The sequence below is a fragment of the Litchfieldella xinjiangensis genome (assembly GCF_000759345.1).
Taxonomy (GTDB): Bacteria; Pseudomonadota; Gammaproteobacteria; order Pseudomonadales; family Halomonadaceae; genus Litchfieldella_A; species Litchfieldella_A xinjiangensis.
This window is the reverse complement of the sequence record NZ_JPZL01000001.1, coordinates 1,545,586-1,598,281: the sequence shown is the minus strand read 5'-3', so window position 1 is coordinate 1,598,281 and position 52,696 is coordinate 1,545,586. Positions and strand designations below refer to the sequence as shown.

52 protein-coding genes, 3 tRNA genes and 2 pseudogenes (1 of these 57 cut by a window edge) are annotated in these 52,696 nt (G+C 61.8%); 29 read left to right on the top strand and 28 right to left on the bottom strand.

Annotated elements, in window-relative coordinates:
* Positions 1-77: 77 nt before the first annotated feature.
* Positions 78-1,133 carry a histidinol-phosphate transaminase gene (hisC, locus tag JH15_RS07455; protein ID WP_043528484.1) on the bottom strand — a complete coding sequence of 352 codons (1,056 nt, stop codon included), beginning with the start codon at positions 1,131-1,133 and terminating at the stop codon, positions 78-80.
* A 105-nt stretch (positions 1,134-1,238) separates the two neighbouring features.
* On the opposite strand from hisC, the gene JH15_RS07450 reads away from it, so the two are divergent.
* Together JH15_RS07450 and JH15_RS07445 are read left to right on the top strand one after the other, a co-directional pair.
* A complete protein-coding gene (locus JH15_RS07450) occupies positions 1,239-2,126 on the top strand; it encodes an AEC family transporter (protein ID WP_043528483.1) in 888 nt (295 codons plus the stop codon).
* A 144-nt stretch (positions 2,127-2,270) separates the two neighbouring features.
* On the top strand, positions 2,271-3,506 hold the full coding sequence (locus JH15_RS07445; protein ID WP_231566382.1) for a multidrug effflux MFS transporter: 1,236 nt from the start codon (positions 2,271-2,273) through the stop codon (positions 3,504-3,506).
* Here the strand turns inward: JH15_RS07445 and JH15_RS07440 are convergent, their stop codons facing one another.
* Positions 3,507-3,944, bottom strand: coding sequence for a hypothetical protein (locus tag JH15_RS07440; RefSeq protein WP_043528482.1), 438 nt, complete (start codon positions 3,942-3,944; stop codon positions 3,507-3,509).
* A gap of 242 nt (positions 3,945-4,186) precedes the next feature.
* On the opposite strand from JH15_RS07440, the gene JH15_RS07435 reads away from it, so the two are divergent.
* The 4 genes from JH15_RS07435 to mnmH all read left to right on the top strand — a co-directional run bounded on the left by JH15_RS07435 (position 4,187) and on the right by mnmH (position 8,301).
* Positions 4,187-4,639, top strand: a complete 453-nt coding sequence (locus JH15_RS07435) for a copper resistance protein NlpE N-terminal domain-containing protein (RefSeq protein WP_043528480.1) — start codon at positions 4,187-4,189, stop codon at positions 4,637-4,639.
* 96 nt (positions 4,640-4,735) lie between these two features.
* A complete protein-coding gene (gene radA, locus JH15_RS07430) occupies positions 4,736-6,109 on the top strand; it encodes a DNA repair protein RadA (protein ID WP_043528478.1) in 1,374 nt (457 codons plus the stop codon).
* A 66-nt stretch (positions 6,110-6,175) separates the two neighbouring features.
* Positions 6,176-7,213, top strand: coding sequence for a selenide, water dikinase SelD (selD, locus tag JH15_RS07425; RefSeq protein ID WP_043528476.1), 1,038 nt, complete (start codon positions 6,176-6,178; stop codon positions 7,211-7,213).
* A complete protein-coding gene (gene mnmH / locus JH15_RS07420; RefSeq protein WP_043528474.1) occupies positions 7,210-8,301 on the top strand; it encodes a tRNA 2-selenouridine(34) synthase MnmH in 1,092 nt (363 codons plus the stop codon). The genes selD and mnmH overlap by 4 nt, the downstream gene beginning before the upstream one ends.
* On the opposite strand, the gene JH15_RS07415 is transcribed toward mnmH, so the two are convergent.
* Positions 8,302-9,003 (bottom strand): type 1 glutamine amidotransferase, encoded by a 702-nt coding sequence (locus JH15_RS07415; protein ID WP_043528472.1) that lies wholly within the window; start codon positions 9,001-9,003, stop codon positions 8,302-8,304.
* Between the two features lie 84 nt (positions 9,004-9,087).
* Here JH15_RS07415 and JH15_RS07410 point away from each other — a divergent pair, with 84 nt between their 5' ends.
* Together JH15_RS07410 and JH15_RS07405 are read left to right on the top strand one after the other, a co-directional pair.
* On the top strand, positions 9,088-9,384 hold the full coding sequence (locus tag JH15_RS07410) for an MGMT family protein (protein WP_043529009.1): 297 nt from the start codon (positions 9,088-9,090) through the stop codon (positions 9,382-9,384).
* Between the two features lie 32 nt (positions 9,385-9,416).
* Complete coding sequence (locus JH15_RS07405) at positions 9,417-10,010, top strand: YjaG family protein (protein WP_043528469.1); 594 nt, start codon at positions 9,417-9,419, stop codon at positions 10,008-10,010.
* Here the strand turns inward: JH15_RS07405 and JH15_RS07400 are convergent.
* From JH15_RS07400 to hisB, 5 genes are all read right to left on the bottom strand, one after another.
* On the bottom strand, positions 10,007-10,510 hold the full coding sequence (locus JH15_RS07400) for a hypothetical protein (RefSeq protein WP_043528467.1): 504 nt from the start codon (positions 10,508-10,510) through the stop codon (positions 10,007-10,009). The genes JH15_RS07405 and JH15_RS07400 overlap by 4 nt on opposite strands.
* Positions 10,510-11,283 (bottom strand): imidazole glycerol phosphate synthase subunit HisF, encoded by a 774-nt coding sequence (gene hisF, locus JH15_RS07395; protein WP_043528465.1) that lies wholly within the window; start codon positions 11,281-11,283, stop codon positions 10,510-10,512. The genes JH15_RS07400 and hisF overlap by 1 nt, the downstream gene beginning before the upstream one ends.
* Before the next feature lie 3 nt (positions 11,284-11,286).
* Entirely contained in the window at positions 11,287-12,039 is a 753-nt protein-coding gene (hisA, locus tag JH15_RS07390) for a 1-(5-phosphoribosyl)-5-[(5-phosphoribosylamino)methylideneamino]imidazole-4-carboxamide isomerase (protein ID WP_043528463.1), read from the bottom strand.
* Between the two features lie 66 nt (positions 12,040-12,105).
* A complete protein-coding gene (gene hisH / locus JH15_RS07385) occupies positions 12,106-12,747 on the bottom strand; it encodes an imidazole glycerol phosphate synthase subunit HisH (RefSeq protein WP_043528461.1) in 642 nt (213 codons plus the stop codon).
* A gap of 60 nt (positions 12,748-12,807) precedes the next feature.
* The gene (hisB, locus tag JH15_RS07380; protein WP_043528459.1) at positions 12,808-13,401 is read right to left on the bottom strand and encodes an imidazoleglycerol-phosphate dehydratase HisB; all 594 of its coding nucleotides are present in this window, start codon (positions 13,399-13,401) and stop codon (positions 12,808-12,810) included.
* 142 nt (positions 13,402-13,543) lie between these two features.
* On the opposite strand from hisB, the gene JH15_RS07375 reads away from it, so the two are divergent.
* The 7 genes from JH15_RS07375 to JH15_RS07345 all read left to right on the top strand — a co-directional run bounded on the left by JH15_RS07375 (position 13,544) and on the right by JH15_RS07345 (position 18,141).
* Entirely contained in the window at positions 13,544-13,999 is a 456-nt protein-coding gene (locus JH15_RS07375) for an acetyl-CoA sensor PanZ family protein (RefSeq protein WP_043528458.1), read from the top strand.
* Positions 13,996-16,341: an AsmA family protein gene (locus JH15_RS07370; RefSeq protein WP_043528456.1), complete on the top strand. Its 2,346-nt coding sequence runs from the start codon at positions 13,996-13,998 to the stop codon at positions 16,339-16,341. Before JH15_RS07375 ends, JH15_RS07370 begins: the two co-directional genes overlap by 4 nt.
* A 63-nt stretch (positions 16,342-16,404) precedes the next feature.
* Positions 16,405-17,520, top strand: coding sequence for an A/G-specific adenine glycosylase (gene mutY / locus JH15_RS07365; RefSeq protein ID WP_043528453.1), 1,116 nt, complete (start codon positions 16,405-16,407; stop codon positions 17,518-17,520).
* Positions 17,517-17,789, top strand: coding sequence for an oxidative damage protection protein (locus JH15_RS07360; protein ID WP_043528451.1), 273 nt, complete (start codon positions 17,517-17,519; stop codon positions 17,787-17,789). The genes mutY and JH15_RS07360 overlap by 4 nt, the downstream gene beginning before the upstream one ends.
* Positions 17,790-17,870: 81 nt before the next feature.
* Positions 17,871-17,946 (top strand) — tRNA-Phe (locus JH15_RS07355).
* Positions 17,947-17,952: 6 nt separating this feature from the next.
* Positions 17,953-18,027: transfer RNA gene (locus tag JH15_RS07350), tRNA-Gln, on the top strand.
* 38 nt (positions 18,028-18,065) lie between these two features.
* Positions 18,066-18,141 (top strand) — tRNA-Thr (locus JH15_RS07345).
* Between the two features lie 213 nt (positions 18,142-18,354).
* Here JH15_RS07345 and JH15_RS07340 read toward each other — a convergent pair.
* The 5 genes and pseudogenes from JH15_RS07340 to JH15_RS07325 all read right to left on the bottom strand — a co-directional run bounded on the left by JH15_RS07340 (position 18,355) and on the right by JH15_RS07325 (position 23,114).
* A complete protein-coding gene (locus tag JH15_RS07340; protein WP_043528448.1) occupies positions 18,355-19,185 on the bottom strand; it encodes a phosphodiesterase in 831 nt (276 codons plus the stop codon).
* Positions 19,178-19,384, bottom strand: coding sequence for a TOBE domain-containing protein (locus JH15_RS18600; RefSeq protein ID WP_231566401.1), 207 nt, complete (start codon positions 19,382-19,384; stop codon positions 19,178-19,180). Before JH15_RS18600 ends, JH15_RS07340 begins: the two co-directional genes overlap by 8 nt.
* Before the next feature lie 447 nt (positions 19,385-19,831).
* Positions 19,832-20,273: pseudogene (locus JH15_RS18595) on the bottom strand (ABC transporter ATP-binding protein); the annotation flags it as partial.
* A 32-nt stretch (positions 20,274-20,305) separates the two neighbouring features.
* Positions 20,306-20,515, bottom strand: coding sequence for an ABC transporter permease subunit (locus JH15_RS07330; RefSeq protein WP_043528446.1), 210 nt, complete (start codon positions 20,513-20,515; stop codon positions 20,306-20,308).
* Positions 20,516-20,954: 439 nt separating this feature from the next.
* Positions 20,955-23,114, bottom strand: a complete 2,160-nt coding sequence (locus JH15_RS07325; protein WP_043528444.1) for a TonB-dependent receptor — start codon at positions 23,112-23,114, stop codon at positions 20,955-20,957.
* 343 nt (positions 23,115-23,457) lie between these two features.
* Between JH15_RS07325 and JH15_RS07320 the strand changes: the two genes are divergently transcribed.
* Complete coding sequence (locus JH15_RS07320; protein ID WP_043528442.1) at positions 23,458-24,123, top strand: fumarylacetoacetate hydrolase family protein; 666 nt, start codon at positions 23,458-23,460, stop codon at positions 24,121-24,123.
* A gap of 86 nt (positions 24,124-24,209) precedes the next feature.
* Here JH15_RS07320 and speA read toward each other — a convergent pair whose 3' ends face one another.
* The 3 genes from speA to JH15_RS07305 all read right to left on the bottom strand — a co-directional run bounded on the left by speA (position 24,210) and on the right by JH15_RS07305 (position 27,445).
* On the bottom strand, positions 24,210-26,111 hold the full coding sequence (speA, locus tag JH15_RS07315; RefSeq protein ID WP_043528439.1) for a biosynthetic arginine decarboxylase: 1,902 nt from the start codon (positions 26,109-26,111) through the stop codon (positions 24,210-24,212).
* On the bottom strand, positions 26,108-27,070 hold the full coding sequence (locus tag JH15_RS07310; protein ID WP_043528437.1) for a homoserine kinase: 963 nt from the start codon (positions 27,068-27,070) through the stop codon (positions 26,108-26,110). Before JH15_RS07310 ends, speA begins: the two co-directional genes overlap by 4 nt.
* Before the next feature lie 93 nt (positions 27,071-27,163).
* Complete coding sequence (locus JH15_RS07305) at positions 27,164-27,445, bottom strand: DUF2782 domain-containing protein (protein WP_043528435.1); 282 nt, start codon at positions 27,443-27,445, stop codon at positions 27,164-27,166.
* A 250-nt stretch (positions 27,446-27,695) separates the two neighbouring features.
* On the opposite strand from JH15_RS07305, the gene polA reads away from it, so the two are divergent.
* Complete coding sequence (gene polA, locus JH15_RS07300; protein ID WP_043528433.1) at positions 27,696-30,473, top strand: DNA polymerase I; 2,778 nt, start codon at positions 27,696-27,698, stop codon at positions 30,471-30,473.
* A 14-nt stretch (positions 30,474-30,487) separates the two neighbouring features.
* On the opposite strand, the gene JH15_RS07295 is transcribed toward polA, so the two are convergent.
* Both JH15_RS07295 and JH15_RS07290 read right to left on the bottom strand, forming a co-directional pair.
* The gene (locus JH15_RS07295; RefSeq protein ID WP_052383938.1) at positions 30,488-32,368 is read right to left on the bottom strand and encodes a hypothetical protein; all 1,881 of its coding nucleotides are present in this window, start codon (positions 32,366-32,368) and stop codon (positions 30,488-30,490) included.
* 83 nt (positions 32,369-32,451) lie between these two features.
* Positions 32,452-33,480, bottom strand: a complete 1,029-nt coding sequence (locus JH15_RS07290; protein ID WP_043528431.1) for a Fe(3+) ABC transporter substrate-binding protein — start codon at positions 33,478-33,480, stop codon at positions 32,452-32,454.
* A 264-nt stretch (positions 33,481-33,744) separates the two neighbouring features.
* On the opposite strand from JH15_RS07290, the gene JH15_RS07285 reads away from it, so the two are divergent.
* The gene (locus tag JH15_RS07285; protein WP_422730554.1) at positions 33,745-34,794 is read left to right on the top strand and encodes an ABC transporter ATP-binding protein; all 1,050 of its coding nucleotides are present in this window, start codon (positions 33,745-33,747) and stop codon (positions 34,792-34,794) included.
* On the opposite strand, the gene JH15_RS07280 is transcribed toward JH15_RS07285, so the two are convergent.
* The 4 genes from JH15_RS07280 to dctP all read right to left on the bottom strand — a co-directional run bounded on the left by JH15_RS07280 (position 34,791) and on the right by dctP (position 39,665).
* A complete protein-coding gene (locus JH15_RS07280; protein ID WP_081948946.1) occupies positions 34,791-36,479 on the bottom strand; it encodes an ABC transporter permease in 1,689 nt (562 codons plus the stop codon). The genes JH15_RS07285 and JH15_RS07280 overlap by 4 nt on opposite strands.
* A 147-nt stretch (positions 36,480-36,626) precedes the next feature.
* Positions 36,627-37,958 carry a TRAP transporter large permease gene (locus JH15_RS07275; RefSeq protein ID WP_197053279.1) on the bottom strand — a complete coding sequence of 444 codons (1,332 nt, stop codon included), beginning with the start codon at positions 37,956-37,958 and terminating at the stop codon, positions 36,627-36,629.
* Complete coding sequence (locus tag JH15_RS07270) at positions 37,955-38,458, bottom strand: TRAP transporter small permease subunit (RefSeq protein WP_043528423.1); 504 nt, start codon at positions 38,456-38,458, stop codon at positions 37,955-37,957. Before JH15_RS07270 ends, JH15_RS07275 begins: the two co-directional genes overlap by 4 nt.
* A 103-nt stretch (positions 38,459-38,561) precedes the next feature.
* Positions 38,562-39,665 (bottom strand): TRAP transporter substrate-binding protein DctP, encoded by a 1,104-nt coding sequence (gene dctP / locus JH15_RS07265; protein WP_043528420.1) that lies wholly within the window; start codon positions 39,663-39,665, stop codon positions 38,562-38,564.
* Positions 39,666-39,937: 272 nt separating this feature from the next.
* On the opposite strand from dctP, the gene JH15_RS07260 reads away from it, so the two are divergent.
* Together JH15_RS07260 and JH15_RS07255 are read left to right on the top strand one after the other, a co-directional pair.
* The gene (locus tag JH15_RS07260) at positions 39,938-42,124 is read left to right on the top strand and encodes a tRNA(Met) cytidine acetyltransferase TmcA (protein ID WP_052383937.1); all 2,187 of its coding nucleotides are present in this window, start codon (positions 39,938-39,940) and stop codon (positions 42,122-42,124) included.
* 81 nt (positions 42,125-42,205) lie between these two features.
* A complete protein-coding gene (locus JH15_RS07255) occupies positions 42,206-43,675 on the top strand; it encodes an aminoacyl-histidine dipeptidase (RefSeq protein ID WP_043528417.1) in 1,470 nt (489 codons plus the stop codon).
* 86 nt (positions 43,676-43,761) lie between these two features.
* Here JH15_RS07255 and JH15_RS07250 read toward each other — a convergent pair whose 3' ends face one another.
* Entirely contained in the window at positions 43,762-44,325 is a 564-nt protein-coding gene (locus JH15_RS07250) for a type 1 glutamine amidotransferase domain-containing protein (protein WP_043528414.1), read from the bottom strand.
* A gap of 197 nt (positions 44,326-44,522) precedes the next feature.
* Here JH15_RS07250 and JH15_RS07245 point away from each other — a divergent pair, with 197 nt between their 5' ends.
* Positions 44,523-46,010 (top strand): DNA recombination protein RmuC, encoded by a 1,488-nt coding sequence (locus JH15_RS07245; RefSeq protein ID WP_052383936.1) that lies wholly within the window; start codon positions 44,523-44,525, stop codon positions 46,008-46,010.
* On the opposite strand, the gene JH15_RS07240 is transcribed toward JH15_RS07245, so the two are convergent.
* Entirely contained in the window at positions 45,998-46,471 is a 474-nt protein-coding gene (locus JH15_RS07240) for a Dps family protein (protein ID WP_043528411.1), read from the bottom strand. The two genes, JH15_RS07245 and JH15_RS07240, sit on opposite strands and share 13 nt — an antisense overlap.
* Positions 46,472-46,618: 147 nt before the next feature.
* Entirely contained in the window at positions 46,619-47,749 is a 1,131-nt protein-coding gene (locus JH15_RS07235; protein ID WP_043528409.1) for a glycerate kinase, read from the bottom strand.
* 127 nt (positions 47,750-47,876) lie between these two features.
* Between JH15_RS07235 and JH15_RS07230 the strand changes: the two genes are divergently transcribed.
* The 5 genes and pseudogenes from JH15_RS07230 to JH15_RS07215 all read left to right on the top strand — a co-directional run bounded on the left by JH15_RS07230 (position 47,877) and on the right by JH15_RS07215 (position 50,582).
* The gene (locus tag JH15_RS07230; protein WP_043528406.1) at positions 47,877-48,482 is read left to right on the top strand and encodes a hypothetical protein; all 606 of its coding nucleotides are present in this window, start codon (positions 47,877-47,879) and stop codon (positions 48,480-48,482) included.
* On the top strand, positions 48,479-48,838 hold the full coding sequence (locus tag JH15_RS07225) for a hypothetical protein (RefSeq protein ID WP_043528403.1): 360 nt from the start codon (positions 48,479-48,481) through the stop codon (positions 48,836-48,838). The genes JH15_RS07230 and JH15_RS07225 overlap by 4 nt, the downstream gene beginning before the upstream one ends.
* 43 nt (positions 48,839-48,881) lie before the next feature.
* The gene (locus JH15_RS07220; RefSeq protein ID WP_052383935.1) at positions 48,882-49,574 is read left to right on the top strand and encodes a DUF1007 family protein; all 693 of its coding nucleotides are present in this window, start codon (positions 48,882-48,884) and stop codon (positions 49,572-49,574) included.
* Between the two features lie 11 nt (positions 49,575-49,585).
* Positions 49,586-49,804: pseudogene (locus JH15_RS18500) on the top strand (nickel/cobalt transporter); the annotation flags it as partial.
* Between the two features lie 70 nt (positions 49,805-49,874).
* On the top strand, positions 49,875-50,582 hold the full coding sequence (locus JH15_RS07215) for a nickel/cobalt transporter (protein WP_331280864.1): 708 nt from the start codon (positions 49,875-49,877) through the stop codon (positions 50,580-50,582).
* 24 nt (positions 50,583-50,606) lie between these two features.
* Here JH15_RS07215 and JH15_RS07210 read toward each other — a convergent pair whose 3' ends face one another.
* On the bottom strand, positions 50,607-51,035 hold the full coding sequence (locus JH15_RS07210) for an HIT domain-containing protein (RefSeq protein ID WP_043528400.1): 429 nt from the start codon (positions 51,033-51,035) through the stop codon (positions 50,607-50,609).
* A 151-nt stretch (positions 51,036-51,186) separates the two neighbouring features.
* Between JH15_RS07210 and JH15_RS07205 the strand changes: the two genes are divergently transcribed.
* The 3 genes from JH15_RS07205 to JH15_RS17745 all read left to right on the top strand — a co-directional run bounded on the left by JH15_RS07205 (position 51,187) and on the right by JH15_RS17745 (position 51,996).
* Positions 51,187-51,318 carry an entericidin A/B family lipoprotein gene (locus tag JH15_RS07205; RefSeq protein ID WP_043528397.1) on the top strand — a complete coding sequence of 44 codons (132 nt, stop codon included), beginning with the start codon at positions 51,187-51,189 and terminating at the stop codon, positions 51,316-51,318.
* 93 nt (positions 51,319-51,411) lie between these two features.
* A complete protein-coding gene (locus JH15_RS07200) occupies positions 51,412-51,543 on the top strand; it encodes an entericidin A/B family lipoprotein (protein WP_043528395.1) in 132 nt (43 codons plus the stop codon).
* A gap of 114 nt (positions 51,544-51,657) precedes the next feature.
* Positions 51,658-51,996 (top strand): I78 family peptidase inhibitor, encoded by a 339-nt coding sequence (locus JH15_RS17745; RefSeq protein WP_081948930.1) that lies wholly within the window; start codon positions 51,658-51,660, stop codon positions 51,994-51,996.
* On the opposite strand, the gene JH15_RS07190 is transcribed toward JH15_RS17745, so the two are convergent.
* Positions 51,997-52,602, bottom strand: a complete 606-nt coding sequence (locus JH15_RS07190) for a LysE family translocator (protein ID WP_043528392.1) — start codon at positions 52,600-52,602, stop codon at positions 51,997-51,999.
* Positions 52,603-52,642: 40 nt separating this feature from the next.
* Positions 52,643-52,696, bottom strand: the 3' end of a protein-coding gene (locus JH15_RS07185) for an ion transporter (protein ID WP_043528390.1). Its footprint extends 957 nt past the window's final position; the window shows 54 of its 1,011 coding nt (coding positions 958-1,011); its start codon lies beyond the right edge, outside the window — the gene reads right to left on this strand; it ends in the stop codon at positions 52,643-52,645.

Sequence of the window (52,696 nt, the reverse complement as noted above, 5' to 3'; positions counted from 1 at the left end):
TTTTTCGTTGTGGCTCGGGCAGCGCCAAAAACCGCCAGCGCAAGGCTGGCGGTGTGCAGGCTTAGGGCGAAAGGGCGTCAACCAAGCAGGCGCTCCAGGGCTTCGATGAGACTATCCATTTCGTCATCGGTGCCGATCGAGATACGCATGAATTCGCGTAAGGCATCGGTATTGAAATGACGCACCAGAATGCCACGTTCGCGCAAGCCGACGAAAAGTTGGGGTGCATCATGCTGGGAATGACGTACCAGTATGAAGTTGGCTTGCGAGGGCAGAACGTCGAAGCCGAGGTCCATGAGACGCCGGCGGGTACGCTCGCGGGTGGTGATGACGCGCTCACGGCATGCCTCGAAATGTGCTTTATCCTCGAGTGCTGCGACACCGAGGGCACTCGCCAAGCTATCGATCGGATAGGAATTGAAAGAGTCCTTTACGCGCTCTAGACCCTCGATCAATTCACGTGAGCCGATGGCATAGCCGAGCCGAAGCCCCGCCAGGCTACGCGACTTCGAGAATGTCCCTGTGACCAGCAGGTTGGGATAGTTCTCGACAAGTGGCACGGCACTCTCGCCGCCAAAATCGACATACGCCTCATCGACGAGAACCACACACTCGGTGATCCGCTCGAGCAGGGCAGTAATGCTGGCACGCCCATGTCCATGGCCGGTGGGCGCGTTGGGGTTCGCAAAGATCACCCCTCCGCTATTGGCATCGAAAAAGTCCAGCGGCACCTGCCATTGCTCGTCCAATGCCACCGTCTTTGCTTCGATCCCGTACAGACGGCAATAGACCGGATAGAAACTGTAGGTAATGGCTGGCATCGCCAAAGGGGCGTCATGGCAAAAGAATGCCTGGAAAGCCAAAGCCAGCACTTCATCGGACCCATTACCCACGAACACCTGCTGGGTTTCGACTCCGTATTCTCTTGCCAGGGCCTGCCGCAGGGCCTGAGAGGTGGGGTCAGGGTAGCGACGCAGGTGGTCAATGGGATAGTCGCGAAGAACCTGCTCCACACCGGGGGCGGGCGGATAAGGGTTTTCGTTGGTATTCAGTTTTATCAGCCGTTCGCGGGGTTGTTCGCCAGGAATATAAGGCGTCAACGTGCGTACGATAGGGCTCCAGAACTTGCTCATGGGCTCTCGCTCGAGGTTAGAACTTTGGTCATGGTGACCTGACCGAACGGCCTGCGCAAGCACAGGCCATGCTACGCTGGCGAGCTTGCTTCAGGAATAGTCTGAATGGTTGCGCAAATACTCTCCACCTTGCTGCCGGTCTTCCTGATTGCCGGCTGCGGGACGCTCTACGGTCGATTCCGAACCCCAGACATACGTGGGCTCAACACACTCAACATGGAGCTGTTCGTGCCCATGCTGGTGTTTGCTGTCCTCGCCGATCGTCAGGCCCCCCTCGAGGAATACGCCGGGCTGGCTCTGGCGGCGGCCATCATCGTGCTCGGTTCGGGCCTTATATTGTGGCCCTTGACGCGTTGGCTGGGACTCGACACCAAGACGTTCCTGCCCCCGATGATGTTCAATAATTCGGGGAACATGGGGATTCCCCTGCTCGTGCTGGCCTTCGGTGAGGCAGCATTGCCGGCGGCGATAGTCGTGTTTATCGTCGAGATGCTGCTGCATTTTTCGGTGGGGCTCTACATGCTCAACCCCCATACGCCGCTCTGGCGGCTGCTGCGCATGCCTATCGTGCTGGCCAGCCTGGCAGGGTTGGGTGTCAACCTGGCGGGTATACCTCTTCCCGGGTGGCTACTTGAGGCGATGGATATGCTTGGCGGTATCGCCATCCCCCTGATGCTGTTCGCACTCGGCGTACGCATGTTGGATATCGATTTCAGCGATTGGCGGACAGGCGTATTGGGCGCGGTACTTTGCCCCGTCAGCGGCTTGATATTGGCGGCGCCATTGGTCTGGTGGCTGGAGCTTCAGGGCATCCAGGCCGCAGCTCTGTGGGTGTTCGCCGCCTTGCCCCCGGCCGTGCTCAATTACTTGGTTGCCGAACAGTATCGTCAGCAGCCTCAGAAGGTGGCCTCGCTGGTCTTGATTGGGAACCTGGGTAGTTTAATCGTGATGCCGATCGTCCTGGCGCTGGTTTTCGCCTATGTCATGCCATGATTCAAAAGCGATGTTGCCGCGTAAATAGTTGAACCGGTTGGGCAGCGCTAACGGATCACCTATGCTTGAAAAATAGCAGGCTAAGGAAAGTCCTGACAGAACTATATAGCCGCTGTTCGTTGCTCATTACACAAGGAGGTTCGTTTGTCTCGGCTACTGAGTGCCACCTCTCCCGTGATGGTCATGGTCCTTGCCGCATTGACGGCACTGGGTCCCCTGGCGACTGATATCTACCTCCCGGCCATGCCGGCCATGGGCGAGGCGCTTGATACCGGGCCCGACCAGGTACAGCTCACCCTGAGTATCTACATGGCCGGATTCGCATTGGCTCAGCTGGTGTGTGGTCCGCTCTCCGACCGCTTCGGGCGTAAGCCAATCATGGTAATCGGCATAGCCCTGTTTCTGGTTGCCAGCTTGGTTTGCGCCTTGTCGACGCGCATCGAGCTGCTCTGGGTGGGGCGCTTTCTACAGGCTTTTGGCGGTGCAGTCGGGCCGGTGCTCGGTCGGGCCGCGGTGCGTGACATCCACGGGCCCACCGAAGCGGCCAAAACCCTATCGTATATTGCCAGCACCATGGCGCTCGCTCCGGCGGTGGCGCCGCTGTTGGGATCAGGCCTGCTATTGCTCTTTGGCTGGCAAGCCGTGTTCTTCTTTTTGGCCGCCTATGCCGCGATCATGTTGATAGTCGTCGTTCTGTTACTGCCCGAGTCCTTGCCTGCGGAGCGGCGACAATCAGTGCATCCCAGTGCAATTCTTTCCAACTTCAGGATGTTGCTTGGGCAACGCGCCTTCGTGGGACACACCTTGACCAACGCCGCCGGTTTTTCGGGGTTGTTTGCCTTCCTGTCCGGCTCGTCCTTCGTCTTGATCGAGTTCATGCAGCTCTCGCCGCCCCGTTATGGATTATGGTTCTCGATGATCGTACTGGGGTTCTTCCTGGGGACACTGTTCAGCGGTCGCTACAGTCATCGCCTGGGACGCGAGCGTCTGCTCAGCCTGAGCACGGTGCTCTGCCTGCTCGGTGGCGGGAGCATGATATTACTGGCGTTTAATGAAATATTTGTCCCGTTGGCCGTCATCGGTCCTCACATGCTGTATATGGCGGGGTTCGGCATCTTGATGCCACAGACGATGGGAGGGGCATTGGCACCTAACCCGCAGTGTGCGGGCTCGGCGTCCTCGTTGTTCGGCTTCATTCAGATGACCGTGGCAGCGGCGGCCGGAGCCGTCGTCGGCCAGCTGCATGACGGAACCTCGCGAACCATGGCGCTGGTTATCGGCGTTGCGGGGTTCGCCGCCCTCTTGAGTTATTGGCTTGTGGCACGACCGGCCGATATGCAGCCGGTGCACCGCGATGCCTCGGTTAGCGCCTGGAAATGACTAGGCGCTAACCCGAAGCGCTTCCTCGAAGTTTGGCGTATTGGGACAGAATCCACGGCAGGTCTCGGCGGAGGTAGACGCGCGCAGCGCCAGCCAGCAGCGCCCTGCCTGGGGACAGTTCGAACACGTGCGTGCCATTCGCGGAATGGTGTCGGCAGGGCAGTCATCCATGGAAAGGCCCATCCGCTGCATCATCACTGGCATGAGCGTGGCGGCTGGATTCAGCTCGTAGCGGCCACTACCCGTGAGCGAACGTGACACTTCTAGTTCGAAGGCGGGCGCTAACGGAGTCTCCAGATCCCGGATCATGGCGCGATAGGTTGAGCCCGCTTCATTTCTCAATGTAGTGAGCAAGGTGGGCATGGACGTGGCAAAGAGCCTTTCGCCGAGGCACTCCAGCCAGCCAGGCTGCGCAAGGTAAGAGATCGCTGACTTCATGTGAGTGTCCTCAAGCATCGTGGCTTGAGTATCGGTGACGGCCTAGTGCCCTGCCTTGATATCGGTCAAGCGAAAAGGCGTTAAAATCGAGGGCGAGCGCAGGGAACGACGCTTCTGGGGGGTGCTTAGTCGCGCCTGCACCGTTATAGTGAGGCAACAGACCTGTCCGTTGACGTGACTTGCCGTTATGCTGTCAGGCAAGTGCCGTAGACGGCAACAGATAATTCGTTAGGAGGACTCGCATGCAAGTCAGGACGTTGCTGGTTGGTTCCGCCATGCTGGCCATGTTGGCAGGGTGTGCCACTGGGCCCACGGAGACCGCGCCGCCCATGGATGAAACGGCGGAAGGCGAGGCGCATTATCAGGGCACGCTGCCCTGCCGAAACTGCGCGGGGATCGATATCGATGTCTACCTCGAGGGTACCGAGGAAGGCGCTGCCGAAGAGCGTACCTTTACGCTCGACGCCAGCTATCGTGAGCATCCGCAAGATCCGCCCGACGAAAATTATGCCGGCCAGTGGGAAGTGCTCAGCGGAACCGCTGCGGACCCCGAAGCGACCGTCTATGAGCTGACGCCCGATGGCGAAGGGCAAATCTATTATTTCTTGCGTGTCGATGAGAGCACCCTGGAATTGATTGATCCCGAACGTCGGCGTTTCCAAAACAACGAGATGCTCCAGCTGCAGCGCCAGTGACAGGATCTCGATGTCATGCAGAGGCGGCCCAAGGGCCGCCTCTTGCGTTTCAGGCTGGTAGAATGGGCGAAGACCTCTTGAGGAGAGCTCCCGTCGATGGCAAAGGCCAAGAGCGCATTCGTCTGCACGGAGTGCGGCGCGGAATACAGTAAGTGGCAAGGCCAGTGTTCGAGCTGTCGGGAATGGAACACGCTGAGCGAGATTCGCCTTGCTTCGGCGCGCCCAGGGGCGTCGCCGGCAGCCAGTGGACGTAGTGGCTATACCGGTATCGTCTCCCGCGAAGTGGTCGATCTCTCGGCCGTGGATCTATCCGAAGTGCCCCGTTTCTCCTCCACTTTCGGTGAGTTCGATCGCGTACTCGGGGGAGGCTTGGTGCCTGGCTCGGCCGTCTTGCTTGGGGGGAATCCGGGGGCCGGGAAGTCGACGCTGCTATTGCAGACGGCTTGCAAGCTAGCACAGCAAAAGCGCGTGCTGTACGTCACCGGTGAAGAGTCGCTATCGCAGGTGGCGATGCGGGCGCATCGCTTGCAGCTTCCGGTACAGGGACTGAAGATGCTCGCCGAGACCAGCGTCGAAACCGTACTCGGCGTGGCTGAGCGGGAACGCCCCGATATTCTGATCATCGACTCGATCCAGACCATGCATCTCGAGGATATCGCTTCTGCGCCGGGCGGGGTGGCCCAGGTTCGGGAGTCGGCCTCCGCATTGACCCGCTTCGCCAAGCAGAGCAATACCGTCCTGCTATTGGTTGGGCACGTCACCAAGGATGGGACCTTGGCCGGGCCCAAGGTGCTCGAGCATATGATCGATGCCTCGCTCTTGCTTGAAGGCGGTGCTGACTCACGCTTTCGCACACTGCGCGGCCAAAAGAACCGCTTCGGTGCGGTCAATGAACTGGGGGTCTTCGCCATGCTCGAGCATGGCCTCAAGGAGGTGAAGAATCCCAGCGCGATCTTTCTCTCGCGAAACGAAGAGCAGGCAGCCGGCAGCCTGGTAATGGTGGTGTGGGAGGGGACACGGCCGATCCTGGTCGAAGTGCAGGCCCTGGTCGATGAGTCTGCATTGGGTAACCCGCGACGGGTGGCGGTGGGGCTCGACCAGAACCGCCTGGCGATGCTGCTGGCCGTGCTGAATCGCCATGGTGGACTATTTACCGGTGACCAGGATGTCTTTCTCAATGTGGTAGGGGGCGTCAAGGTACTCGAGACCAGTGCCGACCTGGCGGTGTTGCTGGCCGTAGTCTCGAGTCTCCAGAATCGCCCGTTACCGCGCGAGTTGGTGGTGTTTGGCGAAGTCGGCCTGTCAGGGGAGATACGCCCGGTGCCCAGTGGTCAGGAGCGCATTGTCGAAGCCGCCAAGCATGGCTTCACACGGGCCATCGTGCCGCGCGGCAATGCACCGAGAACCTCGCCCGAAGGAATGGAAGTGATCGCCGTCGAGAAGCTCGCCGATGCCCTCGAGGCACTGTGAACCGATAACATGACATCGTTTCGAGTCATCTAGACTCATGAAACAAGGCAACAGGAGGAGGGATCCATGAGCGCTATTCGCCTGACCCAATACAGCCACGGAGCTGGCTGCGGCTGCAAGATCGCCCCGGATGTACTGGACCGAATACTGGCCAAGGCAGGTCCTGGCGCCAGCCACTCCCAGCTGATCGTCGGCAACCAGGGGCGGGAAGATGCCGCTGTCTACGACCTGGGCGATGGGCGCGGCATGATCGCGACGACCGATTTCTTCATGCCCATCGTTGACGATCCCTTCGATTTTGGACGGATCGCAGCCACCAATGCGATCAGCGATGTCTATGCCATGGGCGGAAAGCCGGTGATGGCGCTGGGTATCCTGGGTTGGCCGCTCGATAAGCTTGGTGCCGACATTGCCGGCGATGTGGTGGCCGGTGCCCAGGCGGTATGCCGTGAGCTGGGCTTGGCCTTGGCCGGAGGCCACTCCATCGACGCGCCCGAGCCTATTTTCGGCTTGGCAGTCAATGGCCTGGTCGACCTGGAACACCTCAAGCTCAACAAGGGGGCTGAGGTTGGAGACTTGCTTTACCTGACCAAGCCGTTGGGCATTGGCATGTTGACCACGGCCGAGAAGAAAGGCTTGTTGAGTACCGGTCATCACGGCCTGGCTCGTGAAACCATGCTCAAGGCCAACAATATCGGCCTCGATCTGGCCAAGGTCAGTGGCGTGCATGCCATGACCGATGTCACCGGTTTCGGCCTCGCCGGTCACCTGGCCGAAGTCTGTTCAGCCAGCGGGGTTGCGGCACGTATCGATTTCCGTCATTTACCTCGACTTGCCGAAGCCGAGGCCTATCGTCGTCAGGGTGCGGTACCCGGGGGGACCGATCGCAATCGCCAGGCCTTGGGCGATCAGCTCCCGGCAATGGACGATCCGCATTGGCAATGGCTATGCGACCCGCAAACCTCGGGCGGTCTGCTGGTGGCCGTCCATCCCTCCTGGCAGGACGATGTCGAGCGCATCGGCCGCGAACATAAGCTCGACCTCGCGCCGTTTGGCGAGATCGTCAAGGCCCAGGGGCCGGCATTGATCGAGGTACGTGGATGAGTGATTGGCTGGTCGAGCCCGAGCTCGACCTGTTGCGTGAGCGTAGGACGTTGATTGACGTTCGGGCACCCGTCGAGTTTGCCCAGGGTAGCCTGCCGGGGGCCATCAATCTTCCGCTCATGGAGGATGAAGAGCGTCGCCAGGTCGGCATCGAGTACAAGCATGCCGGGCAGCAAGCGGCTATCGCGCTGGGCCAGCAACTGGTTTCGGGGGTGACCCGAAGCGGACGAATAGAAGCTTGGCGTCGTGCGCTGGTTCGCGACCCAGAAGCCATCGTGTATTGCTATCGTGGCGGCCTGCGCTCGCAGATAGCCCAGCAGTGGCTGCTGGAGGCCGGTATTGAAAGGCCGCGCATCCGTGGCGGCTGGAAGGCCATGCGTGGGGCATTGCTGCAGCGTATCGATGCCGTTGCGGAGCGCCCCCTGCTGGTGGTCGGTGGCCTTACCGGCTGTGCCAAGACCGCCTTGATCCAACAGCTGGCCAATGGACTCGACCTGGAGGCTTGCGCTCGCCACAAGGGCTCGGCCTTCGGACGCCACCCCCTTGCCGCGCCCTCGCAGATCGATTTCGAGCACGCCATGGGGGTGGGCTTGTTGGATATCGATGGCCCCACCGTGGTCGAGGATGAATCTCGACACATCGGGGCCGTCAATGTGCCGCTTCACTTCTGGCGGGCCATGGAAACGGCGCCGCGTATACGTGTCGAGATGCCGCTTGATTGGCGCCTGGCCCAGATTCGCAAGGATTATATCGACGATCTTTGGCTGGTCTACTCCCGGCAGTTCGGAGACTGGCTTGGCTGGGCCCTGATGCGCAAGCAGCTCTCATCGGCGCTGGCGCGCTTGAAGAAGCGCCTGGGCGGTGCTCGTCTGCAGCGTCTGCAGCGTTTACAGGAGCTGGCGTTTCGCGAGCACGAGCGGGGCAATCGGCAAGCGCATGAGGCCTGGCTGGCGCCATTGCTCACCGAATACTACGACCCCATGTACCGTTACCAGCTCGAGAAGCATACCCACACCTTCCTGCACGTAGGCGATTGGGATAGTGCATTGGAAGCAGCACGCGATTGGTCGCAGCAGAACGCCAGCTGATCAGGCGGGAACGCTACGCAGCCATTGCAAGAGAATGCGGTCCAGTAGCGAGGCTTGGCGATCGAATCGTCGAGGGTCGTCGAGAATCGCCTCGCGCGTCTGTACGTAGCGGGTGTCCTCTCCTTGGGCCTCGAAATGCGCTGGGGTGTGCTCGAGCAGCGCCGTTGCACTAGCGACGGTCGCTTCAAGATGGCACTGGAGCCCGACCACACGACCCGCATCCCAAGCGAAGCCCTGCAAGGGGCTGGCAGGGCTCGATCCCAAGGGTAGCGCGCCCTCGGGCAGGCCGAAGATATCGTGGTGCCAGAGCAGTGCCTCGAATTGCTCTGGCAGGTCGAAGGGGCTCTCAGGGGCCATTGTGATGGCATGCCAACCCACCTCGGGAAAGGTGCCCCGCGACACGATGGCGCCCAGGCCATCTGCCAGCAATTGCGCACCAAGACCGATACCGAGAACGGGCTTACCGCTCCTCAATGCCCGGGTGACGACTTTCTTTTCACGCTTGAGCCAGGGATGACGGGACTCATCGGTCACACGCATGGGGCCGTCGAGGAGAATCAGGCCATCGCAGTCATCCAGGCGTGGCGGAACCTCTCCGGCATATAAGTGGCAGGTGTTATGGCTGTGTCCCGCAGCGAGTAGCCAATCGGCCAAACGGGCGGGGCCCATGTCGGGGTCGTGCTGAAGGAAATAGATATGCATGATAATCCTCATGATGAGGAAGGTGCCGGGTCGCGTCCAGTAGGTTTCGGTAACCGAAACGGCCCAGGCGCAAGACAGGAGCGCATCATGCGAGCCGAACTGCTTGAACAGATCTATACCATCGTCGCGCAGATCCCCGAAGGTCGCGTGACCACGTATGGGCGAGTAGCCAAGATGACCGAGGGTGCCTCCGCACGCATGGTAGGCAGCGCCATGCGTCACCTGCCTGACGGCCATGGCTTGCCCTGGCATCGCGTGATCGGTGCCAGCCGCAAGGTGGCCGATCACGGCGGGGCGTCTCGACAGCGTGACAAGCTACAGGCCGAAGGCGTAGTCTTCGACGCTGCCGGACGTGTCGGTATCGAGCGGTTGTGGCCCTGAGTCCAGCGACATCCTGCCTGAAGGAGAGAGTTATGCCCCCGTCTCAAGACGGTTTCCACGCTCGCTTGCGTCAGCTTGAGCCGAGGCACCGCCTGGCCTTCATGGCGGCCCTATGCGAGCGTTTGATGCCCAACTATGCGCTGTATGCCGAACATGCCGAAGTGGGAGATAGCGCGGCTCTGCGAAGCATTCTGGCCCTCGTGTGGGAGCATTTGCTGGTCAAGGGCGCCCGCATCGATTTCGACAAGCAAGCCGAGAAACTCGCCGAACTGGAGCCACCTACTGACGATGACAGCTTTGGTGCCCGGCGTGCCCTCGAAGCGGTAATGGCGGTATCCGCCACACTCGACGCGCTCAGGGGCGAGGCGCCCGAGGCCATCGAAGAAGTCAGCCTGGCGTCACGCGGGGGTGTTCGCGCATTCATTGAAATGACCGAGGGCGAGGACGACGAAACACGGCTGGCGGCACTGGTACGTCAGCATCCGTTGATGGCTGACGAGAACGACTTTCAGGATGCGGTGCTGGAAGCCGTCGAAACCCCCAAGCTCGACCGTGACGCACTCAAGCAGTTGCGTCGCCTGGGTCGAAACGAGGGGGTGAGCAACCTGGGGCTTTCGCTCGACTAGAAGCGAACACCGCCTGTAATCATCATGCCGGCAGTACCAAAGACGATGAGATCGGTTTCCAGGCGATGCCATTGCATGCCGATGCTGGGCAAAACCGCTGGCGCGATGCCGAAGTTATTGAAGGGAATATTGTCTTGGTACTCGCCTTTGTAGCCACGCAATACCCCCCCCGAGAGCTTCGCTCGCACTGATGCATCAGCACTCGGCCTCCAGAGGACGAACTCGCGGCCGCCATAGAAATACCATGTGGGTTGGTCGTATGAGTTCTTGAACCAGGCGGCCCCGGCAAACCAGCGATTGGGATCGTGGAGTTCCAGGCCGATCAGTTGCTGATTGTTGTTGTGGTCAGGTTCGGGTTCAAAGTGCCGTGTGTAGAGACTCGTCTGCAGCAGGGCGTGGTCGAAGACCAAGCTTGGCTGGGCTTCAGCGGTGGCGGTCGCAAGCAGGATAGCCACCCCCATCCACAATGCCCCCCCTTTTAAGAACGTGAAACGCTTCATTAAAGACGCATCTCGATGCCGTGCTCCTGCATGTAGCGCTTGGCGTCGGGAATGCTGTATTCGCCGAAGTGAAAGATACTCGCGGCGAGGACCGCGTCGGCGCCGCCTTCCTTGACGCCGGCGACTAGGTGATCGAGCGTGCCGACACCCCCCGAGGCGATGACCGGAACGCCCACGGCATCGACGATGGCACGGGTCACGCCGATGTCGAAGCCAGCCTTGGTGCCGTCGCGGTCCATGCTGGTCAACAGCAGCTCGCCTGCGCCGTACTCCACCATCGTGCGTGCCCACTCGACAGCGTCGAGCCCCGTCGGCTTGCGCCCACCGTGAGTGAAGATTTCCCAGCGCGGCGTTTCGCCGTCTGCCGAGACGCGCTTGGCATCGATGGCCACCACGATGCACTGGCTGCCGAAACGGTCAGCCGCTTCGCGTACGAAATCGGGATTGGTGACCGCCGCGGTATTGATCGAGACCTTGTCGGCCCCGGCATTGAGCATGGTGCGAATGTCGTCACAGGTGCGAATGCCGCCGCCCACGGTCAGCGGGATGAATACCTCGCCGGCAATACGCTCAACCATGTCGACCGTCGTGCCGCGATTCTGGTGGCTGGCAGTGATATCGAGGAACGTAATCTCGTCGGCGCCCTGTTGGTTGTAGCGCTTGGCGATCTCGACGGGATCACCGGCATCGCGGATACCGATGAAATTGACACCCTTGACCACGCGACCGGCGTCGACGTCCAGGCAGGGGATGATGCGCTTGGCGAGGCCCATGGTTCAGCTCCCGGTTCGGTTGGCGTCGAGTTCGTCACATAGGCGCTGGGCTTCTGCGACCTCCAGCGTCCCTTCGTAGATGGCGCGGCCGGTGATGGCACCAAGAATGCCGTCACCGGCATGCTTGGCAAGTGCTCGGAGATCGTCGAGATTGGTTACACCGCCTGAGGCAATAACCGGCAAGCCACCGATACGAGCCAGCTCGGCAGTGGCCTCGACATTCACGCCGCCCATCATGCCGTCACGGGCGATGTCGGTGTAGACGATCGACGAGACGCCGTCATCGGCGAAGCGCTGGGCCAGGTCGGTGGCCTTCAGGGTCGATACCTCGGCCCAACCATCGGTCGCCACGAAGCCGTCGCGGGCGTCGAGCCCTACGATGACATGGCCCGGAAAGCGACGGCACATCTCACCGACGAAGGCGGGTTCCTTGACGGCCTTGGTGCCGATGATCACGTAACTTACCCCAGCATTGAGATAATGCTCGATGGTATCCGCGCTACGGATGCCGCCGCCGATCTGGATCGGCAGGTTGGGGTAGGCCCGAGCGATGGCGGTGACCGCCTCGCCATTGACCGGCTCACCTTCGAATGCCCCGTTCAAGTCGACCAGGTGAAGACGGCGGGCTCCAGCGTCCACCCAACGTGCCGCCATGGCTACCGGGTCGTCACCGTAGGTGGTGGAATCGTCCATTCGGCCCTGCTTGAGTCGAACGCACTTACCGTCCTTGAGATCGATGGCGGGGATTACCAGCATGTCATTTCCTCATGGGCGCCGAAGGCGGCGCGATGTTTCGTTATCTCGTCGTCAAGGTGGGGCTGCTCAGGGCGCCCAGTTCACGAAGTTTTCCAGCAGGCGCAGGCCGTCACCGGCACTCTTTTCAGGGTGAAACTGCACGGCGAAGACGCTCCCCCGGCCCACCGCGACATGGGCATGAACGCCGCCGTACTCGGTCGTACCGAACACGCTGGAATCGTCCGCGGCATCGACATAGTAACTGTGGACGAAATAGAAGCGGGCGCCGTCCTCGATTCCTTCCCATAATGGATGAGCGTGGCGCTGGACGACACGATTCCAACCCATGTGCGGCACCTTGAGTCGCTCACCGCTGGCGTCGCGCAGATTGTCTGCGAAGCGCCGAACCTTGCCGGGCATGAAGTTGAGGCATTCGATACCGTCATTCTCTTCGCTATGCTCGAGCAGCATCTGCTGGCCGACACAGACACCCAGCAACGGCTTGCTCTGGTTGGCGATCAGCTCGAGCACGACACCTCGCAGCTCGGTGCGCTCCAGCTCGCCCATGCAGTCGCGTATCGCGCCCTGGCCGGGCAGCACCACGCGGGTGGCTCCCTGAATGCGCCTGGGGTCACGCGTCACTACCACATGTTCATGGGTGACATGCTCCAATGCCTTTGCGACGGAATGCAGGTTCCCCATCCCGTAGTCGATCACGGCAATGGTCATGGCGCGCTCCTTTAATCAGTGTGAATACCGCGGGAATCGATATGAAATATCGCGGTGAACTTACAAGCAGCCCTTGGTGGACGGCATCTGACCGGCCATGCGTGGGTCGGGTTCAACGGCCATGCGCAGTGCGCGGCCGAAGGCCTTGAAGATGGTCTCGGCCTGGTGGTGCGCATTGAAGCCCTTGAGGTTGTCGATATGCAGACTGACCTGGGCGTGATTGACGAACCCCTGAAAGAATTCCCAGAACAGTTGGGTATCCAGGCGGCCGATCGTGGCGCGGGTGAACTCGACGTCCATGAATAGCCCCGCCCGGCCGGAAAAGTCGATGACCACCCTTGAAAGGGCTTCGTCGAGGGGAACGTAGGCATGCCCATAGCGGCGGATGCCCCGCTTGTCGCCGATGGCCTTGGCAAAGGCCTGGCCCAGCGTGATACCGAGATCCTCGACAGTATGATGATCGTCGATGTGCAAGTCACCTGTCGCCTGGATATCGAGGTCGATCAGGCCATGCCGGGCGACCTGGTCGAGCATGTGGTCGAGAAACGGCACGCCTGTCTCGCAGGTGAAACGACCCTGTCCATCGAGGTTGACGCTCACCGTGATCTGGGTCTCCTGCGTCTGGCGTGAGACCGTGGCGGTACGCTCGGACATGGCGGTTCGACTCCTGCGCCTTGGCGCGATGACATAAATGAAGGATCCAGAACCAGCCATTATAGAGAATCGTCCCCCCCATCCGCTACAATGCCGGGGTTGTCGGGCCCCATCGGCCCCGTCCCGGCCTGGAGAAACGCTAATGCCGGTAACACTCTTCCCCGTGGACCACGCCGGCTGGGCAGGAGACGCTCAGGTGGCCCACGATTTGGCACGCATCTATGCCGATGCCCCCGCCGAACGCCTGCCTCAGCCCGTCGATACGTTCATCGAGCAGCATCTGGCCTCGAACGGACGTTTCTTCTGCGCGCGCTTCAACGACCGCCTGCTTGGTGCAGTTGCCGTGAGCGAAGAGGGCCAGATCTGGTGGTTATCGTATTTTTGCGTTCGCAAGACCACCCGGCGGCGCGGGGTCGGCTCACGCTTGCTGGCGCTGGTCGGTGAGGCGGCTCACGGCCAAGGCCGCAAGCTGCGGGTCGCGGCCAAGCCTCTGAGTATGGAAGATCAGTTGCTTCTGGCACGGTTGGGCTACCGACCCACGGCCGAGGGCGACTACTACGAATTGAATCTACAGGGGTCACAGGGAGGACCACGATGAGAGCGCTGGTAAGAACGCTGCTGGCCGTCATTGGTGTACTGGGCGTGGTGATGGTCGCCGCGGTGGTCTACATCACGACGTTCTTCGATCCCAACGATCTCAAGCCCCGCCTGATCGAGGTGGTGCGTGAGCAGAGTGGTCTCGAGCTGACCCTCGACGGTCCCCTGTCATGGTCATTTTATCCACGACTCGGGGTCAGCGTCGAACAGGCCGAGGCCTGGCTATCCGAGCGATCCGAGGACGAGGTGCCGTTTGCCGCTTTCCAGCGGGCTGAGGTCAGCCTGGCCTTTGCGCCGCTGCTCTCCGGTAACATCGCCATCGACGGCTTGATCCTCGAGGACATGCATCTCAACCTCAAGCGGGATGAGCAAGGGCACGGCAATTGGCAGGTGCTGCTCGATCGCCTTGATGAGCGGGGTGAACAGGCCGAGTCCGCGCTGGCGCCGGCAGCATCGGGCCCCAACCTCAGCGAGGGCGGTATGAACGTTGCCCTGAATATTGCCAGCGTTCAGGTTCGTGACAGCAAGGTGTTCTATAGCGACCGACAGAATAACCATGAGTTGAGATTCAGCGCGCTCAATATCAGTGGCACGAACGTCAACCCGAACCGGCCGTTTCCGCTTAGGACCTCCTTCAGCCTGGCCTCGTTTCCCGATGCAAGCTGGCGCCAGGACGAGAGTGCATCGCCCGAGCTGACCAGCAACGTAAGCTTCGAAAGCCGGGTGCGCCTGGGCTTGGCCGATGGCCGGTATGTTCTGGAAAATGTCGTGCTCGATACCCAGACGAGCCTGAACGAGTGGGAATCGCGCAAGCAACAGGCCAATCTCAAGGCGGTCCGGGTCATCGCGGAACTCAGGGAGGACCGCTACCAGATCGAAGGCGGGGCGCTGGACGCCAGCTTCTCCCACCCGGCCATGGGCGAACGGGCGCTTCCCCTCTCTCTTAGTTTCGTTGCCGAAGCCGATCTCAATGCCGAAACGCTGCAGCTGCGCAATCTGCAACTGACCGGTGAGGATAACCTCAAGCTCAACGGTGAACTGGCCTTTAGTGACTTGCTGGATGCCCCGCGCTATTCAGGCCAGATACGTATGACCCCGATGTCGCTGCGCCCGTGGTTGAGCCGCTTTGGCAAGCTCCCCCAGGCACGCAGCGAGTCCGCCTTCAGCGATGTCGCCTTGACCAGTCCCGTACGAGGGGATCTGCAGCGCGGCGAACTGACGAACCTGACACTGGTGCTGGATGGTTCCACGTTCACCGGGCGGATGGGGGGCGCCTATGACGGAAGCGTCCTATCGTTCGACCTGCAGGGCGATGCGCTCGATCTGGATGCCTACCGCCCGGCCGACGTCGCCTCGTCCGAGGCCGCCTCTTTCTTCCTGCCCGGTATCGATGCGGCTTATGCCCAGGAAGCGGGGGCAATGGTGCCGGTCGACTGGCTGCGAGAGGCGTCGCTTGACGGGCGTCTGGCCCTGGAACGTCTCGAGGCCTTCGGTCTGAGCTTCAGTGATATCGGTGTCCAGCTTGCGGGTCAGCAAGGCCAGCATCGTTTCGAGCGCTTCGAGGCCGGGTTCTATGACGGCACCTTGCGTCTACCTGCGCGCCTCGATGTCTCTCGAGAGCCGATCCAATGGACATTCAACCCCACGCTCGAGCGCGTGCAGATTGCACCCTTGTACGAAGCGCTCCAGGGCGAGAGCTCACCGCTGCGCGGCCGGCTCAATGTCAATGGCGAACTGACTTCTCGGGGCAATACCCAGGCGGCCCTCAAGCGCAACCTGAACGGTCGGACCAACCTGCGTATCGTTGATGGGGCGATGCTCGACGTCAATATATCTCAGGAGCTGTGCACGGTGGCGGCGCTGCTCGAGGGAGAGCAGACGACACGTGACTGGAGCCCCGACACCCGTTTCGACCGTGCCCAGGCGACCCTGATCTTCCGTGATGGTGTCGTGCATAACGACGATCTCGAACTGACACTGCCCGGCATTGCCCTGGGCGGTAAAGGCGAGCTCGACCTGGGGGATATGCGCTTCGACTATCGTGCCCAGACACGCTTCGTCGATACCGCCGACGCCGCTTGCAACGTCAACCCGCGGCTTGAGCGGCTGCCGCTTCCAGTGCGCTGTGAGGGGGTGCTCGGTGGGCAGCCCAGCGAATGGTGTGGCTTCGACCGGCAGGCATTCCAGCAGGCCGTCGGGCAATTGGCCCGTGACGAGGTGGAGCGCCGTGCCGGCGAAGAGTTCGAATCCCGGGTCGGCAAGGCCCTGGAAAATCTCGATGAACGCATCGGTGAAGAAAAATCCAAGGAACTTCGTGATGCCCTACGCGGTCTGTTCCAGTGAGCATCATTGAAAGCCAGTCCTGCGCCGACTTCCGAGTCGGCGCTTTTTTATGGTAGTGAGCCCATGGCCGATATTCTTCCGCTCGTCCTGACGCCGCCGCAGTTTCAGCATCGTCTGCTGGACTGGTTCGACCGCCATGGCCGCAAGACGCTTCCCTGGCAGCACGACAAGACCCCCTATCGGGTGTGGGTCTCGGAGATCATGCTTCAGCAGACCCAGGTCGCCACGGTGATTCCCTACTATGAGCGCTTCATGGCGCGGTTCCCCGATGTCCAGGCGCTGGCGGCAGCGTCCCAGGATGAGGTGCTGCACCTGTGGACCGGGCTGGGGTACTACGCCCGAGGGCGCAACCTGCACAAGACAGCGCAAATCGTGGTCGAGTCGTACCGCGGTGAGTTCCCCGTGGAGAGCATCGAGGCCATGGCCGAGCTCCCCGGCATCGGCCGCTCCACGGCCGGGGCGATCATCAGCATCAGTACCGGCCGCCGCGCCGTGATCCTGGACGGCAACGTCAAGCGGGTCCTGGCACGTTTGCACGCAGTGGAAGGTTGGCCTGGCAAGACTCAGGTCGAGCGTACGCTCTGGCAATTCGCCGAGCGTTATACGCCCGAGACGCGTCTGGCCGATTACAGCCAGGCCATGATGGATCTTGGCGCCACGGTATGTACCCGGAGCAAACCGAGCTGCCTGTTGTGTCCTTTCGAGGATGTCTGCATGGCGCATGCCCGGGGTGAGGAGCGCCGTTTCCCCGAGCCGAAGCCCAGGAAGGCGCTGCCCGAACGGGAAACGACCCTGCTGTTGCTGAAGGACGGCGATGGCCGGGTATTACTCGAACAGCGCCCAGCAACCGGCATTTGGGGCGGCCTATGGTGTTTCCCCCAGTTCGATACGCAAGGCGACCTGCAAGACTGGTTGGACCGACACGCGCCCCACGCGCGGCTGTCCTCGCCATGGAACGCCTTTACCCACACCTTCAGTCACTTCAGACTGTCTATCGTTCCACAGCCGGGGTATATCGCTCGCTCAAGCGATGCCATCCACGAACGTGGCACGCTGTGGTACGACCCGGAGCAACCCGCCAGCGTGGGGCTGGCAGCACCGGTCAAGACGTTGCTGGGCCATCTGGCGCAGCGGCTTTCCGAGTCACACGACATGCTCAGTGAGGAGAGTGCGCCATGAGCCACACCGTTTTCTGTCGCAAGTATCAGCAAGAGATGGAAGCATTGCCGTTTCCACCGTTGCCCGGCAAGAAGGGGCAGGAGATCCAGGCGACCGTATCGAAGCAGGCCTGGGATGAGTGGCAAGCGCTTCAGACCCGCCTCATCAACGAGAAGCACCTCAGCCTGCTCGACCCTGCAGCACGCGAGTACTTGATGGAGCAGATGGAGCGCTTTTTCGACAACCGAGAAACCGACCAGGCCGAGGGCTACGTGCCGCCCAGCCAATGATTGGCAAAGAATCCAACTTTTTGAATTGGATAGCCTTGACGTCGCGAAGCGATTCTAGTTAAATACGTCGGCGTTGGCAGGGGCCAGATAGCTCAGTCGGTAGAGCAGGGGATTGAAAATCCCCGTGTCGGCGGTTCGATTCCGTCTCTGGCCACCACATTGCTGGGGTATCGCCAAGTGGTAAGGCACCGGTTTTTGGTATCGGCATTCGCAGGTTCGAATCCTGCTACCCCAGCCACGCCAACCTTCTGACAGTTAAGCGCAAGCATTGCCTACGCCGGCATAGCTCAGTTGGTAGAGCAACTGACTTGTAATCAGTAGGTCCCGGGTTCGACTCCTGGTGCCGGCACCAAGACAACGCCTACCGAATCAAGCGCTTACGCATAGTTAAAACCGCCTCCAAGGGCGGTTTTTTCGTTTGTGCGTATTTTGCTTACGTAGATCCGGGGGGGCTAATCGGCTCGGTCACTATCTGGGCGCTGACGAGCTGTTCACAGTCGGGCCTTCCCCCAACTTTTCTCACCTCAATAATTTATAACCTGACAGCCTGGTGAGGCCCGCTTAGTTAATCGATCAGCCCATTTTCATCGTAGAACGGGAATGGGCCAGGATAATGAGCGATGAACCCGGTATGGGTCTGCATCCCTGTTTCGGCTGACCACCGATGCAGCAGGTAGCCGGGCGGCTCCATTCTGAAGGCGGGCGTCACCTCACGATCGAGTTGCAGGTCCACTTGATGCGAAACTCCTGGGCAGCTGCAGGCCAACGTGTTTGCGAAACGTGCCTGGACGTTGCGATGTAGGTGCCCGCATACGACACGCTCAATAGACGAATAACCTCTTAGTATCCCCTCCAGGTCAGCTGCGTTCCGCAACGGCTGACTATCCATATGCCGAATTCCGCTTGGGAAGGGGTGATTATGCAACATGATCACGGTCGGCTTGGCCGGTTGTTGATCAAGCGCTCGCACCAGCCACGCCAGGCGCTCCCGGCAAAGGAATCCGTAAGGCGCCCCGGGAACCGTCGAGTCGAGCCCGATCAGGCGCACCGGATAGTCTTCGACGACCCAGTGCAAATACGTCGTGTCCTGTTTCAGGTAGTCATGCTCGACGAAGCAGTCGCGGAGGTGCTGGCGGTCGTCATGATTTCCCGCGATCACGTAGTAAGGCATTTCCACCTGGTCGAGTATGGCTTTCAGCGTGGCGTATTCGTCAGGCCGTCCGAAATCGACCAGATCACCGCTGATCAATAGCAGGTCCGGCTTTGGCATCAGCGTGTTGAGCTTGGTTATGGCCGCTTCGAGGGCGCTGCGCGTATCGACCTGGCGGTAGGATCGTTTACCCCCAGCCTTGATGTGCGGATCGCTGATCTGGGCGATATAGAGGTGTTCAGCCATGAGCGGGCTCCTGGCTGGCTGACCCGGAAGCTGGCGTGCCGCGATGTTGGGGTGAAAAGAGCGCTTCCGCTTCGATTCTCAGCCCGACGGGGTCGCCACGGTGCCATACTCTGCGGGAAGGGACGTCCACTTGAAGCGGCATATCGTCTCCGGTATCGATCAGGAGTCGCTGATGCTGACCGAGAAAGAAACTCTGCATGACTTCGCCACGGATATGGCCTTCACCGGGCGGCACCAGGGTAATATCTTCGGGGCGACAGAAGACAAACGCCTGTTGCCGCTCGGTATCAGTGCATTCGAGACGCCCACCACTGACTTCCAACTGGCCTGTCGGCAATCGACGGGCGATGGGAATGCGATTGACCGACCCGATGAAATCCGCCACGAAAGCGCTTCCAGGCTGATGATAGATTTGTCGAGGCGTGCCGATCTGGGCAATGCGCCCCTGTTCCATCACGGCGATGCGATCACCCAGCGCCATGGCCTCGGCCTGGTCGTGTGTCACGTAAACGGCGGTGATACCCAATCGCCTCAGTAGGGTACCGATCTCCAGACGCAATCGATCACGAAGCTTGGCATCGAGCGCCGCCAATGGCTCGTCAAAGAGGAGGACCTTCGGCTGGACGGCTATGGCGCGGGCCAGGGCGACGCGCTGTTTCTGCCCGCCTGATAGCTTGTCGATACTGCGTTGGGCGAAACCGTCCAGATCGACCATCGCCATGACCTCGTCGACACGCTGGCGTATCGACGCAGGGGGCAAGCGCTTGATCTTCAACCCATAGGCGATGTTGTCGTAAACGCTCATGTTGGGGAACAGCGCGTAGTTCTGGAATACCATGCCCAACATCACGCTTTTCGATGGGCAGATGCGTGACATCTCGTTCTCCGAACCACACCCGGCCTCCCGGCTCGGGGCTTTCGAGCCCGCTGATGATGCGCAGCGTCGTCGTCTTGCCACAGCCGGAGGGGCCCAGCAGAACCAGCGTCTCACCCGCTTCTATGGTCAGGTCGGTAGGGCGCAGGGCGGTATGGCCATTGGCGAAGGTACGCGCGCAATTCTGTAAAGTAATGCTGACGGAGGAGGACATGAACGGCCTCGTATGCGTGCTATGGTTTAGGATCACCGACGCGGCGCAGCCAAGCGGCTGAGCCATTGCAGTGCGGTCAGTAAGGGAATGATCATCAGCAGGAACAGCAAGGTGTAAGCCGAGCCGACTTCCAGACGCATCGAGGCGTAGCTGTCAGCAAGGCCGACGGGCAACGTCTTGTTCAACGGGGTGTGCAGCATCCACGTGATATTGAACTCGCCGACCGATAGCGTGACCACCATTAACGCTCCCGCCAGGATGCCAGGGCACTGTTAATGACGTGCACATATTAGGTTTCTTTAACACAGGTTACGTCGCGGTGCGCTTCGATGTGGCAGAGTAGGTGGGTACAGTTTTTCCTGCGTATAATTGCTGTCTATATCGCCCCGGCTCATGCCGGGGCTTTTTTTGTCTGTTTCATTCTGTCGGGCAGGAGCCCAGTGCCAGAGCCTGATATCCGGCGCCGATGTTGCTAAATCCTTTTCTGGCTTCGCTGTGCTTGCGCTCGGGGCGCCGCCTCTCTTGGCTATGGCTTCATCTAACGTTCGGCACTGAAGCGTGACACTCGGCGATCTTGTCCAGATGGGACGGAGAGCAATAAACAAAAGAAAAGCCCTGCGATTTTCGCAGGGCTAGCATGCTTCATGTTGACCTGTGCGGTAGGTGGCCAGCGGCATCGCTTTACCAGCGATAGCTCACTTTAGCCACGATTTCACGCCCCGGGTTGTAGTAATTCGAAGTGGCCGAGCCGACAACGTGCTGCTCGTCGAGCAGATTGCTGACATTGATGGTCAGATCGGTGTTCTGAATGAATTCATAGCTGAAGGCGGCATCGAAGAGCGTTGCCGCATCGCTCTTTGAGGTATTGAAAGCATCAAAGTAGTAGGAACCGGTATAGCGGGCCCCCAGGCCGAAGCTCATGTCCATGTCTGGCAGGGTATAGTAGCCCCAGAGCGACGCCGTATGTTTCGGTGTTGTTGTGAATTCATTCCCTTCGATCCCTACGTAGGTAGCACCATTCCAGAGCGTGCCGCGCTCTACTTCCGAATCCATGTAGGAATAGCCCCCGGTCAGACTCAGGTTATCGGTCAACTCGGCCTTGGCTTCCAGATCCAGGCCACGGACACGGGATTCGCCAACCGTTTGCTGCTCAATATTGGTACCCTGCACGACCGAGATAGTGACATTCTCTTTGGTCAGGTCATAGATCGCCGCCGAGAACAGCGCATTCATACCGAAAGGAGCATATTTTACGCCGATCTCGTACTGCTCACCGCGTTCGGGGGTGACACCGATCTCGGGGGGCGCGACAGATTCCACATAGCTGATATAGGAAGACACTTCCTCGGTGATGCGATAGGTCAGCGCGCCCCGGACGGAGGTTTCCAAAAAGTCATCGCTGTCATCGAAGGCAGTGCCCCTATCGATGCCTTTGCTGGCGAGATCCAACGAGTCGTTGCGTGCACCCATCGTAACGATATATTTATCACTGAAGGACAGGTTTTGCTGCAGGAACACCGACTTGGTCTTGTAGTCCCGTTCGTCAATCTTGTAAACGTTCAAGCTATCTGGAGCCCCGCTGTATACGGGGCTTGAGACGTCAATGGAAGGCACCGACCCTCCTTCAACGTACTCGTAGTAAGTAGTACCTTCAGTCGATGCATCGCGATACTCGACTCCGGCCAGTGTGCTGCTGTCGACCCAATCGAAGCGGGCGTCGTATTGCAAAATGGTGTTGCCGATCAGTTCCTGGACTTCACTGTCCGCGCCGATGTAATTACGCTCTACTGCCGTGCCTACACGGGCCTCATTGTCTGTCAGATAGACGTAACCGTAGTCGTCGGTCAGATCGCTGTAGCGTAGGTTTCCATACAGCGTCAGGCCATTATCGAAGTCATGGGTGAGCTGCCCGGTCATGCTGGTACGCTCGACATCGTGAAAGTTGTAGTCCGGCTCGCCAAAAAACTGGCTGCGGTCGTATTCCCGGTCGAATGGGTAGCCGCCGCTGTTCGGGGTGTTGTCGCGGTTCAGATAGTCCAGAATCAACGTCGCCGAGGTATAGTTCGTCGGCTTCCAGGTCAGGCCGCCCATGAAGAACTCGTCGTCGTCCCGCGAGTATTCGTACTCGCGCTCGCTGTCCTTGATCTTGCCAGTAAAACGATAGGCCAACGTTTCGCTGGCGTTCAGCGTATCGCCTACATCAAGGCCGGCCTCTTTATGGTCAGATGAGCCATAAGCTACGTACCCTTCGCCAAACGATTCGAATCGCGGCCGCTTGCTCACGAAGTTGACCGAGCCACCTGGGTCTGCCGGACCAAACAGGGTAGAGTTGGCGCCCCGCAAGACCTCCACACGCTCATAAGCGTACGGCTCTTCACGAACATCACGCATCGAGCCCAGTGTCATCCCGTCGCGGTAGGTGGTGGCCTGGAATCCGCGGATCTGGAAGTAGTCGTTACGGTCATCGGAGCCGTAGTAGCCGGTGACGACCCCTGGGGTATATTGCAGGACTTCCTCAGTGGTGTTGGCGTCCCGTTGCTCCATCTCTTTTTCAGTAATGACCGATACGGAAGCGGGGGTATCGAGGATGCTGGTCGCGACCTTGCCACCCACCCACAGTTCCTGTGCGACGGTAGTGTTCGCATTATCATCGGCGATAGCTTGCGCATTAACGATAATGGGCGCCAGGCGATACCCCTCCTGCTCCTCGCCGTCGCTGCCTGTCTCTTGTGCAGTGCCGCTCATGGAAACGACCACAAGAGGCGTGCAGCACATCAGGGCAGTTGTGGTGCGTGGCCAGCGTGTCCCTGATGCTCGCTGTGTGTTCTTGTGGTCAGCCATGCTCGACTCCTTGAATCGGAGATCCCGGGTGGATCGACTTATGCTTTTTAGTAAAGGAATGCCGCATTCTGTAAGGCTTGATAGGGAGAGTCAATCTACATGAGAACAATATTGATACTGTTTCTCGTTTGATGCTTGCTTTCTTGCTCTGACGCCGGCATCACTCGGTTATTCCTGTAGCGGCCGGCCTTCCTGGCATACGAGCCCGGGGCGCACTTGCAGCCTCGATAGGGGAAGGTGAACGGGGCAACGCTGCGAAGTCTACAAATCGTTGTGTCTGCTGCGGTAGACTCTAGCGCTGGTCGCCGCATCCGGCGCGCATTTTCCAAGGAGAGACATTGCCATGCGCTTTGTACCCCACTTCACCGATGGGCAGGAATATTCCCATGCGCTCGGCAAGATCGTCTGCGTCGGGCGCAACTACATCGATCATGCCAAGGAGCTGGACAACCCGATTCCCAGTGAGCCGCTGCTGTTCATCAAGCCGTCGACCTGTGCCGTGCCGCTCGATGCCCCTATCGATGCGCCTTTCTCGCAGGGAACGGTGCACTTCGAGACCGAGCTTGCCTTGTTGATTGGCGAAAAGCTAACTCACGCCACCGATACCGAGGCCGAAGAGGCTGTCGTGGGCATCGGGGTGGCGTTGGATCTTACGCTGCGCGACGTCCAGTCGAAGCTCAAGGAAAAGGGGCACCCCTGGGAGATTGCCAAGGGCTTCGATGGGGCCTGTCCGTTGTCGGCCTTCCTGCCGTTGGATCGTGTGCCCAACTGGAGCGCACTGACCTTCACGCTGGATATCGATGGTGAGCGTCGCCAGAGCGGCGAGGGGTCCGACATGATCTTCCCGGTGGCGTCGCTGCTCTCGGAAATGTCGCGGCACTTCACCTTGTTGCCAGGCGATGTGGTGCTGACCGGCACCCCTGCCGGGGTCGGTGAGCTCACCAAGGGCAGTGAACTGCATTTCACCCTCACGGGTGGCCTGGACCTGACCACACGCGTCGTCGAATAACGCAATCGGCCAGAAGCAAAGCGCCCCCTGTCGCGATGTGACAGGGGGCGCTTGCGTAAGGGCATCCGCTCACTTTAGGTGGGGGGCTACTCCAGGTACGTATAGCCCTCGAGGCCGGCCGAGAGGTCATCGAGGAATAGCGTTCTTTCTTCCTCGCTCAGTGCGCTATCCCCGAGCTGGGCGGCGAGACGCTTACGCAGCACTTCCGCGTCGAAGTTCACGTAATCCAGGACATCGGCGACCGTATCGCCGTGGATGGCCTGAGACAGCACCCAATTTCCTTCGCTATCCAGGGCGGCATCCACCGAGTCGGTATCGCCGAACAGGTTGTGCAGGTCACCCAGGATTTCCTGGTAGGCGCCGACCAGGAAGAAGCCCAGCAGCTTTTCCTCATCCTCCCGCCATTCGGGTAGCGGCAGGGTGGTTTCTACACCCTGTCCATCCACGTAACGGTCGATGCGGCCATCGGAGTCGCAGGTGATGTCCTGGATCAAACCCCGGCGTGTGGTTTCCCGGTCGAGACCGGTCAGCGGCAGCACCGGGAAGATCTGCTTGATGCCCCACACATCGGGCAGCGACTGAAACAGCGAGAAGTTCACGAACAACTTGTCGGCGAGCTTCTCGGCAAGCTCGTCGACGATTTCGCGATGGGCGCGATTGCGCGAGTCGAGTCGCTCGCGCAGTCGATTGCATGCCGAGAAATAAACCGCCTCGCCCTCGGCCCTCGCAGCGAGGCCGGCGAGTCCCATGACGAATCGATCCTGAAGCTCGGCATTGGCCTGGATCAGGTCGTGATAGGCCTCCACCAGGCTGCGTGGATCCTCCATGGTTCCGAGGCGGTCATGCACGCGCCACAGCTCCTCGATCTGCGGGTCGTCCTCGACGCGGCGCTCGGGCGCTTTATCCTGAGCGCGCTCTTCACCGATCACGTTGGTGATCAGTACGGCATGGTGGGCGGTCAACGCCCGGCCGGATTCGGAAATCAGATGAGGATGGGGCATACCCTCGGCCTCGCAGGCCTGACGGAACGCCCACACGACGTTACTAGCGTACTCACGCATCGAGTAGTTGATCGAACATTCGCTGCGCGAGCGGGTGCCTTCGTAGTCGATGCCGAGGCCACCACCGACGTCCACGGTATCCACCGGCGCGCCCAGTTCACGCAGGCTCTGGTAGAGACGGGCGCATTCGCGGAGTCCACGCTGGATGTCGCGGATATTGGCAATCTGCGAGCCGAGGTGGAAATGTACCAATTGCAGGCTGTCCAGGGCATCCGCCTCACGCAGGCGTTCGACGACCCCGAGGAGCTGAGTCGCCGTCAGGCCGAACTTGGATTTCTCGCCTCCGGTGTCCTGCCACTTGCCCCGGCCCACCGACGACAGGCGGGCGCGCAGGCCGATACGTGGCGTGACGTTCAGGTTCCGGGCTTCTTCAAGAATGATATTGAGCTCGGAGTACTTCTCGACGACCAGATAGACACGATGCCCCAGTTTCTCGCCCATCAGGGCCAGGCGGACATACTCGCGATCCTTGTAGCCATTGCACACGATCAGTGAGGGGCCGTCGGTCGACAATGCGAGGACCGCCAGTAGCTCCGGCTTGCTGCCCGCCTCCAGCCCGACACGGTCGCGACCGCGCTCATGGGTGGCTAGGATCTCTTCGACCACGCGCCGCTGCTGGTTGACCTTGATCGGATAGACGGCCGTGTAACCGCCCTGGTACTCCTCTTCGGTCATGGCGGCATCGAACGCGCCACATAAATGCTCGACGCGGTCATGCAGGATGTCGGTGAAACGCACCAGTACAGGCAGGCGCAGGCCGGCCTGGCGGATCTGGTCGGTGAGTTCGCTGAGGGGAAGCAGGGGACCTTCGACTTCGCTGCCCAGCGGTCGCACCATGGCGTGGCCGTGGTCATCGACATCGAAGTAGCCACTGCCCCACTGGTCGATGTTATAGGTCCGGCGAGCGTTGGCGGCGGTTACGGTCATGCATGGCTCCGATCGGGAATGGGTAAGGCACCGTTCTCAAGACGTGCCAGCAGGATAGTACGAAACTGCTCGGGATCGTGGGGGGTCAGATCATGAGCCGGTGGATCAACATAGACCACCAGCAGGCGCGATAGCCAGTAACGCAGGGCGGTCATGCGCAGCATGGTCGGCCAGACGTCACGCTCGGCGTCGGTCAAGGCACGGCGCGCCTGGTAAGCCTCGAGGATGGCATCGTGGCGTGACGGGTCGAGCTGGCCGTCGGATTGGCTGGCCCAGTCGTTGATGACGATGGCCAGGTCGAACAGCAAATCGCCGGTACAGCCGTTGTAGAAATCGATGATACCGCCCAGGCGATCGCCCTCGTAGAGGGTGTTGTCACGGAACAGGTCGCCATGCAGTGCCCCCTGGGGGAGATCGGACGCATCGCCGAAGACGCTTTGATAGATATCGATCTCGTCGGCCATCAGGGCCTGGTCGTCCGGCGAGAGATAGGCCAGGACACGGTGATGCATGGCCGCCAACCAGTGCAGGTCGCGAGGGTTGGGGCGCTGCCCGTGGAAATGGCGCGATACCGCATGCATGTGGCCCAGTGCATCGCCCAGCGCACGACACTGGGTCAGGTTGGGCTGCTTGGGCGAGGTGCCGGGCAACTTCGGAAACAGTAGCGCGGGTTTGTCGGCCAGGCTCTGTAGCGCGATGCCGTCACGATCGTGCAGGGGGCCGGGCACCGGCAGGCGATGTTCGTCGAGATAATCGAGCAGGTCGACGAAGAAGGGCAGCTCTTCGTGCTCACCCTGTTCGAACAGGGTCAGTACCAGCTCGCGCTGATCGGTCGTCACGAAGTAGGTGGTGTTCTCCGTGCCGCTGGCGACGCCCTCGAGGCGTGACAGCGCTCCGGCATCGAAGCGTTGCAGAAAAGCGGCGACCTGTGCGTCGCTCAGCGGAGTGAATACGGCCATGTGTCTCTCGCCCGGGTTGCCAAGCCGGCTATTGTAGCGTCTTGACCCGGGCGTGTAGAGCGTCGCTCACATGTGTCTCATGGCGTCAAAGCGTCAGCGACGCAATACCCAGTCGGGAATGGGAATGCGATCGCCCTGGCGCCGCTCGAAGTGGCCGTCCCCCTGGGTATCCAGCAGATGGTAGGAGGAGCCATCGGGCGATTCGATCTCGATGGCGTAAAGCTTTCCATCGACGCGATACTCACGCAGCGTCTGGCTATCCTCCTGGCGCACGGTGATGTTGGGCGTGACCTGCTGTTGGGCCAGGGTGGGGGCGGACGCGGAAATCATCACGACCCCCAGGATCAGTGCAATGGTATGCGCAGTGGCCTTCATGATGTGCCCTCCAGCGATGCGGATACCCGCAGTGTATCGGACCGGTCGCAACCTGCACTAGCGTCATTTCTCGGCGTCAGGGCAATCGGACGCCGGGCGATGCCCAGCCGCTCGCTAAGAAGACAAACATTGCATGAATGATGTTCCCAAGCATGGGTCGAAACCACATCGCTGCGACCAAGGCCTGACGTGTCAGGCGATGCTGCGTATCATGTGTCCATCTCGCATTACTCTGAGGAAACGCTCCGACATGGCCGCACCCATCGTTCTCGTCGACGGCTCGTCGTATCTGTATCGCGCCTTCCATGCCCTGCCGCCTCTGACCACCTCCCAGGGGCAGCCGACCGGCGCCATCAAGGGCGTATTGAACATGCTCAAGAGCCTGGTCAAGAACTACCCCGACAGCCCCATGGCCGTGGTGTTCGATGCCAAGGGCAAGACCTTTCGCGACGAACTGTTCGAGGACTACAAGGCGCAGCGCCCGCCGATGCCCGACGACCTGCGCTCCCAGGTCGAACCGCTGCATGCCTGCGTGCGGGCGCTCGGGCTGCCGCTGCTGTGCGTCGAAGGGGTCGAGGCCGATGACGTGATCGGCACCTTGGCGCGACGCGGCGCCGCGGCGGGGCGTGACGTGGTGATTTCCACCGGCGACAAGGACATGGCGCAACTGGTCGACGGCCACATCACGCTGATCAACACCATGAAGGATGAGATCCTCGATATCGAAGGGGTCAAGAACAAGTTCGGCCTGCCGCCTGAGCTGATCATCGACTTCCTGGCGTTAATGGGCGACAAGGTCGATAACATCCCCGGCGTGCCGGGAGTGGGTGAGAAGACGGCGCTGGGTCTGCTGCAGGGTATCGGCGGCGGGCTGGACGCCATCTATGCCGACCTCGACAAGGTGACCACGCTGGGGTTTCGTGGTGCCAAGACGATGCCCAAGAAGCTCGAGGAACATCGCGAGCAGGCCTATCTCTCCTATCAGCTAGCGACCATCAAGGTCGATTGCGAACTGCCGGTGGGGCTCGACGATCTCGATATCGCCCATCCCGATCGCGAGGCACTCAAGCGGCTCTACACCGAGCTCGAATTCAAGAACTGGCTCTCCGAACTGCTCGCCGGCAAGGACGAAGGGGTGGATGACGTCGCTCGCGGTGCCGGCGTGGCGACTACGTCCGCCGGTGGCATTGATGACCAGGCTCCCGAGGCCAGTGTATCGGCATGCAAGAACCACCTGATCCTCACCCAGGACGCGCTGGATGAGTGGCTGGCGCGACTCGATGCCTGCGAAGCGTTCTGCTTCGACCTCGAGACCAATAGCTTGAATTACATGGAGGCCGAGATCGTGGGGGTCGGGCTGGCCCTCGAGCCTGGCGAGGCCGCCTATGTGCCGCTGGCCCACGATTACCTCGACGTCCCCGATCAGCTCGACCGGGCCAGCGTACTGGCGACCCTCAAGCCGTTGCTGGAGGATCCCGAGCGGGGCAAGATCGGCCAGAATCTCAAGTACGACATATCGGTACTGGCCAACTACGGTATCGAGGTGCGCGGACCGCTCACCGACACCATGCTCGAATCCTACGTGCTCAACTCCACCGCCACCCGCCATGACATGGACTCGCTGGCGCTCAAGTACCTGGGGCAGAAGACCGTCAGCTTCGAGGAGGTTGCCGGCAAGGGTGCCAAGCAGCTCACCTTCAACCAGATCGAGTTCGAGCGGGCCGTGCCTTACGCCTGTGAGGATGTCGATGTCACGCTGCGACTGCACTGCGCGCTGAGGCCCCGCATCGAGGCCGAGGGCCGCCTGGCCGAAGTGCTGGATAGGCTGGAGCGACCGCTGATTCGTGTGCTTTCGGGAATGGAACGCACCGGCGTGGCGCTCGATGCCGAGCGCCTGCATACCCAAAGCCGCGAACTCGACGAGCGTATCCGCGAGCTCGAGGCGCGGGCCTTCGAACTGGCCGGTCGTGAGTTCAACCTCGGCTCGCCCAAGCAGCTCGGGGAGATCCTGTTCGAGGAACAGAAGATCCCAGTGATCAAGAAGACCCCCAAGGGTGCCCCCTCGACGGCCGAGGCGGTACTCGAGGAGCTGGCGCTGGATTATCCGCTGCCCAAGGTGATCATGGAGCATCGTGGACTCTCCAAGCTCAAGTCGACCTATACCGACAAGTTGCCGCGCCTGGTCAACAAGGCCACCGGGCGGCTGCATACCAGCTACCACCAGGCGGTGACGGCGACCGGGCGACTCTCATCCTCGGATCCCAACCTGCAGAACATTCCCATCCGTACCGAGGAAGGCCGCAAGATCCGTCAGGCGTTCGTGGCCCGCCCCGGCTACCGTATCGTCGCGGCCGACTACTCTCAGATCGAATTGCGCATCATGGCGCATCTGTCCGAAGACAGTGGCCTGCTCGAAGCCTTCGCCGAGAACCGCGACATTCATACCGCGACGGCCGCCGAGGTGTTCGGCGTGCCGTTGGACAAGGTCAGCGGCGATCAGCGGCGCAGCGCCAAGGCCATCAACTTCGGCCTCATCTATGGCATGAGCGCCTGGGGCCTGGGCAAGCAGCTGCATATCGAGCGCAGTCAGGCGCAGACCTACATCGATCGCTACTTCGATCGCTACCCCGGGGTGGCGCGCTACATGGATCGCATCCGTGCCCAGGCGGCCGAGGATGGTTTCGTGGAGACCGTCTTCGGTCGTCGGCTCTATCTGCCCGAAATTCGCGCCCAGAACCACGCCCGACGCCAGGCCGCCGAGCGCACCGCGATCAACGCCCCGATGCAGGGCACTGCCGCCGATATCATCAAGCTGGCGATGATCGACGTCGCCGCCTGGCTTCAGGAAGGTGAGTTCGATGCCTGGATGGTAATGCAGGTCCATGACGAACTGGTCTTCGAGGTGAAGGAGACACAGGTCACGGCATTCCTTGAGGCGATCAAGTCACGCATGCAGCACGCCGCCGCGCTCAGCGTGCCGCTGGTGGTCGAAGCCGAGAGCGGCGCCAATTGGGACGAGGCCCACTGACGCCGCCCTGATTGCTATTCGCTGCGGTCGGGGGTGTACTCGAGGGTCCAGCTCAGACGCAGGGTATCGTCGGCCTTGAGCGTGACGTCGGTTCGCTCGCAGCTCACTAGGGTCATGAGCGGGCCGACGGGGGTCTGGTAGGGCGGCTCGCCATCGACGCGTTCGGCCTCGCATTCGTCGAAACCCTCGGTGGAAAAGCCGCTGACCGCGCCTTCGCCGAAAGTCACTTGGCCATCATTGACCTCGGCCGCTTCCGAGAAGCTGGCGAATTCCATGACGATTTCGTCGATTTCGAGCGAATCGTCCTCCGTCCGATAGTTGTCGGTACGCGTGATCGCTCCCGGGGCGAAGGTGTATTCGGTCTCGACACTCAGGCGATCGTCCTCTTTGGGGCGGTTCTTGCCCAGGCGATCGAGTGCCGACTGTCGATACTTCACCTGCAAGGTGTCGCCCTCCTCGGTATATTCAACATCCTCGATGAAGGCGGCGGGGATCAGCTCGTCGCCATCCTTCAGGGTGAAGCGCGGCAATAGCTGCGGATAATCCTCATCGGGGGTGCCTTCGAGCATGGCGTTGGAGAACGGGATCGGGTAGTAGGGATTGTTCATGTGCTGGGATTTGCCGCCGTTGATCAACGGCAGGCTGATGACCCGATCGCCGTCGCGGTAGGTTACCAACGCCCGGTCGTACTCGCCGCGTGCGAACCAGGTGAGCGTGCTACGCGGTAGCCGATCGAGCCAAGCGGCATAGTCGTCCGTGGGACGCTCGTCCGCCATGCCCAGGTCATCCCAGATCGCGGCCGTGTAGAGATGCTGGTGGGTAAGGCTCAAGTTCTCGCCAAGGATGCGATGCTTGCCGCGGTAGTCATCGGTGGTGCGTCCCTTCTCCCACAGATTGACCGAATTCATTTCCTCGTCGTACCAGAAGTCCACGTAGCGCTGCGTGGCCCGAGTGGCGAAGGCATACGCCATCGCCTTTTCCTCGTCGTTCAGTACATCGAGATGGGCGGCGGCCGAGAGCACCTCGAGAAAGGCGGTATCGCCATAGGGGCCGATGCTGCGACCGTAGCTGAAGCCGTGGCCTTCTTGGTTGAGGCGCACGAGGATGACGTCGACAGCGTTGCGCAGCCACTCGCGCATACGCGGCGTGACCTCCAGGCCGGTCTCGATGAAGCGCTGGCTGATCTCGCCGATCAGCAACACGCTGTAGCGATCGAAGCGACCTTCGCCCTCGGTTTCGTCGGAAAACCCGTATTCCCCCGAATACTCCTGGTAGTGAGCCATCATCTTGTCGAGCAGGCGCTCGCTGGCCGAGGCATCCTCCCAGCCCAGCAAGTGACGCAGGCGGGCGATGGAGAACGCCACGCCATAGTAATTGGTAGGGAGATCGATGAGCGTCAGGTCGTCTTCGTCGACGAACTGGCGCCAGTCGGCTTTTTCCTTGAGCGCTTCGAGCGTCTCGGGGCGTACGGCACGTTCCAGCAGACCGGCCTGCTGGAGGCGATACAGGGCGGAAACATAGTAGTAGATCCCCCAGCTCTCGTTGGTATCGTCCAGGGTTATGTCCGCCAATTCGCGGTACCCCTGCAGATATCGCTCGAAGTCAGGATCGTCCTGAGGCGTATTGAGCAGCAGATGGCTCATGGCGATGGCGATCTTGCCGGGCAAGAACTTGTCCTTGCCCGAAAAGGCTTTCGTGTCATCCAGCGTCAGGTCCTCGCCTTCCTCGAGCAACCTGTCGAAATAGAAGGCCAGCTTCGGCAACAGCGATTCGTCCACGAGGTGATCGAGCGAAACGGCTTCGTGTCGGTCGGTGCCGGTGTCCGCGGCGAGCGTTGTCTGTGGCGTGGCTGTGGCCATGATCAAGGCCAACGGCAGTGAAGCGAAATATTTCATGAGCTGAACGGTCCGCAGGGTGGACCTTCAGTGTGGCACGCGTTTTCTGGCTGCGGGCACTGGCATGGCCTACCGGGGAAAGATCAGCGCCAGCCGACGCGATCGAAGATGCGGATCGCTTCGGGGTTGTTCTCGCCGAGCACGCTGATGTTGACCTCGTCCTTCTTGAAGTCGCCCCACGATTCGAGCACCTCATCCTTCTTCACGCCCTCGATGACCGGGAACTCGTAGTTGCCGGAAGCAAAGATTTCCTGGGCCTGGTCGGAGGCCAGGAATTCGAGGAAGCGCACCGCGTTTTCACGATTGGGCGCACCCTTGACTACACCGGCCCCGCCGACGTTGACGTGAGCGCCACGGCCGTCCTGGTTGGGGAACAGGATCTCGACCTTGTCCGCCGCTTCGCGATCGGATGCGTCTTCGGATTTCAGCAGGCGCACATGATAGTAGTGGTTGGCCACGGCCAGATCGCACTCACCGCTGGCCACGCCACGGATCTGGTCGGTATCGCCGCCTTCGGGATCGCGGGCCATGTTGTCGACGATGCCCTGGGCCCACGCTTCGGCTTCCTCTTCGCCGTGATGTTCGATCATCGACGCCAGCAGCGACTGGTTGTAGATGTTGTTGGAGGAGCGAATGCAGACCTCGCCTTCGAACTGATCGTCGGTCAGGTCTTCATAGCTACCGATCTGCTCCGGGTCGATGTTCTCGGGGTTGTAGAAAATGGCACGAACGCGTTGGCTGAAACCGAACCACTGGCCTTCAGGATGACGCATTGACTCCGGCAGACGCTCGTTCAGGGTCTCGGATTCCACCTTGTCGAAGATGCCTTCCTGCTCGGCGCGCCACAGGCGGCCGGCATCCACGGTGATCATGATATCAGCGGGGCTCGCTTCGCCTTCGCGTGTGATGCGTTCGATGAGCTGATCGGAATCGCCTTCGAGGATGTTGACCTCGATGCCGGTCTCTTCGGTAAAGGCACTGTAGAGCCGTTCGTCCGAATCGTAGTGACGTGCGGAATAGACGTTGAGCTCATCGGCGAGCGCGCTACTGGCGAAAGCGGAACCGACGACTGCGAGTGCGAACGGCGCGGCGAGACGCTGGCGTGGAATCATAACGAGTTTACCCCCTGAACCTTATTGGTTTCGTTTGAATGATAATGCGTTGCATTAATCGTTGCCATTGAAGCCGTTAATCGCGACAGCGTCAATCACCACCAAAGGCCCAAGGGGATAACAGTGAAAAACAGAAACGCAGTGGGACTGTTTCGCGTTACCATGACCGATGATTTCGCTAGCGGTGATGTTTCGACCATGACCTACGACCTCGATATGCTGGAAGCCACGCCCCACGCCAGGTCCCGCGCCACTGCGCTGGAAATGCACCATGTGCGCCATGCCTACGGATCGCATGTCGCGGTCGACGATGTGAGCCTCGACCTGGCGCCAGGCGAGGTCGTCTGTCTGCTTGGGCCCTCGGGCTGTGGCAAGACCACGCTATTGCGAGTCGCGGCAGGCCTGGAGAAGCTTCAGCAAGGACGGGTCGTCATCAGTGGGCGGGATATCGGCGTGCCGGGGCGTCGTCACGTGCCTCCCGAGAAGCGCAGTGTGGGGCTGTCTTTCCAGGATTCGGCGCTGTTTCCCCACCTCACCGTGCTGGAGAACGTGACTTTCGGCCTCGAGGCCCTGCCGGTGCGAGAACGACGCGAGCGCGCCATGGAGCTACTCGAGCAACTGGGCATGGCGACTTATGCCAAGGCCTATCCGCACATGCTTTCCGGGGGCCAGCAGCAACGGGTGGCGCTGGCTCGGGCGCTGGCGCCGGCGCCGCAGGTCATGTTGCTCGATGAGCCGTTCTCGAGCCTCGACGCCCGGCTGCGCGATCGCATCCGCGACGATACCCTGCACGTGCTCAAGCGGCTGGGCACGGGTACGCTGCTGGTAACCCACGACCCCGAGGAAGCGATGTTCATGGCCGACCGCATTGCCCTGATGCGTGACGGCCGGATCGTGCAGATGGGCACGCCCCAGGAACTCTACTGTGCCCCGGTGCATCCCTTCGTGGTGACCTTCTTCGGCGCCGTCAACGAACTGCAAGGCGAGGTGCGTGAGGGACATGTCCAAACTCCGATCGGCCGAGTGGCCGCACCGGGCCTGGCCGAGGGCAGCCGGGCCCAGGTGTTGGTGCGCCCCGAGGCGCTGCGCATCCACGCCCTGGATATTCCCGACGATGCTCACCGGTACAGCCACGTGATCATGGCCAAGCTGCTGGGCAGCAGCAGCTTGCTGCATCTCTGCGCCCATGGCGAGGATGGCCGCGAGGCGCACCTTCACGCGCGGGTGCCCGGTGTCTTCCTGCCCGCCCCGAAGCAACCGGTACAGATCAGCCTCGATCCGTCACAGGTCTTCGTCTTTCCCGCCGATCTCTAGAGAGAGCGAGAGGGGCTGCCGGGCCGAGAGCGGCGAATCGCCAGGCTGAGCAGGATGACCGGGATGATGCCCACGGCGACGATCGCCAGCGATGATGTCGAGGCTTCCGCCAAACGCTCGTCCGAGGCCAGGTTATGGGCCCGTACCGCCAGGGTATCGAAGTTGAACGGTCGCAGGATGATCGTGGCCGGCAGTTCCTTCATCACATCCACGAAGACCAGAATACCCGCGGCCAGCAGACTGCCACGCATGATCGGGGCGTGTACCCGGCGCAACGTGCCGCTTGCCGTCTGGCCCAGGGTGCGGGCGGCGGCGTCCATGGTCGGGGTGACCTTGCCCAGGCTGGCTTCCACGGTATTGAACGACACCGCCAGAAAGCGCACCACATAGGCATAGACCAGGATGAAGGCCGAGCCGCTGAAGATGAGCCCGGCAATCACACCGTAGTGCTCGCGCAGGAAACTGTTCAAGGTGTGATCCAGCCAGGCGAAGGGAATCAGGATGCCTACCGCCACCACCGAACCGGGCACGGCGTAGCCCATCGCCGCGATACGGGTGGCGCCGCGGGTGACCGGCCCCGGGTGCAGCCGCACGCCGTAGCTCAGGATGACCGCCAGCCCCACGGCGATCAGTGACGCGATGGCCGCAAGCGTCAGACTGTTCCAGGCGAAATCTAGAAAGCGCGAGCCGAACAGGGCATCGCCCTTCTGGATGGCAAGGTGGGCCAGCAGGCCGCTGGGCAGCAGGAAGCCGACCAGTACCGGAAGCCCGCAGGCGAGGAAGGCGCCCACGGCTTGCCCTCTGCGCAGGCGGTACTCCGGCAGTTGCTGATAGCGGCTCGACGTATGGAAGTACTTGCGTCGCCCCCGCGACCAACGCTCGACCAGCACCAGCACGATCACGAACACCAACAGGCACGCGGCGAGCTGGGCGGCGGCCACCTGTTCGCCCATGCCGAACCAGGTGCGATAGATGCCGGTGGTGAAGGTATCCACACCGAAGAACTGCACGGCACCGAATTCGTTGAGCGTTTCCATCAATACCAGCGATACGCCTCCCACGATGGCCGGGCGAGCCAGCGGTACCGCCACGCTGGAAAACATGCGCCACGGGCCCCGGCCCAGTGTCCGGCCGACATCGAGCATGCATACCGACTGCTCGAGAAAGGCGGCGCGCGCTAGGAGATAGACATAGGGATAGAGCACCAGGGTAATCAGCGTGGCAGCCCCACCCAGTGAGCGAATGTTGGGGAAGAAGTAATCGCCACGGCCCCAGCCAAAGAGTTCGCGCAAGCCGCTCTGGAGGGGGCCTGAGTATTGCAGGAAGTCGGTATAGGCGTAGGCGATGACATAGGTGGGCACCGCCAGCGGCAACAGTAGCGCCCATTCGAAGACCCGACGGCCGGGAAAGCGGCACATGGCCACCAGCCAGGCGGTCCCGGTGCCGATCACGGCTGTGCCCAGGCCCACCGTGACTACCAGAATCAGCGTGTTGATCAGATATCGGCTGAGCACGGTCTCGGCCAGGTGCCCCCAGATTCCCTGGGTGGGCATGAGGATATGCGCCAACACGACCACAACGGGAAGCGCGACGATCAAGGCGACCCCGATGGTCAGGGCCGTCCAGCCGTTGACGCGCAATGCTAACCGTCGAGGCAGCGAGGTCAGTCGGCTACTGGCAAACAGGGACACAACGAGCCCTCCTTGGGGTGACAGACGAAACCGGTGAGCGCGACGCACAGCGGTCGCGAATGATACCAGTGACAGAAGGCCAGGCGCAGCTTCGATCCCGCCGACGACGCCTGGCCGTGGCGGGAGCGTGAGGAGGCGAGGTCAGCGACCGCCCAGCAGCAGGTCGGGAAGCCCGGTGATCAGCACTGGGAAAACCGCCAGCAGCACACAGGCGAGCACGATCAGCGCGCAGAAGGGGATGACGGCACGATAGAGATCGAGGGTTTCCACGCCGGCAGGCGCCACGCCCTTGAGATAGAACAGGGCATAGCCGAAGGGCGGTGTCAGGAACGAGGTCTGCAGAACCACCGACACCATCACCACGAACCACAGTACGTCGATCCCCATGCTGTCGACGATCGGCAACATGATCGGGAAGCTGAGCAGCACGATGCCGGTCCAGTCGAGGAACATCCCCAGGATGAAGACCAGGAACAGCATCAGGATCAGTGCCCCGGTGGTCCCCCCCGGCATGGCCATCACGACCTCGTGAATTACCTTCATACCACCGCCGATGGAAAATACCCCGGTGAAGGCAGTGGCGCCCACCAGCACCAGCATGACCATGGTGGTGGTCTTGCTGGCGTCGATCAGCGTGCGATAGCAGGTCGAGGCCTTGCGATCCCCGAAGATCATGAACAGCAGGAAGGCGATCAGCACCCCGATGGCCGAGGCCTCGGTGGCCGTGGCAACACCCGTGAACAGCGACCCCAGTACCCCCAGGATCAGGGACATGGGCGGAAGCACGTACTTGCCCAGCATGACCAGCAGTTGTCGGGTCGAGACCAGGGCGCGCTCCTCGGCCGGGACCGGGGGGCCGTAGGAGGGCTTGAAGTGACAGATGATCAGCACATAGAGGGCGTACATCACCCCCAGCATCAGTCCCGGGACTAGTGCGCCTGCAAACAGCGCCCCGACCGATACGGGGGAATAGCTGGCCATCAGGATCAGCATGATGCTCGGCGGAATCAGGATGCCCAGGCAGCCACTGGCCATGATCACCCCGGCGCTGAGCTCCTTGTTATAGCCATAGTTGAGCATGGGGACCAGGGCGATCATGCCCATCACCGCGATGGACGCACCGACGATGCCAGTGGTGGCCGCCAGCAGCACGGAAACCACCACAACGGTCAACGCCAGGCCGCCACGCAGGTTGGCCATCAGCAGGCGCATCGCCTCGAACATCTTCTCGGTCACGCCGGAGTCGTTGAGGAAACGCGCCATGAGAATGAACAGCGGGATCGCCACCAGGACATAGTTGTCCATGGCATTGCCGTAGATGTTGTTGACGATGATCCCCAGGGTATTGGCCCCCGGGCCGAGCCAGGCGCCCAGCACGGCCATGCCGCCCAGGACGAAGGCCAGCGGATGGCCCATGAACAGGCCGACCAAAAGGCCGCCGAACATGAACAGGGTCAGGGCTTCGGCGCTCATTGGGATGTCTCCTCGCGCAGGGCCTGTACGGCGCGAATCACGATGGCGATGGCTTGCAACAGGATGAGTGCCGCCGTGATGACGATGACGGCTTTCACCGGATAGACCGGGATGGCGACCATGCCGTAGGTGGTTTCGCCACGGCTGAACGAGCGCATGAAAAAGCTCCAGCCAAGGGTCAACAGCATCCAGATGAAAGGCGTGAAAAAGACCAGATAGCCGACGATCTCCAACGCAGCCTGCTTGCGGCGTGAGAGCAGACGCTTGAGGACATCGACCTCGACGTGGGCATGGTGGCGAAGCGCGTAAGCCGCCATCAGCATGAAATGGACCCCGAACAGCATCTTGGTAATGTCGAAGGCCCAGTCGCTGGGACGGCCGATGAAGAAACGCATCGCGATGTCATAGATAACGATCAGCGTGACCACGGCGATCAGCGGCGCGATCAGCCGACCGAACCATTCATTGAGGGTATCGATCCCACGGGCAATGGCATTCATGCAGGAGCCTCATGATCGAGCTATGGATGGCACTAAGTAGCGCCAACTGCGGTGGTACAGGCGATGATTAGCCCCGGCCTCCCGTGGAGGCCGGGGCGGTGCCTTACAGGCAGGCCTCGATTTCCTCGAGGGGCGGCAGGTCGTCGGTGACTCGACTCATGTTGTAAGGCACGGAAATGTCGCGCCAATTCGCGTAATGCTGCAGGTAGCTGATCATCGAGTGATAGATCTTGGCGTGCATCGGATCCTCGCAGGCGCCCTGCAGGATGACCTCGTTGGTGATCTTCTGGATCTGGGCGAGATCCTCCTCGGAGAGCTGGTTGACCTCGGTGCCGTCCTCCAGGAACTTGACCGTACCCTCGGTGGATTCGCGCTCCGACCAGGCCAGCGACCAGGCCATGGTGGCCTCCGCGGCGATCTTCAGCTTTTCCTGGGTCTCCTCGGAAAGCGCATCCCAGGCGTCCTGGTTGATCATCACCCCAAACACACTTGCCGACTGGTGCCAGCCCGGCACCGACCAGTAGTCGGCCACTTCGGAGAAACCTGCCTTGTAGTCGACGCCGGGCGTCGAGAACTCCGCGCCATCCACCACCCCGCGCTCGATGGCCTGGTAGATTTCGCCCCCGGCCAGTGTCACCTGGGACCCGCCCAGCTTCTCGAGAACTCGGCCCTGGTCGCGCCCCGAGAGGCGCAGGCGCTTGCCCTCCAGGTCGGCCAGGCTTTCGATCGGTGTGCCGCCCCGGAAGCCGGACTCGTTGTTGGTGATCCCGTAGGGCAGGTAGACCATGTTGTACTGGCCGTAGACTTCCTGATACAGGTCCCAGCCACCCCACTGCATGATCCAGTTCAGGTAATCGACCCCGTTGAACAGACTGGTGGTCGTGGCCAGCGGCGAAAACGCCGGGCTGCGGCCGGCCCAGTAGCCGGGCCAGTCGCCGGCGGCCTCGATACTGCCGGTCTCGGTCGCGTCGAACACTTCGGTGCCGGGCATCAGGGTGCCACCGGCGCGAAAGTTGATCTGGAGTTCGTCCCCGGCGAGGATATTGACCAGTTCCGCCCAGTGGCGGTCGATCTGGATCAGGTCGAGGTTGTCGGGCCAGGTCGTGGTCATGGTCCACTGTTCCTGGGCCTGGGCGGTCATCGAGACGGTCGCCAGCGCGATGCCGGCAGCCAGGCCACTCAGGGCGTGCTTGGAGATGCTAGGCATGTCATGCCCCCTGTCGGTTGTTGTGGTTGTTCCGTGAAACGGGTCAGTCGCTCGTTCAAATTAGCACGCGCTGCAGCGAAGCATCAGGGCGTGCCGATACGCCTTTGGGCTAAGTGCCAGGACGGAACTTACTGGAAGCTTTTTAGGCTATATGATTGATTAACAATGGATTCTACTTTCAGTAACAAACCTGACCCTTCGGTCAACTCGACAGGATGAACGTTGAAAGGCGCCCTCGCGTTAGACTAAAGAGGGAACGAGAGGAGCGATCGATGCGTGAAGCCGAGGTGGCCGGAGGCGATGCCCTGGATCGTCTGCGGGTGTGGCGAGACCAGCTGGCGGCACGTCGCTGGCGGGGGCTGGTATGGCTGACGGGCGGCGCCGATGCGTGTCGTCAGCGTGCCGAGGCGATATGGCACGCCACGTCGTGGGCCTCGCCGTTGTGGGTATCGAGCTCGTCGCCCATGGGCGGGGAAACCATGACTTGGCTGCCTGCCAGCAAGGCAAGGACGCGTCTGGGCAGCGAACTCGACCTGGTGGTCATCGATGCCGTGGGCGCGGATGACGGCTTCGATCCGGAGGCGTTCGGCGCGCTCTCCGGTACGTTGCGTGCCGGCGGTTTACTGGTGCTGATGACGCCAGCGTCATGGGGGGAGGTTCCCGATGCGGACTATCGCCGCTTGGCCGACTACCCCTATCGCCTCGACCAGCTCTCGGCACGCTACCTCAAGCGCTTGGCCAACCTGCTGTCGTTGAGGTCAGACGTGGCGCGTTGGCCAGCCGGTGGAGCGGTCGTGCTCCCCCATCTGCCAGGAACCGTCGCGTCAACGCTTCCTGAGACAGAGGATCCTGAATGTGCCACCCAGGACCAGGCCGAGGCCGTTTCGCGATTGCTGCGCATGCGCCGGCGTCGGCCGCTGGTACTCACCGCCGACCGGGGACGGGGCAAGAGTGCGGCTCTCGGCATTGCCTGTGCGCGCTGGCTGGGGCGGGGGGAGCCCCTGATTCACATAACGGCGCCGCGACCGGACGCCGTGGCACCACTATTTGCCCGGTTGGCTGCGCTGTGCCCTCAAGGTCGGCGCGAAGGCAACGAGTTCATCGTCGAGGACGCGACGGGGACACACCGGGTACGCTTCTGGGCACCCGATGCGCTAAGCGGTGCCCTGGAGACAGGCGAGATAAGCGCCCGTGGCGCGCTGTTGCTGGTGGATGAAGCGGCGGCGATTCCCGTCCCGGCACTGATCCAGTGGCTGCGGCATTTCCCGCGCATCGCCTTCGCCACCACCGTGCATGGCTACGAAGGCTCGGGGCGAGGCTTCGCGGTGCGCTTTCGCGTTCATCTCGATCGCGATACCCCCGACTGGCGTGCCTTTCACCTACGAACCCCGGTGCGATTCGCAGCCGATGACCCGCTGGAGCGCGTCACTTCGCAGCTGTTGCTGCTCGATGCCGAACCGCTAGCCCCAGAGAACCTGCCCGAGCCCATCGCGCCGCGACTTGAGTCAATCGACCGAGCTACCCTGGCCCAGGACGAAGGCCGCCTGCGCAACATATTTGGGTTGCTGGTCCAGGCCCATTACCGGACCCAGCCCAGCGACCTGCGCCGGCTACTCGATGCGCCGGGGCTCAAGCTCACCAGCCTCGACCAGGCACGCCGTACGCTGGCGGTGGCGGTCACCGGCGATGAAGGGGGCTTTCCGGCGCGCCTGGCCGATGACGTGGCACGGGGAGAACGCCGGCCCCAGGGCCATTTGCTCGCCCAGTCGCTGGCGACTCACGCGGGCTCCCGCGAAGCGCTGACGGGGCGCTTGCGACGCGTGTTACGTATCGCCGTGCATGATGCCGTACGCCGCGAAGGGTTGGGCAGCCGCTTGCTGGCCGAAGAGACCGAGCGCGCCGCGTCCGACAGCATCGACCTGCTGGGGGCCAGCTTCGGAGCCGAACGGGGGCTGATGGCCTTCTGGCGGCGTAATGGCTTCATTGCCGTGCGCCTGGGCCTGACCCGTGAGACCTCCAGCGGCGAACATGCGCTGATGGTCGTTCGTGGCACCAGTGACCATGGACGCGAGCTGGCCTTGGAATTACAGCAGCGCTTCCAGGCCCTGTTACCCAGCCTGTTGGCCTTCGAGTTGAAAGAGCTCGACCCACACGTGGCGGCTGCGCTGTTGGCCGAGGGAGAGACGGAAACGCTCGAGGGGCCGGCGCAGCAGGCGATCGACGATGTCGCGCTTGGCCACCGCGAACTGGCCTTGGCCAGGCCGGCCCTGCAGCAATTGATCCGACGAGGGCTTGCGAGCGGTGCGGAGATAGAGAGCGAGCCGGTGGCACTGTTGGTTGGCTTGCTGTTCCAGGGGAGGGAGACGGCCTGGTTGGTACGCCGTGCCGGGGTGGCCGGCAAGCGTCAGCTTGAGGCCCGGCTACGCGAGACGATCGCGAACTGGCGGCAGTGGGTATGAAACGGGTGGCACATCGAGAGGCCTTTCCCCAAGGCGGGCGCGGGGGTAATGTAGTCCGGTCTTCCCGTATATAGATCCGACATGAACGAACATCTCGACGACCTGTCGCCGCACCTCGTCTGGCGGCATTTTCGCACGTTATGCAATACGCCTCGCCCCTCGGGGCATGAGGCGGCGCTGGTGGCGCGGCTCGAGCGCTGGGCCGATGCGCGCGGCTTGAGCCATGATCGCGACTCGTTCGGCAACCTGCGCATCGTAAAGCCAGCATCACAGGGCCATGAGCAGGCCCCGGGCGTGATCCTTCAGGGGCATCTGGACATGGTGGCTCAGGCCAATTCCGATCACCCCCACGACTTTACCCGTGACCCCATCGACACCTATGTGGCCGAGGGGTGGCTCCATGCCCGGCACACCACGCTGGGGGCTGACAATGGGCTAGGCGTGGCGGCTGCGCTGGCCATTCTCGAAGACGACGAGCTCGAGCATGGCCCGCTGGAAGCCCTGTTCACGCTGGAAGAGGAGTCGTCGATGGGCGGCGCGCTGAATCTCGCCGAAGGGTGGCTGGAGGGGCGCTACTTGCTCAACCTCGATTCCGAGGACCGAGGGCAAGTATATATCGGCTGTGCCGGTGGGGCCGACGTGATCGTTGAGGCTCAGTTGCCTACCAGTGCGGTGAAGGACGACGAGCAGGTGTGGGAAGTCTCGTTGACGGGCTTGGTAGGGGGCCACTCGGGGATCGATATCCACAAGGGGCGGGGCAATGCCAACCGCCTATTGGTGCGTGCCCTGCGTGCCCTGGAGTCGAGCGGTGCCCGGCTGATCGATTATCGCGGCGGCACGCTGCGCAACGCCCTGCCTCGTGAGGCCTTTGCACGGCTGGCGCTGCCGGCAGATGAGGTCGAGGACGCGCGTGAAAGCCTGGCGCACCTGGAGCGTGAACTGAAGGCCGAGTTCAAGGGCGTCGACGAAGGCGTGATGCTGCGTCTTTCGACGGCCGAGTCGACGGCCCGGGAAGCGCTCACGCCAACGGCCAGCCATTTGCTGGTCAATGCCCTGCATGCCGCACCGTATGGTGTCGAACGAATGAGTGTCGAGGTGCCGGGGGTCGTCGAGACGTCAAACAACCTGGGTGTGGTCAAGCTTGAGGCGGGACGGTTCCATCTCTGTGCGCTGGTCCGCTCGCTGCGCGATAGCGCGACCGCGGATATCGCCGACCGTTTCTCGGCCCTGTTCTCCTTGATCGGCGCACGCTGCCGGGTGGAAAACGGCTACCCAGGGTGGACACCCAATCCGGAAAGTGCGCTGCTGGCGCGCTTTCGTCGCTTGCATACCGAGCAACTGGGCCACGATCCCGAGGTCAAGGTGATCCACGCCGGTCTCGAGTGCGGCATATTGGGTGGAAAGTACCCCCATCTGGACATGATCTCCTTTGGCCCCCAGATACGCGGTGCACATTCACCCGACGAGCGGGTCGAGATCGCCTCGGTCGAGGAGTTCTGGCAGGTCTTGCGCGCCCTGGTCGCCGACCTGGCCAGCGGCCAGGCAGCTTGAGGTAGAGTCAAAAAAACACCGCCCGCTTACTAGAAAGCGGGCGGTGTCGTTCAGCCTCTTACTGCCTTCAGGCTTGCTGAAGGCTATCAGGGCTGCTGGTTACGATGCTTGCCTTCGGCAATCTCTTCGATCAGCTTGCTGCAGAAGGCGGGCAGATCGTTCGGATCGCGGCTGGTGACCAGGCCGCTATCGACCACCACTTCCTCATCGACCCAGTTGGCGCCGGCATTGCGTAGATCCTGCTGGACCGAGGGATAGGATGTCATGCGACGGCCTTCGACGACGCCGGCATTGATCAGTACCCAAGGACCATGGCAGATGGCGCCTACAGGCTTGTGCGCTTCAAAGAAGCGACGCGTGAAGGCCAGCGCCTGTTCGTCCTGGCGCAGGGCGTCGGGGTTGAACAGCCCGCCCGGCAGCTCCAGCGCGTCGTAATCGTCGGCGTTGGCGTCGCTGAGCTTGACGTCGACCGTATAATTCTGGCCCCAATCGTCCTTGGCCCAGGCCTTAATGCTGTCCTTGTCCGGTGCCACGACATGCACTGTCGCACCGGCTTGTTCCAGCGCCTTCTTGGGCTCGGAAAGTTCGGACTCCTCGAAACCGTCGGTGGCGAGAATAGCGACCTTCTTGCCGTTGAGTTGCTCGCTCATGGATACCTCCTTGCGTCTGTGAGACGAGAGATGCTGCTCTGTTCAGCGATAGGGTTTACCCTTGCCAGGCTCACCTTTACTGAGTGGCGCGATATCGCGCCTTACCCCTGTTCTTGGGCCGCCGCAGGGCGAACACAAGGGACAGAGGTGTTTCGAAACGTAGACTCTTGTTGCACTTTTCGCACCGGAACCTGGCCATGCCTGACCTGCTCATCTCTTCGCTGCCCGCCTGGGTGGTGTTTGTCCCGCTCGTGCTGTGGGTAATAACGCTACTTGCGGTTTTTAAAGCGCGGCAGCAGGCATCCCGCGCCCAGGCCAGCCTGAGCCAGCGGCTGAGCGAGCTGGAGGCGAATCATCGTGAGCAAGGCAAGGAGCTGGCGCTCAGCGACACCCAGCTCGACATGGCGCGCGACCAGCTCAGCGAGCGGGAGACCCAGCTCGCGGCCTTGAACGACCGTGTGGCAACCCTGCGCGAAACCAATGCCCGCCTCGAGACCGAGCGCGATCAGCAGCGCCAGCATCACGCCGCGCAACTGCGACAGCTGGAGACGGCGCGCGAGCAACTCAAACAGGAGTTCTCGGCCTTGGCGGGACGTATCTTCGAGGACCGCCAACAAGCGTTCAGTGCCCAGAGTCGTGAAAGCCTGGAATCGCTGCTCAAGCCATTCCGCGAACAGGTGGGACAGTTCCAGCGGCGCGTCGAGGAACTGCACGGGGAGGAGGTCCGCGAGCGTAGCTCACTGAAAACCCAACTGGAGCACTTGGCGGGGCTCAACCGCCAGATGACCGAGGAGGCCGCCGGCCTGGCTCGGGCCCTCAAGGGCGACAGGAAGATGCAGGGCAACTGGGGCGAATTGATGCTCGAGACCGTTCTCGAGCGCAGCGGCCTGCGGCGCGACATCGAATATCGGCGAGAGGTGTCGATCCAGGGCGAAGAGGGCCGACAGCGGCCCGATGCGGTGATCTACCTGCCCGACGACAAGCACCTGATCGTTGATGCCAAGGTCTCGCTCAGCGCCTGGGTGAGCTACGTCAATGCCGAACAGGAGGCCGAGCGCGCGGTCGCACTCAAGTCGCATATCCACGCGCTGCGTAATCACATCGATGGGCTGGCAAGCCGTGACTACGCACGCCTGCCGGGGCTCAAGTCGCCGGACTTCGTGTTCCTGTTCGTGCCCATCGAACCCGCCTTCGCCACGGCCCTGGAGCAGGACCCGGAGCTCTTTCAGGCGGCGTTTTCGCGGCATGTCATCGTGGTGACCCCGACCACGCTCCTGGCCAGCCTGCGCACGGTGGCGAGCCTATGGAGCCTGGAGCGCCAGAATGACAATGCACGGCTGATTGCCGAACGTGCCGAGCGGCTGCTGGCCAAGTTCCGTGGATTCATCGATAGCCTCGAGGACGTGGGGCGTCATCTGGAGCGCGCGCAAGGCAGTTATCAGCAGGCCATGGGGCGTCTCAGTTCCGGTCAGGGCAGCCTGGTGGCCCAGGCCGTGGCGCTTGAGCGCCTCGGCGTGCGCATGAAACGCCCGCTGCCGTCGCATCTCACCGCGGGGCATGTCGACGAGGACGATACGGATGCGGATGGCGATGCTGACCGTGATGCCAACGAAAACGCCGCCTCGGACGAGGCGGCGGATGTTACCGGTCAGCAGGGGTCAGGCGATCTGGATCAGTCCAGGTAGGCACCCAGCATCCATACGGTCTTTTCCTGCTCGCGGATGTAGTCACCCACCTGGGCGGCGGTGCCTTCGTCATCGGCATCGGACGCCATGGAGAGGATTTCGCGCTGCAGTTCGATCAGCGTCTGGTAACCCTGCAGTACACCGCGAACGCACTCTTCGCCTTGGTAGACGTTCTTGTCTTCCTTGATCGAGGCGATTTCGACGTAATCGCTGTAGGCGTGCACCGGTTTGTGACCCAGGGTCAGGATACGCTCGGCGACTTCATCGACCTTGGTCAGCAGGTCGGTGTAGAACTCCTCGAACTTATCGTGGAGCTGGAAAAAGTTCGGGCCCTTCACGTTCCAGTGATAGCCGCGCACGTTCATGTAGAAGATCTGATAATTGGCCAACAGCGTATTGAGTCGGTCGGCGAGCTGGCTGGCGTTGCCTTCGTTCAAGCCAATGGCATTGGTATCGACCATGGGGGAAACCCTCCCTATCTTCGTGACAAATAATGGAATCCAGTCTAGGCGCCATGGCCGGTCGGGATAAACCAATTCTCACCATGGCGATCATAGACGCCATCAATTCTGATCCTGATCAGGACATGCCGTCGCTTGTCCCGACTTTCAAGGCCGAGGTAGCAGACGCACCACACTTTCGGCACGGTCACCTAGCAACTCGGAGCAGCGTGACAACGCTTCGTCAAGCGACATGGGGCCATCGGCGAGGGCGAAGGCCGCGGTAACCCCCTCCTCATGGGCAGCCTGCCAGTGGGCGCCGAGGCGCCCGGCTAGCACGACGCAGGGAACCCCATGACGACGTGCGGCCCGGGCGATACCTATCGGCGTCTTGCCGGACAGGCTCTGCCCGTCGAGTTGGCCTTCCCCCGTAATGACCAGGTCGGCCTGGGCCAGGCGCTCCTCGAAACGCGCCTGTGCCATGACCAGTTCGATGCCGGGACGCAGGCTGGCGCCGAGAAAGGCGAGGGAGGCAAAGCCCATGCCGCCGGCGGCGCCGGCTCCGGGGCGTTCACGGTACTCTTCCCCGAGCGTGCGAGCAGTCACATCGGCGAAGGTGGCCAGGGCGCGGTCCAGGCGATCCACCTCGGCAGGGCTCGCCCCCTTCTGCGGGCCGAACACGGCACTGGCGCCGCGCTCGCCGAGTAAAGGATTGTCGACATCGACGGCGGTTTGTACCTGTAGCGATGCCAGGCGCGGGTCGAGGCCCGAGAGATCCAGCTCGGCAAGGTTGGCCAGAGCGGCACCGCCAGGGGGCAGGGTGTCGCCTTCAGCATCGAGCAGCCTGGCGCCCAAGGCGACCAGCATGCCGGCGCCAGCATCATTGGTGGCACTGCCGCCCAGGGTGAGCACCAACCGCTCGGCACCGGCATCCAGAGCCTCGCCTATCAATTCGCCGACCCCGTGGGTGGTGCTGTGTAGGGCGGTACGTTCTTCACGGGCGATTTGTTGCAGGCCGCTGGCCTCGGCCAACTCGACATAGGCTGTGCGTGTCGCGGCGTGCCAGCCCCAGGCGGCATCCAGGGCACGTCCCAGCGCATCCTGTACACTCGCCTCACGCCGTTCCGCCCCGGTTGCGGTCAACAATGCATCGAGGGTACCTTCGCCACCGTCGCCCATGGGACAGCACTGAAGCGTGGCTTGCGGCAGGCAGCGACGTATTCCCGCTGCGATGGCCGCGGCAGCGTCGCTGGCCGTCAAGGCATCCTTGAAACTGTCGGGGGCGATCAGAATGTGCATGCCATCTCCTATGCGCTCGGGTCCGGTCGGGCTCACTGTCATTGACGATGATGGTACCTTAAATTCCTGTTCGCCAACCCGGCCTACTGCGTACACTACAAGCAGGCCCACAAGGGGAGACATCGCAATGCGCCTTTGGCTCATGACAACGGCTTTGGGACTCGCGCTGGGGCTCGCGGGCTGCGCGAGTGGACCGGCGACGTTACCCGAGCGCATGTCGGCTCCCGTCGAGGCGTGCCAGTGGCCGTCGTCTCTTTCCGGCAACGAGGCCAATAAACGGGTCGTGGCCGCCCTGGAAGCGCAGGGTTTTTCCATCCAGCACACCGAGACGACCCTGGGCCTGGTCAGCGCCGAGCGTCAGCAGACGGTGCCGGGTTATGACAGCTACCACGACCCTCATGACCCCTGGCCCATGGCGGGGTGGTTCGGGCATTACGCGTTCGGGCTCGGCTCCCGTGGTGGCAGCGGTGTGGTCATCGGCTTCAATCAGCGAGCCGGGACCCAGGCGCAACGTATCGAGCGCGTCTCGGTGGTTGTCGATGGGGAACGGATCCAGGTGACGCGGGATATTCAGACCGTAGGGGGTGACGGTTCGGTGCGCGAGGGTGGAACGGCCAGTACCGCTCCGTTCTGCCGCGAATTGCGCGGTGTCTTGGAGTCCAGCGCGCTTGACGCCGACGCGCCTGAATCGGGAGTCCTCGAATCACAGCCCCGCGAGGGAGGTACACCATGAGGTTTCTGGTCCTGATGTTGGTCATGGCGCTCTCGCTGAGCGCCTGCGCGACCACGCCTGCGCCGGTCGAGACCCGGTCGCTGGCGTTCGAGGCAAGGCCGCCGCAGATACTCGAGGCGGGCGTGGCGATGCTGATGGAGCGAGGGTATGTGGTGCGCTTCGCCGATGTCGAACTAGGGCGGGTCGAGGCCGTTTCCGCCACCTGGCCTGGCTATCGCATCACACTTCAGGTCGAACCGGAAGGAACGGCCAGCCGGGTCGCTTTCAGTGGCCGGCGCGATCGGCAACCCATCGCGTCCTATCACTTCGATCCGTTATTGGTGGATCTCCAAGCCCGGTTGGGCCTGGCACCGTAACCGCTTTCCTTGTATCGGGATCATTACTGAGGTCGTTCAGACGATGGGAGTTGCGCTATTCTCGCGCCGCGATGCCAGCCGCTTGGCCATCGCGGCGTTGGTGTGGATGGGAAGTGCAGGGTGGAGTACGCTGGCGACCGCGCATCCGCATGGCTGGTTCGATCTGAGCATGGGGGTCGTCGTGAGTGAGACAGGCGAGGCCGAGGCTCTGCACCAGCGTTGGCGTCTTGATCCGTTCTATAGCTTGGTACTTGTCGAAGAGCTGCAGGCAGCCGGTGGCGATGCCAGCATGGCGTCGCGACTCGATCAGCTGGGCAGCGAAATCGTCGCCAATCTGGCCCCTCATCATTATTACACCGAGTTGACCCTGGGTGGCCGCCAGGTCGCGATGGGGGCTGTCGAGTCTTACAGCGTGGATTACCGTGAGGGCCGCATCGAGTTCAGTTTTCATTTGCCCCTTGAAACGCCGCAATCCCTTGCCGGCAAGACGCTGCGGTACCAGGTCTTCGATCCTACTTACTATATCGAGGTGGTTCACGAGGCCGATGATGACAATACGCCTCGCGAAGACGCCTTGCAGTTGTCGCAAGCGATGCCCGCCTGCCAATCGACTATCGAGCCCGCGAACCCCGACCCGGCGCTGGTCGCTCGGGCGGCCATGCTCGATGTCGATGAGCAGGCCGAGCCGGGATTGGGGCGACACTTCGCCGAGACGGGAGTGGTGACGTGCGACTGAAGTTCGCCGCCATGGGCGGCATCATGCTTGTGGTCATTCTGCTCGCTATAGTGCTCTGGCCGACGCTGCAGGGCTTGTTCGCGGCGATGGGCATTCAAGTGCTCAGTTGGCAGCGCGACCTGCATCGCTTGTTGACGTTGGCGATCACGGCGTTTTCCGACACGCCGTCTTCGGCCGCCTGGGGCACCTTGCTGGGGCTGAGTTTTTTCTACGGTGTCTTTCATGCCGCCGGTCCCGGGCATGGCAAGGCGGTGCTGACCACCGTACCTGCTCTCCCAGGGAGGGGCGCGCTGGCGAGCCGTGTGGCTATCCTGCGCTGCGTCCTTGTTACAGGCGGGGGTGGCCATTGCCCTGGTGTCGGTGCTCGTTCATGGCCTGGGCTGGCTGACGCGCGAGGCGCTGGGGTCGGTGGTCTGGGTCGAACGCGCCAGTTTCCTGAAGGTCGCCTTGTTGGGTGCCTGGCTATGCTGGCGCGCGTTGCGTCAACTGCGTCGTACGCCTTCACCAACAGTGCCTTCTCGTGACGCCACGCCAGTGACTGCCACGCACGAATCACATCGTCACCATTCGGCATGCGGCTGCGGGCATGAGCATCATGTCGATCCTGCCCGCACCGGGGATTGGCGTACGGCGCTTTCAACGGTAGTCGCCATTGGCATCAGGCCTTGCAGCGGCGGTGTCCTGATGCTCGGCGCAGCGTCCCTGTTGGGTCACTTCTGGGTCGGCGTTGCGGCCGTACTGACAATGTCGGCAGGAACGGCCCTGGCCGTGACCGGACTGGCCTTGGCGAGCGTGCTGGCCAGGGACTGGGCGACACGACGCTACGCCTCGAGCGCCGGGGCGGCCCGTCTCGAGCGCGTCTCTGGCTGGGCGGCCCTATGTGGCGGGGCGGTCATCATGACGCTGGGGATCTCCCTGAGTCTGGCAGGCGCCTCGATGCCGGCCATGCCATTGCTGGGCGAACCGGCAACGCCGAGTCCCGCTGCCAGCAGTCACCCTTTCAGATAGTAACGGCTCGGGGCGACAGGTCGGTCACTCCAGTGATGATCGTAGAGACGCTATCATCGTCTGGAGTCGTTCGAGCGTCTCGCTCATGACCTCGCTGTGGTAGGGACGCGCCTGGCCGTGTCCCCAGATGGGGCCCGGCCAGGCATCGTCACCGCGCTTGCGCACAACGACATGCACATGCAGCTGGGAAACCACATTGCCCAGCGTGGCTAGGTTGAGCTTGTCTCCAGCCACCTGCTGCTTCAATGCCTGGCCCAGTCCAGTCGCTTCTCGCCACAGCTGGCTTTGATCCGAGTCGTCAAGGTCGAAGACTTCCACGGTATCCTGGCGGCGCGGTATCAACAGCACCCACGCATAGCGCGCATCGTTCATCAGGCGCACCTGACACAGCGGGAGATCGGCGATAAAGCGACTGTCCTGTTCCAGGCGCGGGTCGAGAACGAAATCCGACATGTGAGAGCCTCGTCAATGGATGGGCTGAGCGAACCGCTCACCGCCTGCTGGTCATTCGGCCAAAGCCGACTAGAGTAAAAAGGGGAGCGATATATTAGTTGTCCTGCAACAGCGTAGCGCAACAATCCCAACCATAGGGAAGGAGATGTCGATGAAACGCATTCAGGCATTGGTCGGTATTCTTTTGGTGTCACTTTTGGTGCTGTCGGGTTGCAATACCATTCGTGGCGCGGGTGAAGACATCGAGCGAGGTGGCGAGGCTGTGCAGGATGCCTCAAGTTAAGCGATGTGCGAAAGCGGGGCATGACTGCTAGGCTGATTTGGGACATCCGGAAGGATGACAATTGGATCCCGGAACACGTTAAGGAGGACAACCATGCGCAAGTCGATCTTTCTCTCACTCGCCGTGCTGATGACCATGGGCCTATTGGGTGGTTGCAATACCATGGAAGGCGCAGGTGAAGATGTCGAGAGCGGCGGTGAGGCGATTCAAAACCAAGCCGAGTAATCTCACTGCATTGCTCTGATGGGGGCGGGTCGCTATCGGCGGCTCGCCCTCTTTGCGTCAGAGAACGGGTTTACCGCACATTTCGGATTATCGGTCATTGCGAGGTAGGGGTACGTGAGACAACTCTTTTCCCTGGGCTGTGCTTCCCTTGGCTGTGCCCTGCTGCTTTCCGCCTGTTCTACGGCAGGCCCGGGGGCAGGGCGCGACCCCGCTCCGCCGCCGCCCCGGGTCGATCACACGGCCGCGCAGCAGGGCTGCAATGCGGGCTCGGTTCAGGATCGGGTGGGTCGGACGCTCAATGAGCGGCTTCAGGATGCCATCGTCAGCGAGAGCGGGGCACAGCGCATCCGTGTGCTGAGGCCGGGTGACATGGCAACGATGGATCACCGTCCCGAGCGTATCAATCTGCATCTCGATGAGAAGGGTGTCATTTCACGCATCACGTGTGGATGATTATTTAAGAATAAAAATGACGCAGGCCGCTGTCAGCCCGCCCATCAGCCAGTTGAAGATGCGCCACGCCCGGTCGCTCTTCAGCAGACGTCCGATGGCCATACCGAAACCGGCCCATAGCGCGATACAGGGCAGAGCCACCAGTTCGGCAAAGCCGGCCAACAGCAAGGCATTCCATACCGTGTCGCCACCCTGGGGCAGGAATCCCGCCATCAACGCCAGTCCCATCACCCATGCCTTTGGGTTGGCGAATTGGAAGGCCGCTGCCTGCCAGAAGGAGAGCGGTTGACCTTCACCACGCGTCTTGAGGGTCGGGGGCGGTGCGGTGGCGATCTTCCAGGCCAGGTAGAGTAAATAGGCGCTCCCGGCCAGACGCAACGCCCACTGCACGGAAGGGTAACGTTCGAAGAGCAGCCCCAGTCCCAGCGCGATTCCCGAAAACAGGACGAAGCAGCCGCCGAGAATGCCCAGCAGGTGCGGTACGGTTCGCCAGAAACCGTAGTTGGCCCCCGAGGCGGTCAGCATCATGTTGTTGGGGCCGGGCGTGATGGTCATGCTGATCATATATAACGCCGCCGGCCCGAGAAACGCCAATCCCTCGATCATGGTTGTGTCCGTGCGATGTGAAAGGGGCGATCCTCGACCATCAGCGGTCGGGAGCCGCATACTTTTTCTTCCAGTTCTGCCTGGCGACCTGCTC

Excerpts from the sequence above, each read along its gene's own strand:
- hisC (WP_043528484.1), bottom strand. The coding sequence starts at position 1,133 with ATGAGCAAGTTCTGGAGCCCTATCGTACGCACGTTGACGCCTTATATT.
- JH15_RS07450 (WP_043528483.1), top strand. The coding sequence starts at position 1,239 with ATGGTTGCGCAAATACTCTCCACCTTGCTGCCGGTCTTCCTGATTGCC.
- JH15_RS07440 (WP_043528482.1), bottom strand. The coding sequence starts at position 3,944 with ATGAAGTCAGCGATCTCTTACCTTGCGCAGCCTGGCTGGCTGGAGTGC.
- JH15_RS07435 (WP_043528480.1), top strand. The coding sequence starts at position 4,187 with ATGCAAGTCAGGACGTTGCTGGTTGGTTCCGCCATGCTGGCCATGTTG.
- radA (WP_043528478.1), top strand. The coding sequence starts at position 4,736 with ATGGCAAAGGCCAAGAGCGCATTCGTCTGCACGGAGTGCGGCGCGGAA.
- selD (WP_043528476.1), top strand. The coding sequence starts at position 6,176 with ATGAGCGCTATTCGCCTGACCCAATACAGCCACGGAGCTGGCTGCGGC.
- mnmH (WP_043528474.1), top strand. The coding sequence starts at position 7,210 with ATGAGTGATTGGCTGGTCGAGCCCGAGCTCGACCTGTTGCGTGAGCGT.
- JH15_RS07415 (WP_043528472.1), bottom strand. The coding sequence starts at position 9,003 with ATGCATATCTATTTCCTTCAGCACGACCCCGACATGGGCCCCGCCCGT.
- JH15_RS07405 (WP_043528469.1), top strand. The coding sequence starts at position 9,417 with ATGCCCCCGTCTCAAGACGGTTTCCACGCTCGCTTGCGTCAGCTTGAG.
- JH15_RS07400 (WP_043528467.1), bottom strand. The coding sequence starts at position 10,510 with ATGAAGCGTTTCACGTTCTTAAAAGGGGGGGCATTGTGGATGGGGGTG.
- hisF (WP_043528465.1), bottom strand. The coding sequence starts at position 11,283 with ATGGGCCTCGCCAAGCGCATCATCCCCTGCCTGGACGTCGACGCCGGT.
- hisA (WP_043528463.1), bottom strand. The coding sequence starts at position 12,039 with ATGCTGGTAATCCCCGCCATCGATCTCAAGGACGGTAAGTGCGTTCGA.
- hisH (WP_043528461.1), bottom strand. The coding sequence starts at position 12,747 with ATGACCATTGCCGTGATCGACTACGGGATGGGGAACCTGCATTCCGTC.
- hisB (WP_043528459.1), bottom strand. The coding sequence starts at position 13,401 with ATGTCCGAGCGTACCGCCACGGTCTCACGCCAGACGCAGGAGACCCAG.
- JH15_RS07375 (WP_043528458.1), top strand. The coding sequence starts at position 13,544 with ATGCCGGTAACACTCTTCCCCGTGGACCACGCCGGCTGGGCAGGAGAC.
- JH15_RS07370 (WP_043528456.1), top strand. The coding sequence starts at position 13,996 with ATGAGAGCGCTGGTAAGAACGCTGCTGGCCGTCATTGGTGTACTGGGC.
- mutY (WP_043528453.1), top strand. The coding sequence starts at position 16,405 with ATGGCCGATATTCTTCCGCTCGTCCTGACGCCGCCGCAGTTTCAGCAT.
- JH15_RS07360 (WP_043528451.1), top strand. The coding sequence starts at position 17,517 with ATGAGCCACACCGTTTTCTGTCGCAAGTATCAGCAAGAGATGGAAGCA.
- JH15_RS07340 (WP_043528448.1), bottom strand. The coding sequence starts at position 19,185 with ATGGCTGAACACCTCTATATCGCCCAGATCAGCGATCCGCACATCAAG.
- JH15_RS18600 (WP_231566401.1), bottom strand. The coding sequence starts at position 19,384 with ATGCAGAGTTTCTTTCTCGGTCAGCATCAGCGACTCCTGATCGATACC.
- JH15_RS07330 (WP_043528446.1), bottom strand. The coding sequence starts at position 20,515 with ATGGTGGTCACGCTATCGGTCGGCGAGTTCAATATCACGTGGATGCTG.
- JH15_RS07325 (WP_043528444.1), bottom strand. The coding sequence starts at position 23,114 with ATGGCTGACCACAAGAACACACAGCGAGCATCAGGGACACGCTGGCCA.
- JH15_RS07320 (WP_043528442.1), top strand. The coding sequence starts at position 23,458 with ATGCGCTTTGTACCCCACTTCACCGATGGGCAGGAATATTCCCATGCG.
- speA (WP_043528439.1), bottom strand. The coding sequence starts at position 26,111 with ATGACCGTAACCGCCGCCAACGCTCGCCGGACCTATAACATCGACCAG.
- JH15_RS07310 (WP_043528437.1), bottom strand. The coding sequence starts at position 27,070 with ATGGCCGTATTCACTCCGCTGAGCGACGCACAGGTCGCCGCTTTTCTG.
- JH15_RS07305 (WP_043528435.1), bottom strand. The coding sequence starts at position 27,445 with ATGAAGGCCACTGCGCATACCATTGCACTGATCCTGGGGGTCGTGATG.
- polA (WP_043528433.1), top strand. The coding sequence starts at position 27,696 with ATGGCCGCACCCATCGTTCTCGTCGACGGCTCGTCGTATCTGTATCGC.
- JH15_RS07295 (WP_052383938.1), bottom strand. The coding sequence starts at position 32,368 with ATGAAATATTTCGCTTCACTGCCGTTGGCCTTGATCATGGCCACAGCC.
- JH15_RS07290 (WP_043528431.1), bottom strand. The coding sequence starts at position 33,480 with ATGATTCCACGCCAGCGTCTCGCCGCGCCGTTCGCACTCGCAGTCGTC.
- JH15_RS07285 (WP_422730554.1), top strand. The coding sequence starts at position 33,745 with ATGCACCATGTGCGCCATGCCTACGGATCGCATGTCGCGGTCGACGAT.
- JH15_RS07275 (WP_197053279.1), bottom strand. The coding sequence starts at position 37,958 with ATGAGCGCCGAAGCCCTGACCCTGTTCATGTTCGGCGGCCTTTTGGTC.
- JH15_RS07270 (WP_043528423.1), bottom strand. The coding sequence starts at position 38,458 with ATGAATGCCATTGCCCGTGGGATCGATACCCTCAATGAATGGTTCGGT.
- dctP (WP_043528420.1), bottom strand. The coding sequence starts at position 39,665 with ATGCCTAGCATCTCCAAGCACGCCCTGAGTGGCCTGGCTGCCGGCATC.
- JH15_RS07260 (WP_052383937.1), top strand. The coding sequence starts at position 39,938 with ATGCGTGAAGCCGAGGTGGCCGGAGGCGATGCCCTGGATCGTCTGCGG.
- JH15_RS07255 (WP_043528417.1), top strand. The coding sequence starts at position 42,206 with ATGAACGAACATCTCGACGACCTGTCGCCGCACCTCGTCTGGCGGCAT.
- JH15_RS07250 (WP_043528414.1), bottom strand. The coding sequence starts at position 44,325 with ATGAGCGAGCAACTCAACGGCAAGAAGGTCGCTATTCTCGCCACCGAC.
- JH15_RS07245 (WP_052383936.1), top strand. The coding sequence starts at position 44,523 with ATGCCTGACCTGCTCATCTCTTCGCTGCCCGCCTGGGTGGTGTTTGTC.
- JH15_RS07240 (WP_043528411.1), bottom strand. The coding sequence starts at position 46,471 with ATGGTCGATACCAATGCCATTGGCTTGAACGAAGGCAACGCCAGCCAG.
- JH15_RS07235 (WP_043528409.1), bottom strand. The coding sequence starts at position 47,749 with ATGCACATTCTGATCGCCCCCGACAGTTTCAAGGATGCCTTGACGGCC.
- JH15_RS07230 (WP_043528406.1), top strand. The coding sequence starts at position 47,877 with ATGCGCCTTTGGCTCATGACAACGGCTTTGGGACTCGCGCTGGGGCTC.
- JH15_RS07225 (WP_043528403.1), top strand. The coding sequence starts at position 48,479 with ATGAGGTTTCTGGTCCTGATGTTGGTCATGGCGCTCTCGCTGAGCGCC.
- JH15_RS07220 (WP_052383935.1), top strand. The coding sequence starts at position 48,882 with ATGGGAGTTGCGCTATTCTCGCGCCGCGATGCCAGCCGCTTGGCCATC.
- JH15_RS07210 (WP_043528400.1), bottom strand. The coding sequence starts at position 51,035 with ATGTCGGATTTCGTTCTCGACCCGCGCCTGGAACAGGACAGTCGCTTT.
- JH15_RS07205 (WP_043528397.1), top strand. The coding sequence starts at position 51,187 with ATGAAACGCATTCAGGCATTGGTCGGTATTCTTTTGGTGTCACTTTTG.
- JH15_RS07200 (WP_043528395.1), top strand. The coding sequence starts at position 51,412 with ATGCGCAAGTCGATCTTTCTCTCACTCGCCGTGCTGATGACCATGGGC.
- JH15_RS07190 (WP_043528392.1), bottom strand. The coding sequence starts at position 52,602 with ATGATCGAGGGATTGGCGTTTCTCGGGCCGGCGGCGTTATATATGATC.